Source organism: Labrys sedimenti (assembly GCF_034424805.1).
Taxonomy (GTDB): domain Bacteria; phylum Pseudomonadota; class Alphaproteobacteria; order Rhizobiales; family Labraceae; genus Labrys; species Labrys sedimenti.
In genome coordinates, this window is the sequence record NZ_JAXOUF010000001.1 from 452,819 (window position 1) to 509,378 (window position 56,560).

The window sequence follows — 56,560 nt, forward strand, 5'->3', positions numbered from 1 at the left end:
GCCGTGCACGCGCTCGATTAGGCCAGCGTCGGCGAGTTCCTTGAGGTCGCGGCGGATGGTGTCCTCCGACACGGCGAAATCCAGCGCCGCCTGGACCGAAGCGATGCGGCCATCCTGTTCGATGCGCTGCAGCAGCAGGCGCTGCCGCTCGGCAGGGATGAGGCTGGCATCGAGAAGAGTTGAGGTTTCCATGGCACGCGGGATCCGATGAACGGGCAGCTTATGTCGCTTAAGTCGAGGCAATGCAAGTATGAAAATGCAAAAAGACGCATAAACGCGCTAATTCACGCATGAACTCGATTGTCGTACGCGTTACTCGCTTACCCTTGAGGATGACTCTGCCAGATGACCGGCTATAGTCGAGGCGGAGAGTGATTCATGGTTGCACAATCCGGCGGGAAGCCTGCCGAAGCGCCGAGCAACGAGGCGGACAAGCCTGGGCAGTCCGAGCAGTCGATGGGCGGGCTGCTGCTGCAGCTCAACATGATGGCCCGCGCCTTCGTTTCCTCGCCTCATCGCAACCAGTTGTTCATGCTGGGGGTTGGCGTCTTCACCGTGCTCATCACTTCGGCCTATTTCCAGCGGCTGTTGATCGCTTGGAATCAGCCCTTTTACGATGCGCTAACGCGTAAGGACATCGCCCAATTCGTCCAGCAGATCTTGGTCTTCATTGCCATTGCCGGTGGCCTTTTGGTTCTCAATGTCAGCCAGACTTGGCTCGGCATGATGATCAAGCTGAAATTGAGACAGGGATTGGTCGAAGATCTCATCGGTCAATGGATGCTGCCGCGCAGGGCATTCCGTTTGTCCAACTCTAGTAAGATCGGCGTCAACCCAGACCAGCGTTTGCATGAGGATGCACGCCATCTTACGGAATTGTCGACCGATCTGGCTATTGGCCTGTTCTCGGCATTGATCTATCTGGCAATCTTCATTCCGGCTCTATGGATCGTATCCGATGGCTTTAACTTCCAGTTCCAAGGCTATACCTTCTCCATACCGGGTTACTTGGTCTGGGCGGCAATCTTGTTCTCGGCGACAGGGTCGTTGATGTCGTGGCACGTCGGGGCTTCCTTGGTAGGGCTCAACGCCGACCGCTATGCCCGCGAAGCCGAGTTCCGCTTTTCGTTGGTTCGGGTAAGCGAACATGTTGATGCCATCTCTCTCAACAACGGTGAGAAAGACGAAGAACGCCAGCTCAATCTCGATTTACGTGCGGTCCTGCTGGCGATGCGCCGCCTGGTCACCACCACCACGAGGCTGACCTGGGTGACTGCCGGCTACGGCTGGTTCACCAATCTGGCACCGATCCTGGTGGCCGCACCGATCTATCTCGCCGGCAATCTGACCTTCGGCGGGCTGATGGCCGCGGTCGCCGCGTTCAATCTCGTGCAGGCCCAGTTGCGTTGGCCGGTCGACAACTTCAACAACATCGCCGATTGGCGGGCGACGCTGCTGCGTGTCGCCAATTTCCGCTCCGCCGTTACCACTATCGACGCGCAACAGACGGAAGCCAGCCATATCAAGTTCACTGAGACCGAAAACGACGGCATCCGTCTCGATGATCTGGTGATCGAAGCATCGAGCGGGCACAGCCGGCTCAACGAAGATCATGTCCAGATCCAACCCGGCGAGCGGGTTTTGATCGTCAGCGAGGCCGGAGCGAACAAGACTCTGCTCTTTCGCACTCTGGCCGGGCTCTGGCCTTTTGGCTCAGGTCAGGTCAGCATTCCCAAGGGCGGGCAGGTCACTTTCATGCCGCGTCGTCCCTATCTGCCCCAGGGCACCTTGCGACAGATCCTGTCCTATCCGCAGCCGGTGGCGAAGTTCGAGCGGGCCGATTTCGAACATGCTCTGTCCGCGGTGGGACTTGGCCATCTGGCCGATGACCTCGACCGCAATGTACGCTGGGACAAGGACCTTGCCGACGAAGAGCAACAGACGGTGGCTTTTGCCCGTCTCGCTCTGCAGAAGCCGACCTGGATCGTCATCGATGAAGCCCTCGAAGGCCTGGACGAGGGGACGCGCGGCAAGGTTTTCGGCCTTTTCGAAAAGGATCTTGGCAAGTCTACCATCGTCCATATCGGCCGGCCCGGTTCCAAGGCCAGCTTCTTTCCGCGTACTCTTCGGCTTCTCAACGACCGGACACAAGCGGACCGTGCGGCGGAGAAGTCGGATCGGGATGATACGGACGAATCCAAGGGCGGCGGATAAAAAGATTATACTTTTCAAATGAGTGTTCGCTTCTGTTGAAGCGTTTGTCTAAAGATCGATCAGGCAGCCCTCATGGCTTGCCACGGGTGAAAGTCGGGACGATGGCAAAGGACAAGGCCGGCAAGAAGAAGCTCTCCAAGGGCGACAACAAGATCGCGGCGGAGAAGGGGGACAAGGGCATGACCAGGACCGAGCCGGCTGGCCGGCTCTACAAGGCGGCCGATCTCGTCGATCTGCCCGACGATGAACTGCTGGAAGCCGTGCAACGCCAGACCTTCCGTTTCTTCTGGGAAGGCGCGGAGCCGGCCAGCGGCATGGCCCGGGACCGTACCACCCGCACGGTGGACACGCCCAACGACCTGGTAGCGATCGGCGGGACGGGTTTCGGCATCATGGCCATGATCGTGGCGATGGAACGGGGCTGGATCAGCCGGGCCGAGGGACTGGAGCGGCTGACGAGGATCATCGACGTCATCGAGCCGACCACTTGTTTCCATGGCGCCTATTCGCATTTCATGCATGGCGAGACCGGCAAGGTCTGGCCTTTCAGCCGCAAGGACGATGGCGGCGACCTGGTCGAAACCGCCTTCCTGTTTCAGGGCCTGCTCTGCGCCCGCGAATATTTCGACGCCGATTCCCTCGCCGAGACAAAGCTGCGAAAGCGCATCACCGGTTTGTGGGGTGAGATCGAATGGAACTGGTATACGCAGGGACGCCATGCGCTCTATTGGCATTGGAGCCCCAATAACGGCTTCGTGCTCGACCATGACATCCATGGCTGGAACGAATGCCTGATCGCCTATGTGATGGCGGTGTCGGCGCCGCGCTATCCCATCGATCCCGCCGCCTATCATCGCGGCTTCGTGGCCAGCAAGGATTTCGGGGCGCCGCGCAGCTATTACGACATCGAACTGCCGCTGGGCCCTGATCGCGGTGGGCCGCTGTTCTGGGCGCATTATTCCTTCCTGGGTCTCGATCCTCGTGGTTTGAAGGACCGCTACGCCGATTACTGGCAGCAGAACGTGGCCCATACGATGATCAATCATCGCCATTGCGTGCTCAATCCGCATGGCCATAAGGGCTATGGTCCCGATTGCTGGGGGCTGACGGCGAGCGATGATCCGGACGGCTATGCCGCCCATCAGCCGAGCGAAGACAATGGCGTGATCAGCCCGACGGCCGCCTTGTCGAGCTTTCCCTATGCGCCCAGGGAAGCCATGGCGGCACTGCGCCACTTCCTCGCCAAATATGGCGACAAGGTCTGGGGCCGCTTCGGCTTCGTCGATGCCTTCAGCGAGGAGCGGGACTGGTTCGCCGACACCTTCCTGTCGATCGACCAGGGCCCGATCATCGTGATGATCGAGAACTATCGCACCGGCCTGATCTGGAACCTGTTCATGCGTATTCCCGAGATCCAGGCAGGTTTGCGCAAACTCGGCTTCGAAAGCCCCCATCTCAAGGCAGAAGCGGAGGCCTGAGCGGTGGCGCGGTCTGTCCCTCAGGCAAACCGCACTTCGCTCTAATCTCGCAGCCGCCCGACATTGCGCACCAGCACGGCCGCCAGAATGATCAGACCGGTGAGGATGTCCTGCATGTAGTTGGGCACGCCGACGATGGTGAGGCCGTTCGCCACCACGGCGATGATCACCGCGCCCAACAGGGTGCCGAGGGCGTTGGCGTCGCCGCCGCGAAAAGCCGTCATGCCGAGAAAGGCGGCTGCATACGCCTGCAATAGAAAGCCGTTGCCGCCGGTCGGATGGGCACTGCCCAGCCTCGCCACCAGCAGGAGGCCGACAAGCCCGGCGAACAGGGTGCAGATCGCAAAGCCGAGCACCGTGCTGCGCACGATCGGAACACCGGTGAGGCGGGCCGCCTCGCGATTGCCGCCAATGGCCGCCATGCGCCGGCCGGGTTCGGTGAAATCCAGCAAGATGACGCAGATGGCCGTCATCGCGATGGCCCACAGCGTCAGTACCGGCACGCCTGCCAGCGTGCCGCGCCCGAGGTCGCGGAAGGCCGGTGGAATATTGCCGAACAGGGTGGCGCCGTCGCTGATCCAGAAGGTGAAGCCGCCGACCACCGTGCCGATGGCCAGCGTGGCGATGAAGCTCGGCACCCTCAGGCGCGAGACGAGATAGCCACTGACGCAGCCGACGACCGCCGAGGACACCAGCGTGGCGAGAATGGTGGCCGGAATGCTCCAGCCTCGTGCAAACAGGCTGACGGCCAGGATCCCGGCCCAGGACACCACCGCGCCGACCGAGAGGTCGAATTCCGACAGCACCATCACGCAGGTTGCGCCCAGGGCCACGATCGCCAGCAGCGAGGATTGCTGGGTGATGTTGATCAGATTGGAGGCCTGGGCGAAGGAACCTGGCGAAAGGGCCGAGAAAACTCCGACGATGACGAAAAGGCCGAGAAGCGTGCCGTAGCGGGCGGTGAAGTTCAAGCTGTCCTCCGGGAGTCCCGATGCGGTCTTGCCGTGCGAAAGGTCGCCGCGAGCACCTGCTGGCGGGTCAGGCCGGCGGTCGGTGCGTCCAGTACGATCTCGCCCTTGGCCATCACCACGATGCGCCCGGCCAGGGCGAACAGCTCCTCGATGTCGCTGGTGGCAAACAGGATCAGCGTGCCGTCGCCCGCGAGCTGGCGGCAAAGCGCGTGGATTTCGGCCTTGGAGCGGACGTCGACACCCCGCGTCGGCTCGTCCAGCAGGAAGAGGCGCAACCCAGGCCTGAACCAGCGCCCGATCAGCACCTTTTGCTGGTTGCCGCCGGACAGCGTGGCAATGCGGTCGGTGAGGCGGCCATAACGCACGGCAAGCCGCTCGAGCATCGCGCCGGCATTACGCCGCAAGGCCGGCCAGGACAGGAAGGGCAGGCCTGCCACGGCACGACCGTCGGAAAGGCGGGGGAGGGCGGCATTGTCCAGGATGGAGTGGTTGATCACCAGGCCGCTGCCGCGGCGGTCCTCCGGCGCAAATGCGACTCTCGCCCGAATCCGCGAGGGGATGCCGGCCGGCGGCAAAGGCCGCCCTGCCAGAGACAACCTGCCGCTCGCCCGCGGCATCGCGCCCCAGAGCGCTTTCAGCAGGCTGGAGCGCCCGCTGCCGACGATGCCGTACAGGCCGATGATTTCGCCGCCATGGGCGCTCAATTGCAGGGAGCCGTGCTCGGGAGAGGGGGAAAAGCCGTCGAGATCGAGCAGCTTTTCGGCGCGCCTGGCCGGAGGCGGAAGGGCGTCGCGGAGCTGGGCATCGCCGGCCATCATAGCCACGACGGCGTCGGGCGTGGTTTCGGCGATCAGGCCCTGGCCGACGGTGAGGCCATTGCGCAGGACCGTATAGTCCTGGGCGAGCTCGAACACCTCCTCCATGCGATGGGAGACGAAGATCACGGCGCATCCCGCCTGCGCGAGAGTGACGACCACCTTTCTTAGGATGTCGGCCTCGCTTTCGCTCAGGGAGGCCGTTGGTTCGTCCAGCACCAGGACCCGAGCCTCGTCCATCAAGGCCCGCAAGATCTCGACCAGCTGGCATTGGCCAACTGAGAGATGGCGCACCGGCACGTCCAGCGGCAGGGCGATGCCGAGGCGGTCGCGGATGGCTGCCAGACGGCGATGCATGGCTTGCCGGTCGATCAGGCCGAAACGGCGCGGATAGCGCCGGCCGACAAAGGCGTTTTCGGCCGCGGTGAAACCCGGCACCAGGTTGAGTTCCTGATGCACGAAGCGCAGGCCCGCCGCCTCGGCCGCCCGGGGATCGCCAGGAGAATACGAGACCCCGTCGAGCTGCATTGCACCGCCATCGGGCTGATATACGCCCGACAGGCATTTGAGCAGGCTCGACTTGCCGGCTCCGTTCTCGCCCAGCAAGGCATGGATCCGCCCTGGCGCGACCTTGAGGTCGACGCCATCGAGCGCATGCGCGCCGCCGAAATGTTTCTTCAGGCCGGTGATCTCGAGCCGCGGAACAACGCGGCCGGAGGGTTGGCTCATTGCGGACACGTCACGCCCAGGCTCGCCCGGTCGACGATCTTGGCCTCGACCTGGATTTCCTGTTTGCTGACGGGCTTGCCCTCCAGCACGTTGGCGATTTCGGTTACGGCGCTATGCGCGATCCCCGGAAAGTCCTGGCGCACGGTGGCGATCAGGTCGGTACACTGCTTGATCAGGTCCACCGCCTGCGGATTGCCGTCGATGCCGGCGATCACCATCCTGGAATCGGGCGCATCGCTCTGCTGGGCGAGGAGGGCACCGATCGCTGGCTCGTCCCAGGCAGCCCAGACCCCGTCGATCTTGGTGCCGTGCTGGCGGATGAAGGTTTCCATGGCAAGACGGGAATCGTCGATCGGGCCGGGGACCTTCACATAATGCTCGGCGATCACCTTGATGCCGGGATTGGCGGCGAGTGCCTTGTCGAGGGCAAGCTCGCGCTGATGCACGCCGGGATGGGCCGAATAGTAGAATTTGACGATGTTGCCCTTGCCGCCCAGCTGCTTGAACAGCTTGTCCGACAGGATGGTGCCGAGGGCGAAATTGTCGGTGGCGATGCTGGCCGTCACGCCGGGGGCCAGGGCACCGTCGAGGGCGAAGACGGGGATCTTCTTGGCGGCCGCGGCGGCGACCTGGTCGGCGATCTGCTTGGGATCGACGCTGACCAGGACGACGGCCTTCACGCCGGCATTGGTGACGTCCTCGACCCGGCTTGCCAGCTGCTGAAGGTCGCCGCGGGTATCGACGACATTGACGTTCCAGCCCTTGCCGGCGGCGTCTTTCTTGAAGGTTTCGACGATCTCGTTGGTGGCGACCGAGCTGATATAGGGAGTCAGCACGGCGATATCCTCGGCCTGGGCCGCGTTCGCGACGACGCTGGCCAAGGTCATGGCCAAGATTGAAACACCGATCTTCACGTGGATCCCCCGATACACTTCAACCCGAGGCCGATCGCCCGGGCAGGTTCTTTGCGTTGCTATGGCATAGTCCGCGGCAGTTCGCGCGCGAAATCCGACGCGGCGCGATAGCTGCGATAGCGCCGGTCCGCTATTTCTGCGCGAGAAGGATCCGGCTCGATCGTGATGCTGTCCGCCGATTGCTGCACCGGCTCGAATCCAAGCCGGGGGGCGAGCATGCGATAAATGCCGAGAGCCGGCATCTCCTGGCTGGCAGCCGGCGCGACGACCGGCCGGTTCAGGACCTCGGCCAGGAAGCGCAGCTGCAACGGGCTGCGGGCGCCGCCGCCGATCACCGTCAGCGGCTGACGCGGCAGGCCGGCGGCTTCCAGATTATGGCGGATGGCGAAGGCGCCCCCTTCCAGCACGGCGCGGCAGAGTGCCCCCGGCCCATGACCACGATCGAGGCCGAGAAAGGCGCCGCGAACAGAGCGATCCTCGAAAGGGGAACGCTCGCCAAAGAGATAGGGCAGGAACAGCGGATGAGAGGCGTCGCCATCGGCCGTGGCATGCTCAAGCAGCGCCTCCAGCGGCAATGATGTGAGCTCGCACAGCCAGTCGAGTGCCGCGCCGGCGCACAGGAAGGGCGTGATGACGATCGCGCGGCTGCCCTCGACGGGGTCGGCCAGCGTATAGCTGTCGCGTGGCGGGCGGGCATCGGCAATGTCCATGGTGCCGGCGACCCATCCGGTCGTGCCGATATAGGCATAGGCCGTGTTGGGCGTATCGGCGAAGGCGCCCCAGGTTGCGGCCGCGCCATCACCCGCGCCGTTGTGGACGGGGATGCCGAGCGGCAGGCCGAGGGCGGCGGCGGCGTCGCCGGCCAGGGGGCCTGCGACCGCGTCCGCAGCCAGGATCTTCGGCATCTGTGCAGTCGTGATGCCCGCCGCTGCCAGCAGTGTCTCGTCCCAGGCGCCACTGGCGATGTTGTAGAGCCCGGTGGTGGTTGCCGTCGTGGGATCGATGACGCTGCGCCCCGTGAGGCGCTGGATCACGGCATCCTTGGCTCCGAAGAGAAAGCCGGCGACGGTGTCGAGCGACGAGCCCGGAAGGAAGCGCTCGAGCCGCATCAGCTTGAGGATGGGGTGGGCCGGATCGAGATGATTGCCGGTGCGCCGGCCGTAATCCCCGGGAAGCCGGTCGCGCAGCGTCGCCACTTCATGCTGGTCGAGCCGGCGATCGGAATAGAGTATCGCCGGGCCGATGGGTTCGCCCGCCAAGGAGAGGGCGATGACGTTCTGCATCGAACCGGCCAGGCCGATTGCGCAGATATCGGCCCGGAACGGCAGCCCTCTCACCGCTGCCTGCGTAGCGGTCCACCATTGCCGTGCATCCTGCTCGACGGAGCCGTCCGAGCGGGTCTGCGTGGTCAGGGGTCTTGCCGCCGACGCTACAGCCGCACCGGTACGGTCATACAGCACCGCCTTGAGCGCGGTGGAGCCCACATCGAGAATGAGAAGCTTGTCGCCCACGTCTTGCTTCCAAGGGCTCCGGTGGGCACCGCCAGTGGCGGTGCGTTCCGCAATGCCGGCTTTCGAGAAATGCCTTAGGCTTCGTCGATCTGGAGGAAGGCAACGCAGGTCGGCGTGCCGACCTGAACCTCGGTGCCGGTCGGGGTCAGTTCGCCACTCTCCTTGTTGATGGAGAAGACGACGAGCTTGTCGCTGTTCTGACTGGCCGCCACCAGGAAGTTGCCCGAAGGATCGATGGCGAAATGGCGGGGAAACTGCCCGCCGCAGGACACGTTGTGCTCCAGCACCATGCCGCCTTCGCTGTCGAGGGCGATGACACCGATCGTGTCGTAACCGCGATTGCCGACATAGAGATAGGCTCCATCGGCGGAAATCGCGATTTCCGAGCAGAAGCTGCCCGATCCGGCCGATTCAGGCAGCGCCGAAATGGTGCTGACCAGGGTGAGCTTGGCCTGGTCAGCCTCGAAGGCGAAGGAGGATACGGTGGAGTCGAGCTCGTTGGCGACATAGAGCAGGTTGCCGCGCGGATGGAAGACGAAATGGCGCGGGCCGGCCCCGGCGGGGACGGAGGCGGCGCCGGCTCGGGTGATCGCACCGGTCTGGGCGTCGAATCGATAGACCACGAGCAGGTCGAGCCCGAGATCGGCAACCACGATGTAGCGGTTGTCCGGCGTGACGCGAACGCAATGCGGGTGAGGGCGCTCCTGGCGCTCCGGATCCGGTCCCGTGCCGGCATGGGTGGCATCGCTGACGGCCGCTTTCAGCCCGCCATCCTCGCGGATCGGCAACACCGCGATGGCCTTGTTGGGAAGTTCGCCTTCCGAGGTCAGGCTGTAATTGGCGACGAGCAGGAAATTGGTGTTGCGATCGTGGCTGTTGAAGGCCGTGATGCTGCCCAGGGTCGGCTGCTTGTTGATGTAGCTCAGCGTGCCGTCCGCAGGGGCGATGGCATAAGCCGAGACCGTACCCTCGTTCCAGCCGAAGACTTCGCTGTTGACATGCAGGACCTTGTGCTTGGCATCGACACCGATCCAGGTCGGGTTGTCGATACCCTCGATCAGTCCGACGGGTGCGATCGCTCCGGTTGCCTGGTCGAACGAGAAAGCGGAAATGCCCTTGGCGTTATGGGTTGGATAGTATGGCGTTGGGCGCGTGGGGCCGCCGACATAAAGAAAAGTGCGCTGTCCGGACATAATCCCGCCTTGTCAGACTCAGAAACTCGATGCGCCGCCGACCATATGGGACAGGGATGGCCCGGGCAACCGCGCCCGGTCAGATTATACTCCCAAGGCGATGCCCGCCGATTTGCGACGATCGCGATTTGAATAATTCATACAAATGCAGCTATCAATCGGGAAGGGAACGCCGGCATGTTTCAAGCCGACGCAGCCCCACGCAACACTGAGCATATGCATAAGAGCCGGCCTGCCCGGTGATCGACGACGGAGAGAGAAAAATGTCCCTATCCCTGCAGGGCAAGACAGCCCTTGTCACCGCGGCCGCCCAGGGAATCGGCCGCGCCTCGGCGATCGCGCTGGCTCGTGCCGGCGCCCAGGTGGTCGCCACCGATATCGCCGAGGACAAGCTGGCGGATCTTGCCGGGGTTGAAGGCATCGCCGTCGAACGGTTGGACGTGCTTTCTCCGGAAGCGATCAGGGCCTTTGCGGAGCGGCATGGCCCAAAGGCCGACATTCTCTTCAACTGCGCCGGCGTCGTCCATGCCGGGACCATTCTCGATTGTACGGAAAAGGACTGGAATTTCGCCTTCGATCTCAACGTCACGGCGATGTTCCGCATGATCAGGGCCTTCCTGCCGCATATGCTGGCGCGTGGCGACGGCAGCATCATCAACATGTCTTCGGTGGCATCATCGGTGAAGGGGATCCCCAATCGCTTTGCCTACCAGGCCTCGAAGTCCGCCGTGGTCGGCATCACCAAATCGGTGGCGGCGGACTATGTAAGCAAGGGCATACGCTGCAACGCCATTGCACCCGGGACCGTCGAGAGTCCCTCCCTGCGTGAACGCCTGGAAGCGACCGGTGATTATGAAGCGGCTCGCGCCGCTTTCGTCTCCCGCCAGCCGATCGGACGGATCGGCCAGCCGGAAGAGATCGCCGATCTCGTCGTTTATCTCGCGGGTGCCACCTATACAACCGGCCAGATCCACATCATCGATGGCGGTTGGACGGGCTGAGGGGCCGGGCCTGGGGCCTGCAGCATGCGAATGGCAAGCCATCCGCATCGCAGGCCCTGCCCATTCACGCTGCTGGCGTGGGAAATGATTTGAACCACATTTGTCCACGGTGATGCATGTTTCTGGGCTCGCCGGGTGGTAGTATGTGACAATTCGATCTGCCATAGCTCCGTTTCGTCATCAAATCGTCATCAAAACGGCCGCGTCGGTCCGGTGACGACATTGCTCGGAGTAAAGACGTGGAAACAGGCAGTAGACCCGCACCGGCAGTGCCCGCACCGACATTGCCGGCCCCTGCTGCCAATCGAGAGATCGAGCTCAAGCTCTTGGCTCCCGCCAGCAGCTTCGATTCTCTCGCCGCGGTTCCGGTCATTGCCCAGCATGCGCGCAATCGCGGCGTCTTTCGCAATTTCGAGAATGCCTATTACGATACGCCAGACCGCCAGCTCTATCGCAACAAGATCGCCCTCAGGGTGCGCAAGAGCGGCAAGAGCTTCATCCAGACGCTGAAGCGTCCGGCCGACGGCACCAATCCCCTGGCCCGCCATGAGTGGGAGGTGCCTGTGCCGAGCCTGGAGCCGGATCTGGCCCTGCTGCCGGCCGAGGCACTGGAAATCGGAATGGACGGCGTCGGCAACGGCGTGCTCGAGCCTGTCTTCGTCACCAAGTTTCGCAGGCGCATCCAGGCGCTTGACCTGCCTTCCGCCAATCTGGAACTGGCCTTCGACCAGGGCGAGATTCGGGCCGGTGAGCGCCGCGAGGCCATCAGCGAGCTCGAACTGGAGCTCAAGGGCGGAGACGCGGGGGCTCTCTATGACGTCGCCCTGGCCTTGCTCGATGTTGCGCCTCTCCGCGTAGGCACGCTGGCCAAGGCCGATCGGGGCTACAAGCTCGCCTATGATCCGCCCGCAGAGGGCGTGCGCGCCGCCAAGGGCAGCATCGGCGCGGCCGACAATGTCGACGAGATCGTCGCCAAGCTGCTCGGCGACTGCCAGCGTCACATGGTGGCCAATCAGGCCGTGGTGGAAGAGGGTCGGACGCCGGAAGGCGTGCACCAGATGCGGGTGGCATTGCGGCGCATGCGCACCGCTATTTCGATTCTCCAGCGCCAGATCGGCTCACCGACGCTCGCGCTGCTGGCGGTCGAGGCCAAATGGCTGGCATCCACGCTCGGGCCCGTGCGCAATTGGGACGTGCTCGTGGTGGATACCATTCCCGGGATCGAGACACATTGCCCCGACGAGAGAGCCTTTGCGGCAATGCGCGCTCATGTCGAGCCGCGACGGCTGCATGGCTATCAGCATCTGCGGGAACTGTTCGCCGGTGCCCGCTACAACCGTTTCCTGCTGACACTCGGGCGCACCGTCGAAAGGCGCGCCTGGCGCAATGATATCGCCAGCGGCTCGCTCGGCATCCTGGCGGAGACCGCCGAGCAATTCGCTCGCCAGGCGCTGGAACGGCTGCATCGCCGCGCCCTGAAAGGGGGAAAGCATTTCAGGCGGCTGGAGCCGGTGGCTCAGCATGAATTGCGGCTCGTGCTCAAGAAACTGCGTTATGGTGCCGAGTTCTTCCGTGGCGTCTTCGCTGCCAAGGAAGAGGCGCAGCGTTATCTTGCCCGGCTTGCCGATCTCCAGGAAGGGCTCGGTCTGGCCAATGACGCCGCGACGACGGGCGGTTTGCTGGCGGTGCTCACCGATGAAACGCAGGATGCCGCCCTGCATCGTGGCGCTGGCCTGATAACCGGCTGGCAGGCTCGCGACAAGGAAGCCGCTGCCGGATCGCTGCACAGGCTTTGGAAGCGTTTTGCCCAGGGTGCGCCCTTCTGGCTGGCGTGACGGCCGATCGCGGGTTGTCACTGGCCTCAATCTGCGGCACACCGTCTGGGTTGCCAAATCTTGGCCGAGTCTCGGCGGCAGCCCTTGCCGCCCAGTCCCGGCCGAAGCTTACCCGAGGCCATTATGAGCCGCATCGCCTATGTGAACGGGGTCTATGTGCCGCTGCGCGACGCCTGCGTGCATGTCGAGGATCGCGGTTTCCAGTTTGCCGACGGGGTCTACGAGGTCTGCGAGGTTTTCGGTGGCCGGCTCATCGATGAGACCCGGCATCTTGCCCGGCTCAAGCGCTCGCTCTCGGAGCTGGGCATCGGCATGCCGGTCGGTGAGGGGGCGCTCAAGGTCATCCTGCGCGAGACGGTCCGGCGCAACCGGGTCCGCAACGGCCTGGTCTATCTCCAGGTCACGCGCGGAGCGGCCAGGCGCGATTTCGTGTTCCCGGCGGCGGATACGCCGCCCACCTTGGTGGTGACAGCTCGCTCCGTCGACCGCAGCAAGGCCGAAGCGGGCGCTGCCAACGGCATTTCGGTGATCAGCCTGCCGGATAATCGCTGGGAACGGGTCGACATCAAATCCACCGGCCTTTTGCCCAATGCGCTGGCGCGGCAACGGGCCAAGGAGCGCGGCGCCAAGGAGGCCTGGTTCGTCGACAAGGATGGCTATGTCACCGAGGGAGCGGCCAGCAATGCCTGGATCATCACCCGCGAAAACACCCTGCTGACCCGCCCGGCCGAGAGCGGCATTCTGCGGGGCGTGACCCGAACCACGCTGCTGGACCTCGCCCGGCGCGACAATCTGCTGGTCAGCGAACGGCCCTTCACGCTGGCGGAAGCCAAGGCAGCCAAGGAAGCCTTCGTGACGGCGGCGACGGCGTTGATCATGCCGGTCGTGCGTATCGACGACACGGTGATCGGCGACGGCAAGCCAGGGGCGCTGACCGCTCGATTGCGCGCGCGTTTTCATGAGGTGGCCGAGCGTTCACTTTAGCGCTTGGTATACCATTGTTGCTTGACAGATGATGGCTTGACCTCCATCTGCGATCATTCCGACAGATTGGGCGGAATGACGCGTGGCGATTGCAAACTTTTGCTTGCGCGACGCAGCATCCCCGTCGACTATGTAGGATGATTGCATGAAAGGCAGGCGCGTCGGCGTTGGCTGATTTTGCTTGTGAATGTTCGCGGACCAACCGCGGTCAAGGAGTTTCGGGGGTATTATGGCGGCGGAGCGCACCCAAAATCTACAGGACACGTTTCTCAACAATGTCCGCAAGAACAAGATCCCGCTCACGATCTTCCTGGTGAATGGTGTGAAGTTGCAAGGCGTTGTGACCTGGTTTGACAATTTTTGCGTGCTTTTGCGCCGCGACGGTCATTCCCAGTTGGTCTACAAGCATGCGATTTCGACGATCATGCCGGGCCATCCCGTCCAACTCTTCGAAGGCGGTGAGATCGAGGGCGCGGACAAGCTTTGATTCTTGCCGTACCGGCGGTGGCGGGGGGCAACCCCGCCCGAAAGTTGACGTTTGACAGCAAATACTCTCAAGGATCCAGCGCATCGCATCGATACGCATGAGCTGGAAGTTGCTTCCGGCACAAGAACTTATGTCGTCGCCCCGGTTCTTTCGCGCCGGAGCGAGAGCGATCTCGTGCGTTCCCCCGAAGCCAAGCTCGAGGAGGCGGTCGGTCTTGCCGGCGCCATCGATCTCAATGTGGTCGGTGCCGTCGTGGTCACGCTCGGCGAAATCCGCCCTTCGACCTATATCGGCAAGGGCAAGGTCGAGGAGATCAAAGCGGTCGTCGAAGCCGAAGAGATCACCCTCGTGCTGATGGATTGCGCCCTGTCGCCCGTGCAGCAGCGCAATCTCGAAAAGGCCTGGGGCGCCAAGGTGATCGACCGCACCGGCCTGATTCTCGAAATCTTCGGTCGGCGCGCCCGTACCAAGGAAGGCACGCTGCAGGTCGAGCTCGCCCATCTCAACTATCAGAAAGGGCGTCTCGTCCGATCCTGGACCCATCTCGAACGCCAGCGCGGCGGCGGCGGCTTCCTGGGCGGTCCGGGCGAAACCCAGATCGAATCGGACCGGCGTCTGCTGCAGGATCGCATCGTCAAGCTCGAGCGTGAACTGGAGCAGGTGAAGCGTACCCGTTCCCTGCATCGCGCCAGCCGGCGCAAGGTGCCTTATCCGATTGTGGCGCTGGTCGGCTATACCAATGCCGGCAAGTCGACGCTGTTCAACCGGCTGACCCGGGCCGAGGTGCTGGCGGAGGACATGCTGTTCGCCACGCTGGATCCGACGCTGCGCGCCCTCAAGCTGCCGCATGGCACCAAGGCGATCCTGTCCGATACTGTGGGGTTCATCTCCGAACTGCCGACCATGCTGGTGGCGGCCTTCCGCGCCACCCTGGAAGAGGTGTTGGAGGCGGATGTCATCCTGCATGTGCGCGACATCTCCCATGGCGACACCGAGGCCCAGGCGGGCGATGTGCGCTCCATCCTGCACAGCCTCGGCATCGAGGAGGGGGCCAAGCAGACGGTGATCGAAGTCTGGAACAAGGTCGATCTCATCGAAGAGCCGGCGCGCGAGGCGCTGTTGACGGCTTCCCGGCGCGAGGGCGGGAATCGGCCCGTGGTGGTCTCGGCCGTAACCGGGGAAGGGCTGCCTGCACTGCTCGACCGGGTCGAGACGGTGGTGGCGGCCGGGCGGCTGACGCTGGCCATCGACATCCCGCCGGCGGACGGAGCGGGCCTTGCCTGGCTGCATGCCAATACGGATGTACTGGCCCGCGAGACCGATGAGGCTGGCGTCACCCATGTCTCCGTGCGCGTGGCCCCGGAACGCGCCGACCAGGTCAGGCGACGGTTCGGGATCGCTGCCGTTGAATGAGCTGAGCGCGCATTATACCGATCCGCGCCTGGCGTCTCTCTACGACATCCAGAACCCATGGGGACAGGACAGCGACTTCTACCTCGCCTTGGCAGGCAGATCGGCGCTGGCCGTCCTGGATATCGGATGTGGAACCGGGATGATGGCGACAGCCTTTGCCCAGCAGGGGCATGCGGTCACCGCCGTCGACCCTGCCGCAGCCATGCTGGACGTCGCCCGGTCTCGTTCGCACGGGCATCTGGTGCGTTGGGTTCACGGGCTGGTCGGCGATGTCCAGGGAAGTTTCGACCTGGCTGTGATGACCGGGCATGCGTTCCAGGTCCTGCTCGACGACGAGACCATGCTGGCATTTCTGCAGGCCGTGAAACAAAGGCTGGCGCCAGGCGGGCGTTTCGCGTTCGAGACGCGCAATCCCGACGCGCGGGTCTGGGAACAATGGGCGAAACAACCGGTGGGCCATTCCTCGGCAGGTGCCCCCGAAACCATGCATGTCGATATCGAGAAGAAGGGTGAGCTGGTATCTTTTCGTTCCATCTATCGCTTTGGGGACGGAACGGAAATCTCCAGCCGCAGCACCTTGCGCTTCGCGTCCCAGGCGACGATTTCGGCTCTTGCCGAGAAAGTCGGGTTTTCCCGCCAGGCCTGGTTCGGCGACTGGGATCGCCAGCCCGTAGAGCCGGGTAGCCGGGAACTCATCCTGGTTGCGGGTTTCGACTAGTCCGAGCCCGCTTCAGCACGGGCCAGGCCGTAATGTCTGCGGGCCGGTGATGGTGCAATGGCAATCGGATCCGTCCCAATGCACGCTGTGCGACACCCATGAGGGACGCCGCCCGCAGGCATCGACCGGCGGCGAGCAGGAAGGGCAGACGAAAGCCCCCGAATTGTTCATGCTGATTTCGCCCGCCCCGTCTGCAGGCGTGGCGGTGATGCCGAAATCCCCGGTACGGTAGAGAAAGACCTTCATCTGTCCCCGGCCATCGTGTCCCTTCCAGCCATAGATGGCTCGGGGTGTTTCCAGAGCGGTTTCGACAGCAAGAAGCTTGCCACCGGTGCCGGCCACCCTTTGCAGGCTGGCGAAGTCGCGGGTTTCCCGCAAGGTGGTGACCCAGCCCCTCGTAATGGCGACGCTCGCTTCGGGCTGTCCGGGATCACGAGGGGGCCAAGGCGTCAACTCCGACGAAAGCGCCGGTGGAACCAGGCAGATCGTCAGAATGACGGCTCCCGCCGGACCCATGATCAGTCTCGACATCGAAGGCACTCCACGCATGCCATGCAACGACAGCAGGACTATGGCGCTCGGCAGGCTCCAGCGTCAAATGCCGGCGGACCAGTGCCGGTCCGCGTTGCGCCCGGTTGTTCGTCCTCGGCAACGGGCCTGCTTCCTTGGGGCGCGGAGCGCCGGCCTTAGAACCAGCTGGTTCGTGCCGGTTCAGGTGTCGTGACGAGGCCGACGACGGCGCCTGTGGTTGCTCCGATGGCACCGCCGACCAGCGCACCGGTGGTCGGCTGGCGAGCGACCAGGCTACCGACGATGGCGCCGCTGGTGCCGCCGATCAGGGCACCGTTGAAAGCTCGCCCGGCCGGGCTGGAGCTGCAGGAGGCCGTGCTGACGGCAAGGCCGGTGACCAGGATCAGACCCGGGAGTTTCTTCATGGTTGAGCATCCTTACGCTACGCTACGATGAATGGCTCATTTACTGAAAATTAACTTTTGGTCTTGAATCGGACGGAAGCAAGGCTCTGGCAGACAAGATTTGGCCCAATATGTTAATTGCGGCTCGCCCCGATGGTGATCGAGGCCATTTTACTGGTTAAAATGGGACCAATTGGGAGAAAAAACGGGCGTTTTTCTTGATTTCCAGGGAGGTGCCAAGCACCTGTCATTCTCGCAGCATGGTTAATGTCGACACCTGTTTAAGGTTGCTGCATGGCACAGGCGATCGCTACGGTGCCGGAGCGCCGGGTGCGGGCAATCCCAGCTTCTGGCGCAGTGCCTTCAGCACCCCGTCGCCCATGGCCGCCTGACCGAGTGCGTTGGGATGGAAGGAACCGCTGAGGGTGGCGGCCAGGACCGGTTGAGCGCGGCCGTTCATGCGAGGATCGCCGCCGCTGCTTGCCAGCGTTCGCATGGTATTGGCGGCGAGAAAGGCATCGTTCGGTGTGACAAACCAGCGTTGCCGCGGGCGATAGGCCTGCCAGGCCGGCGGCGAAAACGGCGTCCAGCGTTGCCCGGTGGGATTGCTGACCGGAAAGCGAAGCCCATCCGGGGCGTTGCTGCCGTCCGCCATGCCGGGCTGGCACAAGGCGTGGCCCTTGAAGGCTGCGGCGAAGTCGCTGACCACCTGCCAGCCCGTGCCGGTGCCGAGAGCGTGTATCTTGGCGTTGAGACCGTCGACGAAGGCAATCGAGTCCGGACCCGTGGTCGGCTTGCTGATCCGGAAGATTTCGTGGAGATCCATTCCAGCCGTGCCCGCTTCGCCGCTGGGGGCATGCAGACAGGTGCCGCTGCCCGTGTGCAGCATTTGCGGGTAACCGGTCTGGATGATCTGGGAGGCAGTCAATCCCAGGAACTGTTCGAAGGCCAGGGCCAGGATACGATAGCGCTCGCCCAACGCACTCTGCGCTGCCGTGGCATCCTGAAACGTGATGGGTCTGGCCCCCTTGATCCACAGTCTTTCGGCAGTTCGCCGAAGCGACAGGAAGTTGCTGCCGGCGGCCAGGGCCTCGCCGGCAATGACCCGGGAAAAGCCGATATCGTTCCCGCCGATGCTGAGCAGGAGGATGTCAGGTTTGCGCTTGAAGGCAGCGCAGCGCTTGAGATCGGTGTCCCAGGAGAAGTGCGCCGGCGGCGAGAAGCGATTATAGCCCCTAAGGGGCAGCGGACAGAGGTCACGCAAGGCCCGCATCACCTGCGGCGAGGCATCGTATTGTCCGGACTTGCCCGACCTGTCCTTGGGGACGTCGTCGCGGGCGACCCAGTAGCCGAGCAGGCCCTCGAAGACTTCGGCGCCGGTGCAGCCATAGCCCAGATAGGTCACGCTCGCATGAGGGGCTTCCAAGGCGATCGCCAGGGCGGCTTTGAGCTGGTGCGAATAAAGCGAGCGATGGCACTGCTGATTGATCCACAGCGCACCGATCCCGAAGCTCTTGTCGAAATTGTGCTTGTAGCGGAGGGGGTAAAGCCGCAGCCGGCCGCGCCATCCCGATTCACCCGGCAGGTGCGACGATTCCTGGAAATTGTTGACGTCGGTGCCGAGCACTGCGGCCTTATCGGGATTGCCCTCGCCGGAGGCGAAGGAATCACCCATGCCGAGAATGGTGATCGGTCGGACGGTCTGGTCAGGCGCTTCGGTCAAGGCCAGGCCGTCGGCCTTGACGGCCAGGGTGAAGGCGGTGGCGATGGGGATGCCGGCAAGGCGTATCTGCGCGCTGTCGCAGGCTGCCGTTGCGGCCACCGTGCCATTGACCAGCCATTGGCACTGGCGACCCGCAGGGGCTTCGGTGACGCTCGCCAGGATGTCGGTCTTGCGCGCGCCGACAAAGTCCTCGCCATTGGCCAGCTTGCAGCCCCAATGCCCGCGATTGGTTGCGCTGAAGCAGGTGCCGCGGGCAAGGGCCGAGGCCCAGCCGAAACGCCAGATCGTCGCGGGATCGCCAAAAGCCTTGCCGAGTTGCCTGGCATCGGCGCGCTTTTCCAACTCGACCTCCAGCGCCATCACCGGCTGGTTCTGGCGATCGGCCAAGGGGAGGCCAGCATAGATAGCGGCGAGGGCACGAAAATGGTCCTCGCTGCGAAACAGGGGGAAGCGATTGGCGACTTCCCACTGGATGGCGGGGGCGGCTTCGGCCGCTCCAGCGGCCATTGCAAAGCCGAAGACGACGACGCAGAGGCGTGATCGGCGACCGACATGCCGCGCGCCTGATCGCCCCGTCCTGACAACGCCCATACGTGACATGGCAGCCCCCCGCATGCGATCGGTTCGCCACAGTAGGGGGAGGGGCGTGATGGCGCCGTTATCGCGATGGCGGCGCCGACGTCAGCGAGGTTCGATAAACCGCAGCAGCGCGTCAACGGTCGCTTGCACTGGTTGGCGGGTGTCGATCTCGAAATCGGCCGACTGGCGCAGCAGCGGTTCGATCGCCGTGATCAATGCGGCAACCTTGCGCCGTTCTTCCTCGGCATGGCCATAGCCGGATCCCGTTCGGGCCGCGAGCCGCGCCATGATGGTGGGAAGGGGAGCCGAAAGCAGGACAATGGCATCGAACAGGGGAAACAGCCCGGCCATGTTCTCGGCGCAGCCGCTGACGGAGAGCGGACCGGGTGTCGATCGCGACAGCAAGGCCTCGACCTTGTCGAGTTGCCAGACCCAGTCCTCACCCTGGGCGGGTGTCAGGTCATCTCCCGGGGCGGCCGGCACCCAATGCGACCATTCCGGCGTGTCGAGGTCATAGGCCTGGTGACCGCGAGCCAGCAATTCACGGATCACCGAAGTCTTGCCGGTTCCGGACATGCCGGTGATCAGGATGCGCTTCATCGCCATTTGCTCCGAAAACAACCTGACAGGCCCCCCACGACTGTCCGCGAAGCTGCCACGACAAGCCTGATCCGGCAATGTCGGCAATAAAAATGGCCGGACGAGCCGGCCATTTTTCAAAGACGAGACGCCTTGGTCTCTTGCGGTATGCCCGTCACATCATGCCCGTCGCCTTGGCGAGCATGAGGGCGACGATACCGCCGATCACCGGACCGACGACCGGCACCCAGGAATAGCCCCAGTCCGAACCGCCCTTGCCGGCGATCGGCAACACGGCGTGCGCAATGCGCGGGCCGAGGTCGCGGGCCGGATTGATGGCATAGCCGGTGGGCCCCCCCAGCGAGACGCCGATGCCCCAGACCAGCATGCCGACGATGAAGGGAGCGAGATAGCCCGGTGTCGCCACGGCCTTGGAGCCGATGGCGGCGACGACGAAGAGCAGGGCGAAGCCGCCGATGATTTCCGTCACCAGATTGGCGCCATAGTTACGGATGGCGGGACCGGTGCAGAAGACGGCCAGCTTGAGGCCCTGATCTTCGGTTTCGCGCCAGTGCAGCAGATGGGCAAGCCAAACCAGGATCGCCCCGATGAAGGCGCCGATGAACTGAGCCGCGATGAACGGAACCACGTTGCTCCAATCACCGGTCGCGGTGGCGAATGCCAAGGTCACCGCCGGATTGAGATGGCCCGGAGCACCTGCCGCAACGGCGACCAGCACGCCGCAGAGCACCGCGAAGGCCCAGCCCGCCGTGATGACGATCCAGCCCGAATTCTGGCCCTTGTTCTTGGCCAGCAACACGTTGGCCACGACACCGTCCCCGAACAGGATGAGCGTGGCCGTGCCCATCAGCTCACCAACAAACCCAACTGCCATGTTCTTCTTCCCTGTGTTGTGGGGCCGTCACCCCCCGGTGCGGCCCTGCTTGGTTCGTGATGGTCAGACTGCCCAGTCGAGCGAACGGGTGACGGCCTTGTTCCAGGCACTGAAGAGCTTGCTGCGCTGCTCTTCCTTCATCATCGGATGCCAGCGCTTGTCGACGCCCCAGTTTTCCGAGATGTCCTTGGTGGAGTTCCAGTACCCCGTCGCCAGGCCGGCCGCGTAGGCCGAGCCCAGGGCGGTGGTCTCGATGACCTTGGGGCGCACCACGGGAACGTTGAGGATGTCGGACTGGAACTGCATCAGCAACTCGTTGACAACCATGCCGCCGTCGGTCCGCAATTCCTTGATCTGCACGCCCGAATCCTTGGTCATGGCATCGAGCACTTCGCGGGTCTGATAGGCGGTGGCCTCCAGGGCGGCACGCGCGATATGGCCCTTGTTGGCGAAGCGCGTCAGGCCGGCGATCACCCCGCGGGCGCTTTCCTTCCAGTGCGGCGCATAGAGGCCGGAGAAGGCCGGTACGAAATAGACGTCGCCATTGTCCTTCACGGTATTGGCGAGAGCCTCGATCTCCGGCGCGGTCTTCACCAAATTGAGGTTGTCGCGCAGCCATTGCACCAGCGCGCCGGCGATGGCTATCGAGCCTTCCAGGGCATAGATGGGCTTGTTGTCGCCGAGCTTGTAGCCGAGCGTGGTCAGCAGGCCGGCCGTGGAGTGGAAGGGCTTGTCGCCGGTGTTCATCAGCATGAAGCAACCGGTGCCATAGGTGTTCTTGGCTTCGCCCGGCTGCAGGCAAGCCTGGCCGAACAGGGCCGCCTGCTGATCGCCGAGAATGCCGGCGACCGGGATGTCCGCCAGCACGCCTGTGCACGTGCCATAGACCTCGCTGGAAGAACGGATCTGCGGCAGGCAGGCCCGAGGAATGTCGAACAGGCTGAGAATCTCGGCATCCCAGTCCAGTGTCTCCAGGTCCATCATCTGGGTGCGCGAGGCATTGGTGACGTCGGTCAGGTGCAGGCCGCCCTTGGTGCCGCCGGTCAGGTTCCACACCAGCCAGGTGTCGAGATTGCCGAAGAGAAGGTCACCGGCCTCGGCCGCCTTCTGGGCGCCGGGAACGTTGTCGAGCAGCCAGCGCAGCTTCAGGCCGGAGAAATAGGTGGCAAGTGGCAGGCCGGTTTTGGCGCGCAGGCGATCCTGGCCGCCCTCCTTGGCGAATTTGGCTACGAGCTTGTCGGTACGGGTGTCCATCCAGACCAACGCATTGTGTACGGCTGCGCCGGTCTTGCGATTCCACAGGACTGCCGTCTCGCGCTGGTTGGTGATGCCCACGGAGACCAGGTTGGCCGTGGTCAGTCCCTTCTTCTTCAGGGCACCGGCGATCACGCTCTGGGTGTTGCGCCAGATCTCGGCGGGATCATGCTCGACCCAGCCGGGCTTGGGATAGATCTGCTCGTGTTCCTTCTGGTCGACGGAGATGATCTCGCCGCGACGGTCGAAGATGATGAAGCGGGTGCTGGTCGTGCCTTGGTCGATGGACCCGACATATTTGGTCATGCTTTCCTCCTCGATATGTTCTTGCAGTCCGGTTGGGCCTGGGAACGAGTTCAGTGGGGAACGGGCGCCTTCTGCCTGGCGGCGAGATAGGCGGAGATGTCACCGGCCGCCTCGGGCGGCAGATGCAGGCCGAGCTTGGAGCGGCGCCAGAGGATGTCCTCGGCGGTCACGGCCCATTCCTGGTCGACGAGATAGTCGATCTCGGCAGCCGTGAGGCCCATGCCGAAATCCCGGCCGAGATCGGCCATGCCGTTGGCGCCTTCCAGGAAGAGTAGGGCGCGGGTGCCGTATGCTTTGGCGAGGCGCCGGGCGAGGGCAGGAGACAGGAAGGGCTTGCGTGCCATCAGCGAGCGAATGAAGGTATCGAGATCGGCGTTGGGCATGTCGCCGCCCGGCAGGGGGGCATCGGCGGTCCAGGGCTTACCCTTGGCGCCCAGGGTCTTCTCGATATGCTCGAGGATCGATTCCGACAGGCGGCGATAGGTGGTGATCTTGCCGCCGAAGATGTTGATCAGCGGCGCTCCGTCGATCAGCTCTTCCTTGATGACATAGTCGCGGGTGGCTGCCTGGGCGGCGGTGGCGTGATCGTCATAGAGGGGCCGCACGCCCGAATAGGTCCAGACGATGTCGGAAGGCTTGATTTCCCTGGCGAAATACTCGCTCGCCGCCTTGCACAGATACTCCGTCTCGCCGGGCGTGATCGCGACCTTGGCCGGGTCATCCTTGTAGTCCTGGTCGGTCGTGCCGATCAGGGTGAACTCATCTTCATAGGGAATGGCGAAGATGATGCGCCCGTCCGGGTTCTGGAAGATGTAGCAGCGGTCGTGGTCGAAGAGCTTGGGCACGATGATGTGACTGCCCTGGACCAGGCGCACCTGGTTCGGCTCCTTGTGAGCGACCACGTCCGCCAGCACGGTGTCGACCCAGGGGCCGGCCGCGTTGACGAGGAGGCGGGCCGTGACCTCGTTCTCCGTGCCACTGATCTGGTCCCGCAACCGGATGTGCCACAGGCCGGCGTCGCGGCGCGCCGAGACGACCTTGCAGCGTGTACGGACAATGGCGCCGCGGTCAGCGGCATCGCGGGCGTTGAGGGCCACGAAGCGGGCATCATTCACCCAGCAATCGGAATACTCGAAAGCTTTCGAGAAGATCGGCTTCAGCGACTTGCCGGCTTCGTCGCGCCGCAGATCGAGCGTTCGGGTGGGCGGCAGCTTCTTGCGGCCGCCGATATAGTCGTAGAGAAACAGGCCGATACGCAGCATCCAGGCCGGTCGCAGGCCCTTGAAATAGGGCAGCACGAAACGCAGCGGGTGGACGAGATGTGGTGCGTTGCGCCAGACGATCTCGCGTTCGGTGAGGGCTTCCCGCACAAGGCGGAACTCATAATATTCGAGATAGCGCAGGCCGCCATGGATCAGTTTGGTGGCTTTGGACGACGTACCGCTGGCCAGATCGTTCATCTCGGCCAGATAGACCGAATAACCACGTCCAACGGCGTCCCTGGCAATGCCGCAACCATTGACGCCTCCGCCGATCACGAAGACGTCGAAAATAGCATTTGCGGAAGCCTGCTGATTCATGGGGTGTCACTCCGCGACAGGGCCGTGGCGGGGATGGCGGTCGAGCATGGCGCGGTGGTGTGGACCATGGCGTTCCGTCTCCCTGTTTTTGATCCTTCGTTGATGAAGGCGCTTGTTTCGGCGGCAATGTTGTCGTGCTTTTTTGTTTTCGCAATAGAAAATTTTATCTTTCGTTTTAGTAAAAACGAACATTTCTTATTGGAGTTGAGTTATTCAGAAACGACATTGCAGAGGCCTGTATTGCGCCGCAACATGGCTGAGTGCACGGCCGGGTTGTAGAAAACGCCACATGTTTTTGGTGATTTCGTTCGCCGAGGTATGATGGTAGCGTGTCGTGGCCGTCGATCGAGCGGATGGAGTTGCGATCAAATGTCGAATGTCGTTTGCGCTCTAGTGAGGCATTTTCGAAATGCGGAGATTCGAAAATGACGTGATGGCGAATTTCGGGTGACAAACAGTGTCACAATTCTCGCCGGGGCGGTGTTGCGCAATCAGAGGTTGGCGATGTGAAGCTCGGTGCCGCTGCTCGCCAGCAATTCGGTGAGTGCCCGGGGAGGCGCCATGTCGACGAAGACGGCGCTCACTTCGGTGATCGACGCCATCCGCAGCAGGGGTCTGCGCTGGAACTTGGTGTGGTCTGTGACCAAGTAGGTCTTGCGGGCATTGCGCAGGATGGTCTGGGCGGCGCGAATCTCGTCATAGTCGAAATCGAGCAACGTGCCGTCGCTGTCGATGCCGCTGATGCCGATGATGCCGATATCGACGCGGAACTGGCTGATCATGTCCACGCAGGCCGGGCCGAGCACACCGCCGTCCCGGTTGCGCACGGAGCCGCCGGTGATGGTGATCTCGAAATCGGTGTGCCGCGAGAGAATCGTTGCCACGTTGAGATTGTTGGTGATCACCCTGAGATCCTGATGGTGGATCAGCGCTGCGGCCACCGCCTCGGTGGTGGTGCCGATATTCATGAAGATGGAAACGTGATCGGGAACGTGACGCGCCACCAGCTTGGCGATCTGTTCCTTTTCGACCTGGTTCATGATCTGGCGGGCGCTGTAGTCGATATTGGCGACGCTCGACGGCAGACCACCGCCGCCGCGATAGCGGGCCAGCCGCCCTTCGCCGCTCAGATCGTTGAGATCGCGCCGGATGGTCTGGACGGTGACTCCGAATCGGCTCGCCAGCATTTCGACCCCGACGAAGCCGTGCTGACGCACCAGATTGACGATGGCTTCGCGCCGTTCCTCCACGCTGAAGGCGGCGGATGCATCGGCGGGGGGCGGGCTGGACGACATGGCAGATCACGCGGGACGAGGAAGGCGGGGGCGTCCGGGTTTGTCGCACGGAATGCCGCGCACGGCCAGCGAGGCCGTGCGAGCGCCGTAGACGTCCATCGATCTCGCGGCGGGAGGCGAGAACTCCCGGCAGCAGGGGAGGGCCTATAGGCCGGCGCGCTTGGCCTCGTTCCACAATCCGTCCATCTCGTCCAGGTCCGACTGGGCCGGGGTCGTGCCCTTCTCGCGCAGGCGCGCCTCGATGAAGTGAAAGCGCTTCTCGAACTTCGCATTGGCACCGCGCAGGGCGCCTTCCGCGTCGACTTGGGCATGGCGGGCGATATTGGCGACGGCGAACAGCAGATCGCCGATTTCAGCCGCCAGCGCGTCCTTGCCGGCCCCTTCATCGAGTGCGGCTTCGATCTCGTCCGCCTCTTCGCGCACCTTGGCAAGCACCATGCGGATATCGTTCCAGTCGAAGCCCACCTTGCCCGCTTTCTCTTGAAGCTTGACGGCCCGCGTAAGCGCCGGCATGGCGGCAGGCACGCCTTCGAGGGCGCTTTCCGGGCCGGCGGGGGGATGACGGCGGGCGCGTTCGGCTTTTTCCTGTGCCTTGATCTCCGCCCAGAGTGTCTTCACCTCAGCCGGCGGCAGGTTGCGCGCCTCGCCGAAGACATGCGGGTGGCGGCGGATCAGCTTGGTGGTGATTGCCTCTACGACACTGCCGAAATCGAACAGGCCCTCCTCGCGTGCCATCTGGGCATGAAAGACCACCTGCAGCAGGAGGTCGCCGAGCTCGTCGGTGAGATCGGCCATGTCGCCGCGCTGGATCGCGTCAGCGACTTCATAGGCTTCCTCGATGGTGTAGGGAGCGATGCTGGCGAAATCCTGTTCGAGGTCCCAGGGGCAGCCGGTGCCGGGAGTCCTCAGGGCGGCCATGATCTCGAGCAGGCACTCGATATCTCGGCCTGGCGCGATCGCGGAGCTGGGAATGGCGGCTTGGGACTTGGCAGTGCTGTTCATGCTGTCTCTCCTCGACGCTTCCTAGAACAAACTGCGCGCCAGTGGAAATGGTGGCTCGTCCCAGGCTTCATCGACGCGATTTGAATCCGCCTATCGCAAGATCGCCTCCGCATCCATGCTCTGCTGAGCGGGACGCCAGGCCGTGTCCATGACGGTGTCCGTCATAAAGCTTGGGGGGTGTTGCGATTTTACCTTGATTGCCAGACCGGGATTGTCTATCCGGGTGGCAATGGAGACGTGGCCGAGAGGCTGAAGGCACTCGTTTGCTAAATGAGCATACCCCACAAGGGTATCCAGGGTTCGAATCCCTGCGTCTCCGCCATCCTCCCTTCATTCACGCCCGCGTTGCGGCGTCTCCCTGGATTTGGGTAGCCCGATCGGGTGTTTGAATGGCGCCCGATCGGGCCGGAGCCAGCGACCGATGGTGAATTGGCATGCCGACTTGTTCAGTGCGGCATATGCTAGGTTGCGTTGGAAATATCCTTGGCGAGGCCGGATGCGCCGCCGCTGTATCCGGAAATTGCCGTGGCCAGCGTGGGATTGGTTGCGGCCAGTTTGGCGTTTATGGCTTCGATCACAGCAGGAGTGACGGGCTTGTTGGTCGCCGCCGCAAATGCTGCAGCCAGTTGAGCGAGAGTCGGGGCTGTTGTGCCCTGCTGGGGAGAAAGATAGCCTGCGAGCAGGCCGCCATAGGCTACCACTTTGCCGATCGCTGACTTCGGCGAAGCATGTTTCAGGGCAGACGGTGAAGCATGCAGGAATCCGTTCAACTTCCCGAGCTGGTTTGCCGAAAGGTCCGATCCACTTCCCTGGTCGCTGTCGCCGGCAGACGCGCTGGCTGAATGAGCCGAGCCATTGCCATTCCCGTGGCCACCGCCATTGCCACCGCCGTCACCGCCTCCCTTGCCGTTGTTGGCGAGAACGGGAGTCGCGATCAGGGAAGCGCTAAGAATAGCGGCGGACAGGGCCTTTGTCAGGGATGACGTATTGCGAATGAAGCGCATGTGGTTCTCCATGACGCCCCCCAATTCCTCCCTCAAAGTCAGGTGCTATCACTTCTTGTTCAGATTGTGGCATCCGCCACCCACTCAACCGAAGGTATATGTTGCCCAAATGGAAAAGGCATCTCCGATCCCGAAGGGCTAAAGCGAGTGAGCGACCGCCAGTTCAGTGCAATATCACGTTCGAATTACGCCGGATCTCGACAGTTCACCTCGCGGCGCAATAAAGTGCCACAGGCAACCATCTTGGCCCGGCGTCCGACAGCGCCGGGTTTTTCTTTGGTCAACGAGGAGCCTGGCTTCATCGGCAACAACATTCATGCCGGGCCAGGTCGTGAGAATGTCCCCGACATTTCTCAGGGAAGGAGCGGGCTCCGTGAGATCGCTTTTGATCCATGCGACCTGAACGGCGCGCCGGAGCTAGCGGTAGATTTGGCGGACCGACTCAGCCGGATCGGCTTGCTTGGGGCGAGGTAAAATAGGAGGCCCGGCTTAGGGCTGGGGGGCTGTCTGATTAAAGACCCGGGCCTCCAGCTTCCATTTCCAAAGAAGCCTCTGGATCGTAAAGACCGGCTCTCTTCCCAACAATCCATACCTTGGTATGGGGCCGCCAGGCGATCGAGGCTGCCAGTCCTTTGTTGTCTTTCCACAATTCCTGTGCCGCCCGCGCCCGCAGGTTGCGGCTTCCTGCCTGCTCATCCGATAATTCACTGCGGCGGTCGGCAGTCCCCCTTCCGACCGACGTACTCATTGTCATGTAACTGAATACCCGGCCGTCAATGCGCGCCGGGTTTTTTCTTGGAGAATTCACGAACGACCGCACTCGAGCCGTAATCCCTCCAAGTTTGGCTCGGAATCCTTACCGGGGCACTCTCTCCAGCCCCGGAAGGTTTCACGGTGCTGCACTACACCATGTCTTGGTCAGAAAAGGCATGGCCGCCGACCGGCTTCTTCCCCTGGGAAGAACATGCCGGAATGGTACCCGTCCCAAAAGAAAACCCCACCGGATCGGCAGGGTGTTCGTGCAGGCTCGAAACCTGATGGAAGCCGCTCGGGCCTTGCAGCGTCGGGCAAATAGCACCTTGGCCGCTCGTATGATCGGCAAAGCACCTATTGGCAGCGCGAAGGGCTCAGCGCGGGAACGGCGTATCCGGGCCGACGACGTAAGCCGGACGGCGGTCGGCCTGACCATAGTCGCTGGCGCAGGCTGCCAAGCCGGCCAGGACGAAAACGGCGGTGAGGATCTTCAGAATTGTCATTGTCGCTTCCATTTTTTCGGACGGCAGCGATGTAGGTCTAACACCGAACCATTACCGAGGGCACTTTTGTTTTCATGGCATAATGCTGCGAAACCGTAAACGTTTCATGCTGGCAAACGCGGTTTCCGCCGTTTTTTTGACCTCTTGTCATGTATCGATTGGGCGGAGGTGCTAGGATGCTACCTTGGGTGGTGGCGATTGCCGGCCACTATCGTGGTGCCCGTGCCCGAAGTCTGTATCGAGAAAGGTTTGTGACGTGCGGAACTGTCCGCTGCCTCATCCATGCTCCATAACAGCCTCAGGATGATCCGCCCGCAGCGTGATAAACGCTCCCGTCACGGAGACTATCGAATGTGTCATGTGCGTTTCGGCACCTCGTTTCCGATCCTGACGGGGCCTAGTGCTGCTGTACCGGTTCAAAGCCGGTTCTGAACGTCCACCGCTCTTTCATCGACCCAGGCGTGCGCACCTCATGATTATGCGTTAAGAGTGCGCCGCGAAACGGCTTACCACCCACTGAAGGAAACTCCATGCAACTTCTTCGCATGAAACGCCGCAGTCCCGCCGCCAGGCTGGCTTTTCGAAGCACGCTGCTGGCCGCAACGCTGCTGAGCGCTCCCGCCTTTGCGCAGGGCGTATCGGCGGATGGCGCCAAGCAACTGCAGGACAGCCTCGCCAAGACATTCGGCAGCGGCCTTTTCGAGAAGGGCATCCTGTCGATCACCCCGCAGGGCAGCGCCTATGCCGTGAAGCTCGACCTCAGCTCCACCCTGGCCCAGCTCAAGGGAGCCGGCGTCACTGCGAGCTTCGACCCGATCACCTATCTGGCCACGCCCAATTCGGACGGCACCTATGCGGTGACCAGCGATTCGCCGATCAACTACAATTTCAGCGGTACCCAGGGTGACAAGCCCTTCGCCATGAAGGTTGCGGCACCTTGCAAGTCGTCGGGCGTGTTCGATCCCAAGATCGCGACCTTCTCGACCTATGAAGCGACCTGTGCCTCGATGTCGATGGAGATGGAGGATCCCGAGAGCAATGTCACCGCGAGCATTGGTCAGATCACCCAGAAGATGACCGGAGCGGCCGGTAGTGCAGGTGGTGTCGACATCACCGCCATTGGTTCGGCCACCGACTTCGTCGAGAACATCGTCGGCAAGACCAAGCCCCTGACCATCAAGGTCGCGGCCAAGTCCCTGAATTCGGATGCCAAGATCGACAATCTCCAGCTGACGACGGTGCTGGAATTCGTCGGCATGGCGGCCAATTCCAAGGATCCCAAGGAACTGATCGCCAAGCAGGCCGAGATCAAGCAGAAGCTGACGGCTGCCCTGCCGCTTTGGAACAATCTGTCGGGAACGTCCAAGCTGAACGATGTCACCATCGACACACCGATCGGCCCGGTCAAGCTCGGCAGCCTCAGCTACGGCGTCGGCATGACCGGTGCGGTCAAGGACGCCTCCTATGGCATCGACATCAAATATGACGGCTTGGCGTTGCCGCAGTCCCCGGTCATCCCGGGCTGGGTGGCTCCGCTGGTCCCCGGCCAGGGCAATATCGATGTGAAGTTCGAGGGCGTCGACCTCGAGGCCATCACCAAGCTGGCGATCGAGAATTTCGATGCGAGCAAGGATCCGCCGATCCCCAACGAGCTGACGCCGCAATTCCTGGCTCTCTTCATGGCCGGACAGCCGCATGTGGCCCTGGCGCCCAGCACCTTCACCGCTCCGGCCGGCGCCGTGAGCGCTGAAGGCAAGATGAGCGTCATGCCGAGCCAGAAGGGCAAGGTGACGATTTCGGCCACCAATCTCGACCAGATCATCGCGGCTGTGAACGCCGCCCAGGTTCCCAACAAGGAATCGGCCCTGATGGGCATCGCCCTGATCAAGGGACTGGCCAAGACCGGTGCTGACGGCAAGGCCGTCTGGGATGTCGATTTCGACGCGGCGACCAAAGCCGTCAGCGTCAATGGCCAGGTGCTCAGCGCCGGCAGCGGCGGCGGTGCCGCCGGTGGCGACGAAGGTGGCAGCAGCGACGACGAAGGCGAGGGCGACAACGCGCAATAAGAGCGCTTGCCGGTCGGGATGCCGATGTGATGAAGGGGCAGGCGTGAGCCTGCCCCTTTCGTTTGGGCGAGGCATTGGGCCATGAGGCGAAATCGCCTGGGCGCGCCTTGCTCTCTGCAATTCCAGAGGAAGGCGGAAGGCCAAAGAAAAACCCCCGCGGATCGTTCCGCGGGGGTGATGTTTCCGGCGTCGACGAAAGGCTCAGTCGGCCTTGGCTTCGCCAGCCGCTTCGGCCGAAGCCGGCTGCTGGGTCGGTTCGGCGGCGCGTGCATTGTGCAGCGGGCGGATCGTCTGGAAGGAGGCGCGCTCCTGGGCCGCGGGGCGGCCGGTCAGGCTGACGACGTCGCGGCGGATCGAGGCAATTAGCTCGCGAATGGAACCGCTGTCACCGTCGGGACGATATTCCTCACCGAGCACGTCAAGCTTGGCGCAGAGCTCGACGGCGTTTTTGGCGGGGGCGCGGGAGATTGAATTGGCGATGGAGCGCAACTCGGCGACGAGTTCGTCGCGCAAGCCCTTCTGGTCATCGGCATCGATGATCGGGGAAGCGAGCATGCCGCGCAAAGCGGCGCGCCGCAAACCCAGAGCCGCTACCGTGTTGGCTCCGTCGTTCGCTTCGCGCTGTTGTCCTGGTCCTGCCATGTTGCTGCCCTCGTATGGAACTAAGAATTGAAGTGTGCGGCTCCCCTGCACGCCCAATGTGGCGAAAGAGCGATGACGGAAAGCGCGGCTCTGATTTTCGACCTGCTTGTTGGGCAAGTTACCAGGCAAAGGCAAGGTTTTCTTGGCCGGATGCCGCAGATTCCCACATGATTCGAGGCGAAATGGCCGAGTTCGAGATGGCGGGGTCTTTGATGGGGCTTGGTAAGCGGATGGTTAAGGCGGGACGCTTGCATTATGTGAACAAATGTGGAACAAACTAATTGTGCATGAAGCCAATTCCATTGCGGGTGTGGCGCCGGGAGCATGCTAGAGCAGGAATGATGGAGGCACCCCTCGGGGCGCCATGTGGCGTGCGGGCCGGTTCGGCAGGCAGGCTGTGAAGCGAAGGAAGGAAGCCTCGATGTCGGGCTCGGTGAACAAGGTCATTCTGGTCGGTAATCTCGGCCGCGATCCGGAAGTGCGGCGGCTCAACTCGGGCGAGCCGGTCGTCAACCTGCGTATCGCCACGACGGAGAGCTGGCGCGACAAGGCCACAGGCGAGCGCAAGGAGAAGACCGAGTGGCACAGCGTGGTCATCTTCAATGAAGGGCTGGCGCGCATTGCCGAGCAATATCTGAAGAAAGGCTCCAAGGTTTATCTCGAGGGCCAGCTCCAGACCCGCAAATACAATGATGCCTCCGGCGTCGAGAAATATTCCACCGAGATCGTGCTGCAGCGCTATCGCGGCGAGATGACCCTCCTGGATTCGCGCGGCGGCGGGCAGGGCGATGGCGGCCGGGACTACCAGGGCAATGATTTCGGCTCGTCGAGCCCGATGGAACGTCGCCCGGCACCGGCTGGTTCGAGCAAGTTTTCCTCGGCCGACATGGATGATGACATCCCGTTCTGAAATCGGACGAAGTCTGTCGATAAGCTGCATGAAGCGCCGGTCACATCCTGTGGCCGGCGTTTTGCTTTGGGCGCGATCGAAGGCCGGATCATCGCCTCCCGGATGGAGGGCAGGGGGGCGAACGCGCTGCGGGCCCGCTATCCCGCCACGATCGCCCTGACCCCGTCGACGATGAACTGCACCGCCAGGGCCGACAGCACGATGCCGAGAAGCCGTGTCAGTACGACATTGCCGGTGATGCCCAGGAGCTTGTTGATCACCCCGGCGAGGCGGAACGAGACGTAGCAGCAGGCCGTGACGAAGGCGATGACGAGAAACAGGGAGGCGAATTTGGCGGGCTCGCCATGGGCCTGGGCCGAGAGCAGCATCACCGCGGTGATGGCGCCTGGGCCGGCGATCAAGGGGATCGCCAGCGGAAAGGCCGCAACGTTGGAGATGAAGTCCTTGGTGATGGCGGTCTCCGCGGTCTCGTTCTTGCGCACGTTGGAGCGGTCGAACACCATTTCATAGGCGATGGCGAACAGCAGCAGGCCGCCGGCGATGCGGAAGGCCGGTGTGGTGATGCCGAGCAGCCTGAGGAAGGGTTCGCCGGCAATGGCGAAGAAGGCGAGCACGCCGAAGCCGATCACGCTGGCGCGCCAGCCGACCGAATGCTGCTGCTCCTTGTTCATGCCGCGCGTGACGCCCAGGAAGATCGGGCCGAGGCCGGGTGGATCGACCACCACCAGCAAGGTGACGAGAGCGGCGGTCAGATAGTCCAGAAGCGGCGTCATCAAGCCCCTCGATCGATCATTTGCCCGCGCCAAAGATTCTCGCGCCAAGATTGACGCTGCGGCCCGGCCTGAATATGGCTGTGCCTTCCGCTTGCGGTCGAGGGAAATCAAACGACCTCGTGCGCCGTCTGGCTTCCCGTCCACAAGCAGCAGAAAAAATCGGATCGAACATGTCAAATCTCTATCCGGCCGAGCTCGTCGCGGCCGCCAATGTCTCCGCCGCCTGGCCATTCGAGGAGGCGAGGAAGCTCGTCGCCCGTTTGCAGAAGCGGTCCGGCGACAAGAAAGAGGTCTTGTTCGAGACAGGCTATGGTCCCTCGGGCCTGCCGCATATCGGCACCTTCGGCGAGGTCGCGCGTACCACCATGGTGCGCAATGCCTTTCGCCTGCTGACGGAAGATCGTATTCCGACCCGGTTGCTCTGCTTCTCCGACGATATGGATGGCATGCGCAAGATCCCGGAGAATGTGCCGGATCCCGAAGCGCTCAAGCCTTATCTGCAGATGCCGCTGACCCGTGTTCCCAACCCGTTTGGCGGCGACTACAAGAGCTTCGGCGATCACAACAACGCCATGCTGCGTCGCTTCCTCGATACGTTCGGGTTCGATTACGAATTCGCCAGCGCGACGGAATACTATGCATCCGGTAAGCTCGATGCCGTGCTGCTGAAGGCCGCCGAAAAGTACGACGAGATCATGGCCGTCATGCTGCCGACCCTCGGCGAGGAGCGGCAGGCGACCTATTCGCCGTTCCTGCCGATCTCTCCGAGCAGCGGGCGAGTGCTCTATGTGCCACTCAAGGATGTGAATGCCAAGGCGGGGACCATCACCTTCACCGACGAGGACGGCGTCGACAAGACTCTGCCGGTCACCGGCGGCAAGGTGAAGTTGCAATGGAAGCCGGATTTCGGCGCGCGCTGGGCGGCGCTCGATGTCGACTTCGAGATGTTCGGCAAGGACCACCAGACCAACGCGCCGGTCTATGACGCCATTTGCGAGATCCTCGGTGGCACGGCCCCGGAGCACTATGTCTACGAGCTCTTCCTCGACCAGCACGGCCAGAAGATCTCGAAGTCGAAGGGCAATGGTCTGACCATCGACGAATGGCTGACCTATGCCACGCCGGAGAGCCTGGCGTTGTACATGTACCAGTCGCCACGCTCGGCCAAGAAACTGCATTTCGACGTCATTCCGCGCGCCGTCGATGAGTATCTGCAGTTTCTGGGCGGGTTCGGGCGGCAGGATGCCAAGAACCAGCTCGGCAACCCGGTGTGGCACATTCATGGCGGCAATCCGCCGGCCCCGGAGACGATCGGCCAGGAAGGTGCGCGCACTACGATCAATTTTGCGCTGCTGCTCAATCTGGTTGCCGTCGCCAACGCGGAGAACAAGGACGTGCTGTGGGGCTTCCTGCGTCGCCATGCGCCGGACGCATCGCCGCAGACCCATCCGCAACTCGACAGGCTGGTCGAATATGCGATCCGTTATTTCCGGGACTTCGTGAAGCCGGCCAAACAGTATTCGGTGCCCACCGACGCCGAGCGCGCCGCCCTTGAGGCGCTGTCGGACGCCCTCGGCGAGTTGCCGGCCGATGCCGATGCGGCGATGATACAGGACAAGGTCTATGATGTCGGTCGCAGCCTGCCGCCCTATCAGGACTTCAAGGCCAAGGGCGCCACATCAGAGCGTCCTGGTGTATCGCTGGAGTGGTTCAACACGCTCTATCGCATTCTCCTGGGCGAGCAGAGGGGCCCGCGCTTCGGCTCCTTCGCGGCGATCTACGGTATCCCGGAGACGCGGACCCTGATTGCCAAGGCGCTGTCGGGTGAACTTGTGAGCGAGCACGAGGCGTTTGTCGCCGCAAAGCAGCCCGCCTGAGCTTCAAGAACGGGGGGCTGGCGCAGCTCATGCCAGCTTCCCATATGACAGGGGTAGTCAGCGGGCCTCGCTTCGTGTAGGAACGCGCCCGAATTCTTTCCGGATCAGTCCATGCAAACCGTTCTCATCTCGATCCACCTGATGGTGGTCCTGGCCCTTGTTGTTGTGGTGCTGCTGCAGCGCTCCGAAGGTGGGGGGCTCGGCATCGGCGGCGGCTCGGGCGGTTTCATGACCGGACGCGGCCAGGCGAATCTGCTGACGCGGACGACGGCGGGCCTCGCGGCCGCCTTCTTCATCACCAGCCTGCTCTTGACGATTCTTGCCAATCAACAGAGCCGCCCGGGTGGTTCGCTGCTCGACCAGTATCGTCCGGCCGCGCCGACGAGCCAGCCGGCCAATCAGCCTGCGACGCCGGCCCAGCCCGCACCGGCAGCTCCGGCCCCGTCCAATGGCGGGTCGGTGTTCGATCAGCTGCAGGGCGGTGGCGAACCGGCGGCACCGGCCAAGCCGTAATGAACAGCCCGGCAGCGTGATTGTCGGGCTCGGGACTGTAGCGTCCTAGAGCAAAGCGCGTTCAAGCTCGAACGCTTATTTGCTCTAACTCATTGTTCCGACGCGTCTTTGCGATTCTTGGTGATTCCACCAAATCGCAAAACGCTTTGCGTCACTTGAAAATAATCCTGCGGGCAGCGATTGCCCGCTCGTCGAATCATTGTGTTTTTGTCTAAGTGGGGGTCCATGACGCGGTACATTTTCATCACCGGCGGCGTGGTCTCCTCGCTTGGAAAAGGGTTGGCTTCAGCCGCCCTCGGCGCCCTTTTGCAGGCGCGCGGCTACAAAGTCCGCCTTCGCAAACTCGATCCCTATCTCAATGTCGATCCGGGCACGATGAGCCCGTACGAGCATGGCGAGGTCTTCGTCACCGATGACGGGGCCGAAACCGACCTCGACCTCGGCCATTACGAGCGCTTCACCGGACGTCCGGCCTCCAAGGACGACAACATCACCACGGGCCGGATCTATCTTGACATCATCACCAAGGAACGGCGCGGCGACTATCTCGGCGCCACCATCCAGGTCATTCCCCATGTCACCAATGCCATCAAGGACTTCGTCCTCAAGGGCAATGACGGCGTGGATTTCGTGCTGGTCGAGATCGGTGGCACCGTCGGCGACATCGAGGGCCTGCCTTTCTTCGAGGCGATCCGCCAGATCAAGTCCGATTTGCCGCGCGGCGCCTGCATCTACACCCATCTGACGCTGCTGCCCTTCATTCCCTCGGCCGGCGAGCTCAAGACGAAGCCGACGCAGCATTCGGTGGCCGAACTGCGTTCGATCGGCATCCAGCCCGACATCCTACTCTGCCGTTCCGATCGCGAGATCCCGAAGGAAGAACGGCGCAAGCTCGCTCTGTTCTGCAATGTGCGCGAGACCGCGGTGATCGAGGCGCGCGACGTCGCTTCGATCTATGACGTGCCCATCGCCTATCACGAGCAGGGCCTCGATACGGAAGTGCTGGCAGCCTTCGGCATCGAGGATGCGCCCAAGCCCGATTTGTCGCGCTGGCGCAAGATCTCCCAGACCATCCACAATCCCGAGGGCGAGGTGACCATTGCCATCGTCGGCAAATATACCGGCCTCAAGGATGCCTATAAGTCGCTCACCGAGGCACTGACGCACGGCGGCATCGCCAATGGCGTCAAGGTCAAGCTGGACTGGATCGAAAGCGAGATCTTCGAGCAGGACGATCCGGCCCCTCATCTGGAGCATGTCCACGGCATCCTGGTGCCCGGCGGCTTCGGCCAGCGCGGCGCCGAGGGCAAGATCAAGGCGGTGACCTTCGCCCGCGAGCGCAAGGTGCCCTATTTCGGCATCTGCTTCGGCATGCAGATGGCGGTGATCGAAGGCGCCCGCTCGCTCGCCGGCATCAAGAATGCCAATTCCACCGAGTTCGGCGCGACGAAAGAGCCTGTCGTCGGCCTGATGACCGAATGGATGAAGGGCAACGAGCTTGAGCAGCGCGCGCAAGGCGGCGATCTCGGCGGCACCATGCGGCTCGGCGCCTATCAGGCGACGCTGAAGAGCGGGTCCAAGATTGCCAGCATTTACGACTCGACTTCGATCTCCGAGCGCCATCGCCATCGCTATGAAGTGAACATGAGCTATCGCGAGCGCCTGGAAGACAAGGGCATGGTGTTCTGCGGCACCTCGCCGGACGGCTTGCTGCCGGAGACGATCGAATATGCCGATCATCCCTGGTTCATCGGCGTGCAGTACCATCCCGAACTGAAGTCGCGTCCCTTCGAGCCGCATCCCTTGTTCTCGAGCTTCATCGCGGCTGCCGTCGAACAGAGCCGGTTGGTGTAGTTGGTGTGCCGGTCTTCAGACCGGCATTTGCGATATGCCGGTCTCGTTCCATCTCTCGATGGAACTGAGAAGACCGGCACACCGGAGCAACATCATGCCTCGTGGTCTCGATCATCTCGTTCTTGCCGTTCGCGACCTCGAGGCCGCCGCCTCGCATTACCGGGCGCTTGGATTCACGGTCGGCGCCCGCAACCGCCACCCCTGGGGCACCGAGAACCATGTGGTGCAGTTCCCGGGCACCTTCCTGGAACTGATCACGGTCGGCAGCGAAGGCATCACCGATGCTGTCTGGGCCGACCGCTCGCGTTTTGCCACCTTCTCCCGAGATTATCTTGAACGCTATGGCGACGGCTTCGCCATGCTGGTGGTCGAGGCGCAGGATGCCGCCGTCGACAAACTGGCCTTCGACGAGGCCGGCATCGGCGGCTTGGATCCCTTCTTCTTCGAACGCCAGGCGAGGCGACCGGATGGTTCGGAGGTCCGCGTCGCCTTCACGCTTGCCTTCGCTGCCGATGCAGCCATGCCGGCGTCAGGCTTTTTCGCCACGCAGCAGCACGAGCCGCAGAATTTCTGGAATCCCGACTTTCAGCGCCACGAGAACGGGGCCGTCAAACTCGGCGGCATCGTCATGCTGGCGGCAGAACCCGCGGCAACCGTGCCGTTCTTCGAAGCCTTCACAGGCGCGAGGGCGGTCTGCGCCAGCGCCCGCAACATGGCGATCGTCACGCCTCGCGGGACCGTGGAGGCGATGTCTCCGGATTGCTACCAAGACGTGCTCGGCCTCCAGCCGGCGCTGTCACTGGCCGATGGTGCGCGCCTTGCTGCCTTCAAGGTGACGGCGCCGCTCGAAGCCATGGCTGCCCGCCTGGAACAGGGCGGCATCGCCTTCATCCGCCACCGCAAGCACCTGGCAGTAGCGGCCGCCGACAATTTCGGCACAGCCCTGATTTTCGAAGAGCCCAGGGCCTGAGCGGAGATGACGGGGGTGGTGTGCCGATCTCCAGATCGGCATCTTCCTTGCCGGCAAATCCATCGTTTCCAGGAATGCCGATCTGGAGATCTGCACACCAATCCCGCGCCTGTCTCGGTAAGGTCAGTGCACGGAAGCGAGGCGGTTGCGGTCCCGCGATATGCGCCGAACTTGCCTTCGCCCGCCGTCAGCCTTATCTCCGGCATGACCTCTCAGTTCCAGGATCGCCCATGACCGCCGCCAACTCCGTCGTCTCCCTTGGCAAGCTCCGCATCGGCAATGCGCTGCCGCTCACCGTGATCGCAGGCCCCTGCCAAATGGAGAGCCGCGACCACGCCATGGAAATGGCGACCGGCATCAAGGCGATCACCGACAGGCTCGGCCTGGGCCTGATCTATAAGAGCTCGTTCGACAAGGCCAACCGCACCTCGGCCACGGGGGCTCGCGGCGTCGGCCTCGAGAAGGCGTTGCCGATCTTTGCCGAGATCCGCGAGAAGTTCGGTGTGCCCGTCATCACCGACGTCCATGAAAACGATCAATGCGCCAAGGTCGCTGAGGTCGTCGACGTGCTGCAGATTCCGGCCTTCCTCTCGCGCCAGACCGATCTCCTGGTGGCGGCCGCCCGTACCGGCCGGGTCGTCAACGTCAAGAAGGGGCAGTTCCTGGCGCCGTGGGACATGAAGAACGTCGTCGCCAAGATCACCGAGGCCGGCAATCCCAACGTGCTGGTGACCGAGCGCGGCGCCTCCTTCGGCTACAATACGCTGGTGACCGACATGCGCGCGCTGCCGATCATGGCCGAGCAGATCGGTGCGCCGGTGGTGTTCGATGCTACCCATTCGGTCCAGCAGCCGGGCGGGCAGGGGACCTCGTCTGGCGGCCAGCGCGAATTCGTGCCGGTCCTGGCCCGCGCCGCCGTGGCGGTCGGCGTGGCTGCCGTCTTCATCGAGACCCACCAGGACCCCGATCACGCTCCGTCCGACGGCCCCAACATGGTGCCGCTCAACCAGCTTGAGGCGCTGCTCACGCGGCTGAAGCAGTTCGACGCGATCGCCAAGGGCTGAGCGCCCTGGAGGCAATTACCCCTCCATGAGAGCTGGCATCATGGTCGTGACGGAACAGTGGAGGGTCGATCTCCAGATCGACCGTCTTGGAAACGTCGAGCGAAATAGAGGGCGAAGGTGGTCGATCTGGAGATCGACCCTCCTTCTTCCCGCGCCGTACTCGCCAAGCCAGCGCCCATAGGCGTTCCCTTTCGCTCAGCCCCGGCCACGATAGGTCGGTACGCCCTGGTCCGGCAGCCAGAGCTCTTCGGGCGGCTTGCCGGTCTGCCAGAACACATCGATGGGAATGCCGCCGCGCGGATACCAATAGCCGCCGATGCGCAGCCAGCGCGGCTCCAGCAGTTCGACGAGGCGACGACCGACGGCCACGGTGCAATCCTCGTGGAAGGCGCCGTGATTGCGGAAGCTGGTGAGATAGAGCTTGAGCGACTTGGACTCGACGAGCCAGTCCTTCGGCGCATAGTCGATGACGAGATGGGCAAAGTCGGGCTGCCCCGTCACCGGGCACAACGATGTGAATTCGGGACAGGTGAATCGGGCGAGATAGAGAGTATCGGCCTGCGGATTGGGAACCCGGTCGAGCCGGGCTTCCTCGGGTGATGCAGGGATCTTGCTTTCGCTGCCAAGCTGGAGCGTGGAAGGGTCGAAACTGGGCATGTCTGTCTCCCATGCATGGATAATCGGCTCGCCAATCGGCGATTTTCAGCATCCATGCAAGCTGTTTCCCAGGGCATTTTGCGACTTGCCCTCATCGATAAGGATCGCAATGGCAGGCCAAACAGACTGTGAGTGCAAGCAGGTGTTCCTGCGTGAACATGCTTTGCGCGAAGCAATGTCGGCTGTCGTGACAATGTGACTATTTCGTGGCAAGACCTCCATACTAACGCTGGGGAATACTATGCCGGTCATTGCTTTGATCCTGAGTGCCTTCATGGGCTGGTTCGTCTTTTGGTTGATCCGTTTTGACGGGCACGAAGTCATCGCCTCCTATTTCAGCGCGGCGGCGCGCCAGCGGCGCATGCAGCGGGCTCGGGACGCGGAGGCGAAAGCGGCGGTACGCTCCGTGACGGAAGCGCGCGATGGCGCTCTCGCCCTGCTGATCAAGCTGGGCAGCGTCGATCACGCCGTGCTGCCGGCTGCCGAAAAGCTGATTGACGAAGCCGCCCGCACTGTGTTCGGCTATGGCGATAAGCTGGTCGAGCATCGGACCTTTGCAGAATATGTCGCCCGCAATACCCCGAGCTTCTCGGTGCTGTTCCGTGAATTGGCGCCGTTGTTCGACAAGCAGCTTGCGGCAGACGAGCGCAAGGACCTGATCGATCTCATGCATAAGGTGGCCGAGGCTGCCGGTGGCATGACACCGACGCGGCGGGAAATGCTCGACGAAGTGCAGGCCCGTTTGTTACCGTCCAAGGCCGCACGCGTCTGAGATGGCAGTTTGGTGACGTTGTTTTGCTCTTTCGCCATGGCCGTTCATCCGCTATGAGCGCGACGAACAATCCGTCATCGCAAACAGGAGCAGCCCCATGACCGCCATCAGCGACATCATCGCCCGCGAAATTCTGGACAGCCGTGGCAATCCGACGGTCGAGGTCGATGTCTTGCTGGAGGACGGTTCGACGGGGCGTGCGGCCGTGCCGTCCGGCGCTTCCACCGGCGCCCATGAGGCGGTCGAGTTGCGCGATGGCGGCAAGCGCTATGGCGGCAAGGGCGTCGAAAAGGCGGTTGAGGCCGTCAATGGCGAGATCTATGAGGCTCTCGGCGGTCTGGACGCCGAAGACCAGATCCAGGTCGACCAGGCCATGATCGATCTCGACGGCACGCCGAACAAGTCGCGCCTGGGTGCCAATGCCATTCTCGGCGTCTCCCTCGCCGTGGCCAAGGCCGCAGCCCAGTCGGCCGGCCTGCCGCTGTGGCGCTATGTCGGCGGTCCCGCCGCCCGCGTCCTGCCGGTGCCGATGATGAACATCGTCAATGGCGGCGTGCATGCCGACAACCCCATCGATTTCCAGGAATTCATGGTGATGCCGGTCGGTGCGCCGACCTTCGCCGAAGGCTTGCGCATGGGCGCCGAGATCTTCCACACCTTGAAGAAGGGCCTGAAGGATGCCGGCCACAACACCAATGTCGGCGATGAGGGCGGTTTCGCCCCGAACCTGCCGTCGGCCAAGGCTGCGCTCGACTTCGTGATGAGTGCCATCGAGAAGGCCGGCTACAAGCCGGGCGAGGATGTGATGCTTGCCCTCGACTGCGCCGCCACCGAGTTCTTCAAGGACGGCGTCTACGACTACAGCGGTGAGGGCGTGAAGCGCTCGATCGCAGAACAGGCCGACTATCTGGCCCAGTTGACGGCGGACTATCCGATCGTGTCGATCGAAGACGGGCTGTCCGAGGACGATTTCGAAGGCTGGAAACTGCTCACCGACAAGGTCGGTTCCAAGGTGCAACTCGTCGGCGACGACTTGTTCGTGACCAACACCGAGCGCCTGTCCATGGGCATCAAGAAGGGCCTGGGCAATGCGATCCTGGTCAAGGTCAACCAGATCGGCACCCTGACCGAGACGCTCGCCGCCGTGGAAATGGCCCACAAGGCCGGCTATCGCGCCGTGATGTCCCACCGCTCTGGCGAGACGGAGGATTCCACCATCGCCGACCTCGCCGTCGCCACCAATTGCGGGCAGATCAAGACGGGCTCGCTGGCCCGCTCGGATCGCACGGCCAAGTACAATCAGCTCCTGCGCATCGAGGAGGCCCTCGGCACCCAGGCGCTCTATGGTGGCCGGGCTGCTCTGAAGGCCCTCGCCTGAGGCCGATTCACAGGACGTAAAGACGAAAGCCGGGGAGCTTCTGCTCCCCGGCTTTTTATTTGGGCCGCATTTTTGCATGGCGGTCCTGTCGGCCTAGCATGCAGAAGGGGCAAAACGGCGTAGATTTTGCGCTGCAGCAAGCGGCGTCAACGGAATATCAACCATCCGGGCTTAACCATGCCCTCATGGTCATACGCACACGCATCCGCGCCATCTTGAACCAGCTCGCTCTCCTGGCGGGAGCGGCCGCAGCCATCGCTTATTTCTCCTATCAGGCCTTCAATGGCGAGCATGGCATCCAGGCACAGCACCAATTCGACCAGCAGAAGCAGGATCTGGGCAACGAACTGGTTCTGTTGCAGAAGGAACATGCCGCTCTTGATCGGCGTGTGAACCTGCTCAGGTCGCAGGCGATCGATCCGGACATGCTGGACGAGAAGGCACGTGACGTGCTGGGCCTCGTTCACCCCAATGACGAAGTAGTCTTGCTGACCAAGTAGGGGCAGCTTTCCACTTGTTGCGGCTTCCTGTTCACTAAATGGATTTCTATTTCGTGGCGGCTGTCACGCGGTCTCGAAGTTTGACGAAAATGTGTCAAAGAATAACAGGAATTGGGTTCATTGATGAATGAACGGAATTTAAGTTAATTCATAATTGTGTTGCATGTTCAATATGTTGCAGTGCAGCATTTGGGTGTGGCTCTCGCTTTTTGATATTGGATGCGCTAGCACTTCCTCAGCTTAGCCACCAATAATCGGAGGGTTCATGGCCGCTACAGCCGCAAAGGCCGCTGCTACCGCTAGCAAGGCTTCGAAGACTGCCGCCCGCTCGGGCAAGGCAGCGGGGGCAACCAAGACGGCATCGTCGTTCTCCCGCGAACAGGAGCTCAACGCTTATCGCGAGATGCTGCTGATCCGCCGCTTCGAGGAGAAGGCGGGACAGATGTACGGCATGGGCCTGATCGGCGGTTTCTGCCATCTCTATATCGGGCAGGAAGCCGTCGTGGTCGGGCTGCAGATGGCTTCGCGCGAAGGCGACCAGGTCATCACCGGCTATCGTGACCATGGGCACATGATTGCGGCCGGCATGGCGCCCCGTGGCGTCATGGCCGAACTGACCGGACGCCAGGGCGGCTATTCGCACGGCAAGGGCGGCTCCATGCACATGTTCTCGGTAGAGAAAGCCTTCTATGGCGGCCATGGCATCGTGGGTGCGCAGGTGTCGCTCGGCACCGGCCTGGCTTTCGCCAATGCCTATCGCTCCGATGGCAAGGTGAGCCTGACCTATTTCGGCGACGGCGCCGCCAATCAGGGCCAGGTCTATGAAAGCTTCAACATGGCGGCGCTGTGGAAGCTGCCCGTCGTCTACGTGATCGAGAACAACAAATACGCCATGGGCACGTCGGTGAACCGTGCTTCGGCCCAGACCGATTTTTCCCGCCGCGGCCTGTCCTTCAACATTCCCGGCGAGCAGGTGGACGGCATGGATGTGCGCGCCATCTATGCGGCGGGCCAGAAGGCGATCGAGCATGCCCGCTCCGGCAAGGGCCCCTATATCCTGGAGATGCTGACCTATCGCTATCGCGGCCATTCGATGTCGGATCCGGCGAAGTACCGCTCCAAGGACGAAGTCCAGAAGATGCGGACCGAACACGATCCGATCGAGCAGAGCCGCGCGCGCCTGCTCGGCGAGCATGGCATCAGCGAAGAAGAGCTGAAGAAGATCGATTCCGAGATCCGCGACATCGTCAACGATGCCGCCGATTTCGCTACCAACGATCCCGAGCCCGATCCTTCGGAGCTGTGGACCGACATCCTGAAGTGATCGTCGGCCGTCCCGGCCTGCTCGCGTAAATCCCATTCTCCAGACTTCGAGGCACCCATGCCTGATATCCTGATGCCGGCCCTCTCTCCCACCATGGAGCAGGGCAAACTCTCCAAATGGCTTAAAAAGGAAGGCGATACCATCAAGTCCGGCGACGTGATCGCCGAGATCGAGACCGACAAGGCGACGATGGAAGTCGAAGCCGTCGACGAAGGCGTGCTCACGCAGATCCTGGTGCCCGAGGGCACGGACAACGTCGCCGTCAACACCAAGATCGCCTTCATCCAGGGTGAGGGCGAGGCCGCAGCGCCGGCCGCCTCCGCTCCGGCCCCGCAGCCTGCAGCTGCTCCCGCCGCGGCTCCGGCCGTTGCCGCTCCCGCCGTGGCACAGTCGGCGCCGGCCCCGGCGCCGGTTGAGGCCCATGATGCGTCCGGCGAGATCCCGGCCGGCACGGAATTTGTCACCCAGACGGTCCGCGAAGCGCTGCGCGACGCCATGGCGGAGGAAATGCGTCTCGACGCCAATGTCTTCGTCATCGGCGAAGAAGTGGCCGAGTACCAGGGGGCCTACAAGATCACCCAGGGCCTGCTGCAGGAGTTCGGGGCGCGCCGCGTCGTCGATACGCCGATCACCGAACACGGCTTCGCCGGCATCGCCACCGGCGCTGCGATGACGGGCCTGCGCCCGGTCGTGGAGTTCATGACCTTCAACTTCGCCATGCAGGCGATCGACCACATCATCAATTCAGCCGCCAAGACGCTCTATATGTCCGGCGGCCAGATGGGCTGCCCGATCGTGTTCCGTGGCCCCAACGGCGCCGCTGCCCGCGTGGGCGCTCAGCACAGCCAGGACTACGGGTCCTGGTACTCGCACGTTCCCGGCCTCAAGGTGGTGGCGCCCTATTCGGCCGCCGATGCCAAGGGTCTGCTCAAGGCCGCCATTCGCGACCCCAATCCGGTGATCTTCCTCGAGAACGAGATCCTCTACGGCCACAGCCATCCCGTGCCCAAGCTCGACGACTTCGTGCTGCCGATCGGCAAGGCCAAGGTGGTCAAGCCCGGCAAGGACGTGACGCTGGTCGCCTGGTCGATCGGCATGACCTATGCGCTCAAGGCTGCCGAAGCCCTGGCCGGCGAGGGGATCGACGTCGAGATCATCGACATGCGTTCGCTGCGCCCGCTCGACACCGATACGGTTATCGCCTCGGTGCAGAAGACAGGCCGCTGCGTGGTGGTCGAGGAAGGCTGGCAGCAATCGGGCGTGGGGTCGGAAATCGCCGCCCGCGTCAACGAGCAGGCCTTCGACTATCTCGATGCGCCGGTCGCGCGCGTTTCGGGCAAGGACGTACCGATGCCCTATGCCGCCAACCTCGAAAAGCTCGCTTTGCCGAGCGTGGCCGAAGTCGTCGGGGCGGCCAAAGCCGTCCTCTATCGCTGAGGAGTTGCCGATGCCCGTGAATGTATTGATGCCGGCTCTGTCTCCCACGATGGAGAAGGGCAACCTGGCCAAGTGGCTGAAGAAGGAAGGCGACACCATCAAGTCCGGTGACGTGCTGGCGGAGATCGAGACCGACAAGGCGACGATGGAAGTCGAGGCTGTCGACGAAGGCGTGCTGGCCAAGATCGTGGTGCCGGAAGGCACCGCCGATGTGCCGGTCAATGAACTCATCGCCGTGATCGCCGGTGAGGGCGAGGATGCCAAGGCGGTTGCTGCCGCTGGCGCCGCTCAGGCTCCCAAGGCTGCTGCTGCTCCGGCTCCCGCTGCTTCGAGCACTCCTGCTCCGGCTGCGCCAGCCGCCGCCCCTGCGCCAGCCGCTCCCGCTTCGGTGCCGGCAGCTGTTCCGTCCCAGGCCGGTGCGCGGATCTTCGCTTCGCCTTTGGCCAAGCGTCTTGCCAAGGAGGCAGGCCTCGACCTCGGCGCCATCCAGGGCTCCGGCCCGCATGGCCGCATCGTCGAGAAGGATGTGAAGGCCGCCATCGCAGGCGGTGGCGCCAAGGCGGCGCCCGCTGCTGCACCGGCCCAGGCCGCGGCGGCTCCCCAGGCGGCACCCGCGCCGGCTGCGCCGGCCGGTGCAGCCGACGAGACCACCAAGAAGCTGTTTGCGCCTGGTTCCTTCGAGGAGATCCCGCATGACGGCATGCGCAAGACCATTGCGCGCCGCCTGACGGAGGCCAAATCGACCATCCCGCATTTCTACCTGACGGTGGAAGTCGAGATCGACGCGCTGCTGGCCCTGCGCGAGCAGATCAACCATGGCGCGCCGCTGACCAAGGAAGGCAAGCCCGCCTTCAAGGTCTCGGTGAACGACATGGTGATCAAGGCCTATGCGCTGGCGCTCAAGGCCGTGCCGGATGCCAATGTCTCCTGGACCGATGGCGCCATGCTCAAGCACAAGCATGCCGATGTCGGCGTCGCCGTCTCCATACCTGGCGGACTGATCACGCCGATCATCCGCGCTGCGGAGAGCAAGACGCTGTCGGCCATCTCCAATGAGATGAAGGACCTGGCCGCCCGGGCAAAGAGCCGCAAGCTCAAGCCCGAGGAATATCAGGGCGGCACCGGTTCGGTCTCCAATCTCGGCATGTTCGGGGTGAAATCGTTCGCGGCCATCGTCAATCCGCCGCACGCCACCATCCTGGCGGTCGGCGCCGGCATCAAGCAGCCGGTGGTGCAGGGTGGCGAGGTCAAGGTGGCGACCGTCATGTCGCTGACGCTTTCCACCGACCATCGCGCCGTCGATGGCGCATTGGGCGCCGAACTGATGCAGGCCTTCAAGGGCTATATCGAAAAGCCCATGGGGATGCTGGTTTGAGCGGCAGGGCCGCAGGACGGGTTTGGGGACCAGGTATCGCAATCCTGGCGCTGGCGGCAGGCCTTGGGGGCTGCAACACCCCGGGCCTGGTCGAAAAACCTGTCGTTGCAGCCCCGCCCAAGCCTGAACCAACCATGGATCAGGCACGCGAGATCGCCATGTCCGGCATCGCTTCTATCGGCGACGGTTATCGCGTCACGCTTGATCCGGATGGCTCGGGCCGGGCCTGGCGGGATGGCGTTCCCGGCGTGGTCCCGGTAGCCTGGAGCGTGCTGGATTCGAGCAAGACCACGCTTGATCGCCCGTCGGCCCCCGGCCAGCCTGCCGCCGCGCCGGCGATCGATCCCGCCACCGGACAGCCGCTCCCCCAGCAGGGAACGGGCAAGCCCGTGATCTGCGTGGAGCTGCCGCGAACCCTCAATATCGCGACGGGGTATTACAAATGCGCCTTCGCCCGCGATTGGAAGACCCAGCCCCGGACCTCGCCTGCGGGGGCGGCGCCGGCCGCGACGACCCCAACGCCGGCGGCTGCAGCCAATGCAGGCTAGAGCAAAGTGCGATTTCTCTGGATCGCACTTTCTCTCCAACTCTTTGTTTCGATGCGTTTTCTTGATCAAAAGCACTGTCAATTTTTCTGGAAAACGCTCCAGCGGACGATCTGAGACCTGATTTCCGGCCCGATGCCGAGACGACGAGCGTTCCCGGCGCCAGGCCCAAGAGGAGACCCCAAATGAGTTCCTACGACGTCATCGTGATCGGCTCAGGCCCCGGCGGTTACGTCACCGCCATTCGTGCCGCCCAGCTCGGCCTCAAGACGGCCGTGGTGGAGCGCGAGCATCTGGGCGGCATCTGTCTCAACTGGGGCTGCATCCCGACCAAGGCGCTGCTGCGCTCGGCCGAGGTGCTGCACAATTCCCAGCACGCCAAGGATTTCGGCCTCGTGCTCAACGGTTCGGTCTCGGCCGATGTCGGCGCCGTGGTGAAGCGTTCGCGCGGCGTCTCCGCCCAGCTCGCTACCGGTGTCGGCTTCCTCCTGAAGAAGAACAAGGTCGACGTGATCTGGGGCGAGGCCGAGATCACCAAGCCCGGCGAGATCGTGGTCAAGGCTTCGACCAAGTCGGTGCAGGGGCCGGCCATCCCGGCGCCGAAGGGCGCGCAGGGCCCCGGGACCTACCAGGCCAAGAACATCATCGTCGCCACTGGCGCCCGCCCGCGCGTGCTGCCCGGCCTGGAGCCGGACAAGAAGCTGATCTGGACCTATTTCGACGCCATGGTGCCGCCGGACATGCCCAAGTCGCTGATCGTGGTCGGCTCGGGTGCCATCGGCATCGAATTCGCCTCCTTCTATCGCACCCTCGGTGCCGAGGTGACGGTGGTCGAAGTGCTGCCGCAGATCCTGCCGGTCGAGGATGAGGAAATCGCAGCCCATGCGCGCAAGCGCTTCGAGAAGGCCGGCATGAAGATCCTCTCCAACGCCAAAGTGACCAAGGTCGAAAAGACCGCCAATTCGGTCAAGGCGACGGTGGAGACGGCCGACGGCAAGTCCCAGGTGATCGAGGCCGACCGCATGATCTCGGCTGTCGGCGTGGTCGGCAATATCGAGAATCTCGGCCTGGAGAAGCTCGGCGTAAAGACCGATCGTGGCTGCGTGGTGGTCGATGGTTTCGGCAAGACCAATGTGCCGGGTATCTTCGCCATCGGCGACGTTGCCGGCCCGCCGATGCTGGCGCACAAGGCCGAGCATGAGGGCGTGGTCTGCGTCGAGGCGATCGCCGGCAAGAACCCGCACGCCTTCGAGAAGGACAAGATCCCCGGCTGCACCTATTGCACGCCGCAGATCGCCAGCGTCGGCCTGACCGAGAAGAAGGCCAAGGACGCGGGCTATGCCGTCAAGGTCGGCCGCTTCCCCTTCATCGGTAACGGCAAGGCGATCGCTCTCGGCGAACCCGAGGGCCTGGTCAAGACGGTGTTCGACGCCAAGACCGGCCGGCTGCTGGGCGCCCATATGGTCGGTGCCGAGGTGACCGAACTGATCCAGGGCTTCGTGATCGCCATGAACCTGGAGACCACCGAGGAAGACCTCATGCATGCGGTGTTCCCGCATCCGACCCTGTCGGAAATGATGCATGAGAGCGTCCTGGACGCCTATGGTCGCGCCATCCATATGTAAATTGAGCGCACGACCTGCACGCATGCCGGCGAAAAGCAGGCATGCGTGTGGGAGAGGCTAGCCGGGCTTGCCCGGCAATGGTGAAGCGCAGGCTTTCCTGATATATCGGCCTCAATGAAGCGAAAGGCTTGTCATGGCTGTCGTCCTCGATCTCCTCAACAACGACAATCGGCCGCGCCATCCCGAGAAGGCGCACCGGCCGGATCAGCCCATGCTGCGCAAGCCGGACTGGATCCGCGTGAAGGCACCGGGATCGCCGGGCTGGCGGGATACCCAGGCCATCGTCAAGGAGAACAAGCTCGTCACCGTCTGCGAAGAAGCGGGCTGCCCCAATATCGGTGAGTGCTGGGACAAGAAGCACGCCACCTTCATGATCATGGGCGACACCTGCACGCGGGCCTGCGCTTTCTGCAACGTCAAGACCGGCATGCCCGGGCCGCTCGATCCCATGGAGCCCGAGCATACCGGCATCGCCGTGGCCAAGCTCGGCCTCAGCCATGTGGTGATCACCTCGGTGGATCGCGACGATCTCAAGGATGGCGGTGCCCAGCATTTCGCCGAGGTGATCAAGGCGATCCGCCACCATTCGCCCGGCACCACCATCGAGATCCTGACGCCCGACTTTCTACGCAAGGAAGGCGCGCTCGAGATCGTGGTGGCGGCCAAGCCCGATGTGTTCAATCACAATATGGAAACGGTCGCTTCCAATTACCTCACTGTCCGCCCCGGCGCGCGCTACTTCCATTCGATGCGGCTGCTGCAGCGGGTGAAGGAGCTCGACCCCTCCATCTTCACCAAGTCCGGCATCATGGTCGGCCTCGGCGAGAAGCGGAACGAGGTCCTGCAGCTGATGGACGATCTGCGCTCGGCCAATGTGGACTTCATCACCATCGGCCAGTATCTGGCGCCGTCCCGCAAGCATCATCCGGTGGTGGCCTACATCACGCCGGACGAGTTCAAGAGCTATGAGACGGTGGCCTATACCAAGGGCTTCCTGATGGTCTCCTCCTCGCCGCTGACGCGTTCGTCCCACCATGCCGGCGACGACTTCGCCCGGCTGAAGGCCAATCGGGCAGCCAAGCTCGGACGCTGATTCCGGCTGCCGGACCCGCAGCGCGGATCGGACTGGAGACCGGGATCAGCGCTCGAGATCCAGCGTCCAGGTCTGGCCGACGAGGGTCTTGCCGAAGGAATGGTGCTGGTTCTCCTCGACCAGGCGAAACCCTTCCGCCTGGTAGATCCGGCGCGCAGCCGTCAGGATGTCGTTGGTCCACAGCGTCACGGTAGCGTAGCCAAGCTCGCGGGCACGCTCGATGCAGGTGCGCACCAGTCTCTTGCCGAGCCCATGTCCGCGCGCGCTCGGATCGACATAAAGCAAACGCAGCTTGGCTATAGAGGGCGTATCGCTCTTCATCAGGAAGATCGAGCCGACGATCTGCCCGTCCAGTTCGGCGATCCAGGCGTCCTCGCGAGCAGGATCGAAATTGGCGACAAAATCACCCAGGATGGTGGCGACCAGCCCTTCATAGGTCCAATCCCAATCATATTCCTGGTGGTAGAGCTGGGCTTGGCGATGGATAACCCAGCCGAGGTCCCCGGGTCTCGGCTTTCGAAGCCTGACGGGCTGTGGCGACCGCTCACCCGGAGTGAGCAGTTTCTTGATCTCCTGCATGGCGCCCACGAGCTGGCTGCGATCGTTCTCTGCGAGGGGAGCCATCAGCTCGTCGAGCTGCGCGGTGGTGCCGGCTTCGAGCTCCGCGAAAGCCCGGCGGCCGGCGGGCGTCAAAGACAGGAGATCACGGCGGGCATGGGCCGGATCGGTCCGGCTTTCGACCAGCCCGCCCGTCCGAAGGCGGGCGACTATGCGGCTGAGATGCGCCTTGTCCATGTCGAGACGCCGGCCGATTTCCGCCGCGGTCTGTTCACCGGCGGTGGCGAGTTCGTAGAGCACGCGTGCTTCCGGCAAGGGGAAGGCACTGGCAGGCAGATGACGATCGAGCAGGCGCAGCTTGTGGGTATAGAAGCGGTTGAAGTCGCGGATAGCGTCGATGACGGACATAGGCGGAGCCATTCAATGTTGACTTAGTCAACATTGAAGTCTGAGGTCGTTTTGTCAAACGAAATCGCAGCCCGGCTCCGCCCTTCGCGGCCCGAACGCCGCGATTAAACTGTTTTGCCCGCTGGCCGATCCCTATATGAAGGCATCGGAGTTTGATCATGCCCTCTTTCCGTACCACGCGCCGCGTCAAGCATTCGCCTGCCGACATGTTCGATCTGGTGGCCGATGTCGAAAAATACCCGCTCTTTGTGCCGCTCTGCTCGGCGCTGCGGGTGCGCAGCCGCCAGTCGCAGGACGATGGTCGGCTCGTCATGGTCGCCGACATGACAGTGGCCTACAAGCTGATCCGTGAGACCTTCGCCAGCCGCGTGACCATGGACAGGGACAAACTGCAGATCCTCGTCGAATATCTCGACGGTCCTTTCAGCCATCTGGAGAACCGCTGGTCCTTCAAGGACGACGGGGCGGGAGGCTGCGTCGTCGAGTTCTTCATCGACTACAGTTTCCGCTCCCGCACGCTCGGCATGCTGATGGGCGCGATGTTCGAGGCCGCCTTCCGTCGTTTCGCCGAGGCCTTCGAGAAAAGGGCGGATGTCGTCTATGGCCGCAAGGCAATCGCGGCATCCTAGAGCAAGGCGGGTTTAGACGGTAACCCTGATCTCGCCTACAAGCCTCAGCAGGAGGTCGAGAGCCTGCTCCACCGCTTGCCTGCGGATCTCCGAGCGTGACAGTTCGCCGAAGCGGCGCTCGACATGCAGGCGCGGTCCTTGCCGGCTCCAGGCGGCGAAATGAACGAGACCCACAGGCTTGGTGGCCGTGCCGCCGCCTGGGCCGGCAACGCCGGTGATCGCCACGGCCAGTCCGGCTCGCGAATGGAGCACTGCTCCCTCCGCCATGGCGAAGGCGACGCTTTCGCTCACCGCGCCATCCCGTTCGATCAGGGCCGGCGGCACGCCGAGCATCTGCGCCTTCGCTTCGTTGGAATAGGTGACGAAGCCGCGGTCCACCACGTCGGACGAGCCGGGAATGGCGGTGAGGGCGCCCGCCACCAGTCCGCCGGTGCATGATTCCGCCGTCGCGACCATAAGGCCCTTGGCACGGCAGGCTACGAGCACCTTGGTGGCCTGTTCGAAGAAGATCTCGTCATTCATGGCCGGTATCCTCACTCCGATTAGCCCCAGGGCAGCCGCACTGTCGCCGATGCCATGGCGGCGATGCCTTCGCGCCGGCCGGTAAAGCCCAGCCCCTCGGTGGTGGTCGCCTTGACGCCCACCCGGTCGACAGCAATTCCGGCGATCTCGGCGATGCGTGCCCGCATGGCGTCGCGATGCGGCCCGATCTTCGGCGCCTCGCACAGCAGCGTGACGTCGAGATGGGCGATGGCGCCACCGCGCGCCCGCACCAGGCCGGAGGCATGGGCCAGAAAGCGATCGGACGAGGCACCCTTCCATTGCGGATCGGAAGGCGGAAAATGCGAGCCGATATCGCCGTCGCCGATCGCACCGAGAATGGCGTCGGTCAGGGCATGCAGGCCGACATCGGCATCCGAATGTCCCTTCAACGTGTGGTCGTGGGAGATTTTCAGGCCGTTGAGCCAGACGTGGTCACCCGCGGCGAAAGCATGGACGTCGAAACCCGTTCCCGTCCGGACGTCGCCGAGGGCGGCCAGTTCGTTGGCAGCCTGTTCCGCACGCTGGAAGTCGTTTTCGGTCGTCAGTTTCATGTTGGTCGCTTCGCCTTCGAAGATGTGGAGAGGATGACCGGCCCATTCGGCCACGGCGCCATCGTCGGTCAATGTCTCGATTCCGGCTTCGGCTGCCGCGAGATGGGAGGACAGGATCAGGTCGAAACCGAAGGCCTGTGGCGTCTGGACGGCGCGCAGGAGGCTGCGTTCAGGCGTCGCCTTGACCCGGCCGTCCATATCGATCTGCTTGATGGTATCCGTGACAGCCAGCCCTGGCACGGCGGCTCCGTGCGCGCGTGCCGCCTCGATCGCCCGGTCGATCAAAGCGGGGCTGGCGAAGGGGCGTGCTGCGTCATGCAGCAGCACGATATCGGGCCTGTCGCCGATCAGCGCCTTCAGCCCGGCGAGGCAGGACGCCTGCCTGGTGCTGCCGCCGAGAACGGAGCCCGCCTGCTTGCTGATTCCCGCGGAGCTGGTCGCAAAGAGGTCCTCGTCTCCCGCGCCGATCACCGTGACGATGCTGTCGATGGCGGGATGCTGTTCGAAAAGGGCGAGAGTGCGTGCGAGGACGCTTCTTCCTCCCAGCAGGCGATACTGCTTGGGAACGGCGCCGCCGACACGCGATCCGCGTCCTGCTGCGACGATCAGTGCCGCCACGCGCAATTTGGCTGGAGCCTTCATGATCTTGATAACACGAACATAGATGGAATTCTTTCTCGCCACCGGCGCGGAACTTGTTACACTCGCAAGCGAAGTGGCGAAATGCCTGTGGCGCAGGAAAATTGCGACCGGGCACGGTCAAGGTAGTATTTTGGTGGATCGAAGTTTGGAGGCACAAGCGCCTCGGTCGAGTGAGGGTGCACATCTATCCGTGCCGCAATTACGGCAAGGAGAGCAGGCGCGCCGTCACCACACCTATGCCGCGCTTGATCTTGGCACGAATAATTGCCGCCTTCTGGTTGCGCGCCCGACGGGAGAGGGATTTCGTGTCATCGATGCCTTTTCGCGCATTGTCCGGCTCGGAGAAGGACTGGGTGCCAGCGGCAGCCTGCATATCAACGCCATGGGGCGGGCTGTCGATGCCCTGGCCGTCTGTGCGCAGAAGATGCGGGACCGCCGCGTCGACCGGGCGAGGCTGATCGCCACGGAGGCCTGCCGCGCCGCCGACAACGGATTGCTCTTCGTCGAGCGTGTGCTGAAGGAAACCGGGCTCGATCTCGAGATCGTCGACCGGGAGACCGAGGCCCGGCTGGCTGCTGCCGGCTGCATTCCGCTGATCGATCGCAATCTCGATGGGGTGGTGCTCTTCGACATCGGCGGCGGGTCTTCGGAAATCGTCTGGCTCGACATCGATCCGACCGACCGGAACAGGCAGCCCAGGGTGCGCGGCTGGACGTCGCTTCCCGTCGGGGTGGTGACTCTCTCCGAGCGCCATGGCGGCGTCAGGGTGACGCGCGAGAGTTTCGAACGCATGGTGGACGATGTATCGGGCATGCTCGCCTCGTTCTCGCATCGGGAGGCTATCGCCAGGCGCGTCGGGCGCCTGCATTTGCTGGGCACTTCGGGCACGGTGACCACCATGGCCGGCATTCACCTGGAACTGCCCCGCTATGACCGGCGCCGGGTGGATGGCTTGTGGATGTCGCGCGGCGAGATCGACAACGTGCTCGAACGTCTCCTGGACATGACCTATGAGGAGCGCGTCGCCAATGCCTGCATCGGCCCTGAAAGGGCCGATCTGGTGATGGCCGGATGCGCCATTTTCGAGGCCATTCGGCGGGCTTTTCCCTGTGAACGATTGCGCGTGGCCGATCGGGGCCTGCGCGAAGGATTATTGGTGCAGATGATGCAGGAGGACCGTGTCTGGCGTCACAACGGTGCGGGGCGCAATCCGTGAGTGGTGGAGCAGGCAAGGGCGGTGGTCCCGGCAAGGGCAAGAACAACTCCGGCCGGGGCAGTGGCGCGCGCGAACTGGGCGTGCGGCTGAAGACGGCGCGGGGACGTACCCATTCCTCGCAGCTCTGGCTCGAGCGCCAGCTCAATGACCCCTATGTCGCCCGCGCCAAGCGTGAGGGACGGCGCTCGCGCGCGATATACAAGCTGATCGAGATCAACGACAAGGCCAAGCTGCTCAAGCCGGGCCAGCGTGTGCTCGACCTCGGCGCGGCCCCCGGCGGCTGGTCGCAACTGGCGGCGGAGATCACCGATTCCGTCAATGGCCGCGGCAAGGTGGTTGCGATCGACCTCCTGCCCATCGATCCCATTCCGGGCGTCGATTTCGAGCAGATGGATTTCATGGACGATGCCGCACCGGATAGATTGAAGACGATGCTCGGCGGCCCGGCCGATCTTGTCCTGTCCGACATGGCCGCCAACACGGTGGGCCATCGCGCCACCGACCATCTGCGCATCATCGCGCTGGTCGAGGCGGCGGCCTATTTTGCCGTGGAAGTGCTGGCGCCGGGCGGAGCCTTCCTCGCCAAGGTCTTCCAGGGGGGCACCGAAGGCGATGTCCTCACCTTGCTCAAGCGCGACTTCGCGGTGGTGAAGCATTTGAAGCCGGCGGCGAGCCGCGCAGGTTCCAGCGAGATGTATGTGCTGGCCACCGGATTCCGGGGCCGGAAGGAAACCGATTCCGTCGATTGAGGTTCGATTCCCGGGAGCGCGGGCGTTCTGTTCGCCTTTTCCTTCGCTATTCGCGCGGGTTCCAGTAGCGGGTTGGATGCCTTGCCGCTCCCCGGAAACGCGCTCTATCCATCAAAGTTGGAAAGTTCATCGCGAGAAATCCCTGTCTGGATGACTTGATCCCGGCAGCGCGCCATTGCACAAGTGCGCAATCTCAAGTTCGGACTGATGATGGCTGATCCTCTTAAAATCGGTATTGCCGGCCTTGGCACCGTCGGTGCCTCCACCATTCGCCTTCTCGATCGTCGCGCCAATGCGCTTGCCGCCAGTTGCGGCCGGGGCGTGACGGTTACCGCCGTTTCCGCCCGCTCGCGAACGCGCGACCGCGGCCTGCCGATGGAGCGCTTTCGCTGGTTCGACGATCCGATCGCCCTGGCCTGCGATCCCGGAATCGACGTCTTCGTCGAATTGATGGGCGGCGAGGAGGGCGCGGCGCATGAGGCGGTGAAGGCGGCTCTCGATGCCGGCAAACCCGTGGTCACCGCCAACAAGGCTCTGCTGGCACGCCACGGCGTCGATCTTGCCAGGCGGGCCGAGAAGGCCGGCGTCGCGCTCAATTTCGAGGCAGCGGTCGCCGGCGGCGTGCCGATCATCAAGACGTTGCGCGAAGCTCTGATCGGCAACAATATCGATCGCGTCTATGGCATCCTGAACGGTACCTGCAACTACATCCTGACCAAGATGGAGGCCGAGGGTTTGTCCTTCGATGCCTGCCTGAAGGAGGCGCAGCGCCTGGGTTATGCCGAGGCCGACCCCACTTTCGACATTGGCGGCTTCGATACCGCCCATAAGCTCGCTTTGCTCACCAGCCTCGCCTTCGGCACGCAGGTGAATGCCGATGCCATCCATGTCGAGGGCATCGAGCGCATCACCACCGAGGACCTGCTGGCTGCCGACGAGCTTGGCTATCGCGTCAAGCTGCTGGGTGTCGCCACGCGCTCCGAAGCCGGCGTGGAGCAGCGCGTCCACCCCACCATGGTGCCGAAATCGACCCCGATCGCGCAGGTCAACGGCGTCACCAATGCGGTGGCCATCGATGCCGACGCCGTGCCGGAACTGACCCTGGTCGGCCCGGGAGCCGGTGGCGAGGCCACGGCCTCTGCCGTGGTCGGCGACATCGCCGATATTGCGCGGGGCCAGGCCGGTGCGCCGTTCGGGCGCAAGACCGGCGATCTCGAACCCTTGCCGGCCGCTGCCATG

At 63.3% G+C, this 56,560-nt stretch carries 52 protein-coding genes and 1 tRNA gene (2 of these 53 cut by a window edge); 30 read left to right on the forward strand and 23 right to left on the reverse strand.

The features are described 5' to 3' along the window. On the reverse strand, window positions 1–192 hold the beginning of the coding sequence (locus U1R88_RS02075) for a DeoR/GlpR family DNA-binding transcription regulator (RefSeq protein ID WP_322429769.1). It extends 594 nt beyond the left edge of the window; 192 of the gene's 786 nt are visible here — the first part of the coding sequence; its start codon is at window positions 190–192; its stop codon lies off the left edge, out of view. 186 nt (window positions 193–378) lie between these two features. Here U1R88_RS02075 and U1R88_RS02080 point away from each other — a divergent pair, with 186 nt between their 5' ends. Beyond that, a complete protein-coding gene (locus U1R88_RS02080) occupies window positions 379–2,214 on the forward strand; it encodes an ABC transporter ATP-binding protein/permease (protein WP_322429770.1) in 1,836 nt (611 codons plus the stop codon). A gap of 101 nt (window positions 2,215–2,315) precedes the next feature. After that, window positions 2,316–3,692, forward strand: a complete 1,377-nt coding sequence (locus U1R88_RS02085; RefSeq protein ID WP_322429771.1) for a glucoamylase family protein — start codon at window positions 2,316–2,318, stop codon at window positions 3,690–3,692. A gap of 41 nt (window positions 3,693–3,733) precedes the next feature. Here U1R88_RS02085 and U1R88_RS02090 read toward each other — a convergent pair whose 3' ends face one another. From U1R88_RS02090 to U1R88_RS02110, 5 genes are all read right to left on the reverse strand, one after another. Then, on the reverse strand, window positions 3,734–4,663 hold the full coding sequence (locus U1R88_RS02090) for an ABC transporter permease (RefSeq protein ID WP_322429772.1): 930 nt from the start codon (window positions 4,661–4,663) through the stop codon (window positions 3,734–3,736). Beyond that, on the reverse strand, window positions 4,660–6,207 hold the full coding sequence (locus U1R88_RS02095) for a sugar ABC transporter ATP-binding protein (RefSeq protein ID WP_322429773.1): 1,548 nt from the start codon (window positions 6,205–6,207) through the stop codon (window positions 4,660–4,662). Before U1R88_RS02095 ends, U1R88_RS02090 begins: the two co-directional genes overlap by 4 nt. Next, window positions 6,204–7,094 (reverse strand): sugar ABC transporter substrate-binding protein, encoded by an 891-nt coding sequence (locus U1R88_RS02100; RefSeq protein WP_068290994.1) that lies wholly within the window; start codon window positions 7,092–7,094, stop codon window positions 6,204–6,206. Before U1R88_RS02100 ends, U1R88_RS02095 begins: the two co-directional genes overlap by 4 nt. Window positions 7,095–7,180: 86 nt before the next feature. Next, window positions 7,181–8,632 carry a xylulokinase gene (locus tag U1R88_RS02105; RefSeq protein WP_322429774.1) on the reverse strand — a complete coding sequence of 484 codons (1,452 nt, stop codon included), beginning with the start codon at window positions 8,630–8,632 and terminating at the stop codon, window positions 7,181–7,183. Window positions 8,633–8,706: 74 nt separating this feature from the next. Then, window positions 8,707–9,825, reverse strand: a complete 1,119-nt coding sequence (locus tag U1R88_RS02110) for a lactonase family protein (RefSeq protein WP_322429775.1) — start codon at window positions 9,823–9,825, stop codon at window positions 8,707–8,709. Between the two features lie 263 nt (window positions 9,826–10,088). Between U1R88_RS02110 and U1R88_RS02115 the strand changes: the two genes are divergently transcribed. The 6 genes from U1R88_RS02115 (at window position 10,089) to U1R88_RS02140 (ending at window position 16,263) form a co-directional block, all read left to right on the forward strand. Next, window positions 10,089–10,826, forward strand: a complete 738-nt coding sequence (locus U1R88_RS02115; protein WP_322429776.1) for an SDR family oxidoreductase — start codon at window positions 10,089–10,091, stop codon at window positions 10,824–10,826. Between the two features lie 239 nt (window positions 10,827–11,065). Continuing rightward, complete coding sequence (locus U1R88_RS02120) at window positions 11,066–12,661, forward strand: CYTH and CHAD domain-containing protein (RefSeq protein WP_322429777.1); 1,596 nt, start codon at window positions 11,066–11,068, stop codon at window positions 12,659–12,661. Window positions 12,662–12,784: 123 nt separating this feature from the next. Next, on the forward strand, window positions 12,785–13,645 hold the full coding sequence (locus U1R88_RS02125) for a D-amino-acid transaminase (RefSeq protein ID WP_322429778.1): 861 nt from the start codon (window positions 12,785–12,787) through the stop codon (window positions 13,643–13,645). A 229-nt stretch (window positions 13,646–13,874) separates the two neighbouring features. Next, a complete protein-coding gene (hfq, locus tag U1R88_RS02130) occupies window positions 13,875–14,132 on the forward strand; it encodes an RNA chaperone Hfq (protein WP_068290859.1) in 258 nt (85 codons plus the stop codon). Window positions 14,133–14,183: 51 nt separating this feature from the next. Continuing rightward, window positions 14,184–15,545 (forward strand): GTPase HflX, encoded by a 1,362-nt coding sequence (gene hflX, locus U1R88_RS02135; RefSeq protein WP_425545374.1) that lies wholly within the window; start codon window positions 14,184–14,186, stop codon window positions 15,543–15,545. After that, window positions 15,538–16,263 carry a class I SAM-dependent methyltransferase gene (locus tag U1R88_RS02140; RefSeq protein WP_322429779.1) on the forward strand — a complete coding sequence of 242 codons (726 nt, stop codon included), beginning with the start codon at window positions 15,538–15,540 and terminating at the stop codon, window positions 16,261–16,263. Before hflX ends, U1R88_RS02140 begins: the two co-directional genes overlap by 8 nt. 12 nt (window positions 16,264–16,275) lie before the next feature. Here U1R88_RS02140 and U1R88_RS02145 read toward each other — a convergent pair whose 3' ends face one another. The 7 genes from U1R88_RS02145 to glpD form a co-directional block, all read right to left on the reverse strand. Further along, window positions 16,276–16,794, reverse strand: coding sequence for a hypothetical protein (locus tag U1R88_RS02145; protein WP_322429780.1), 519 nt, complete (start codon window positions 16,792–16,794; stop codon window positions 16,276–16,278). A 155-nt stretch (window positions 16,795–16,949) separates the two neighbouring features. Further along, window positions 16,950–17,198: a YMGG-like glycine zipper-containing protein gene (locus tag U1R88_RS02150; RefSeq protein ID WP_068290852.1), complete on the reverse strand. Its 249-nt coding sequence runs from the start codon at window positions 17,196–17,198 to the stop codon at window positions 16,950–16,952. A 289-nt stretch (window positions 17,199–17,487) separates the two neighbouring features. After that, on the reverse strand, window positions 17,488–19,500 hold the full coding sequence (locus U1R88_RS02155) for an SGNH/GDSL hydrolase family protein (protein ID WP_322429781.1): 2,013 nt from the start codon (window positions 19,498–19,500) through the stop codon (window positions 17,488–17,490). Window positions 19,501–19,581: 81 nt separating this feature from the next. Then, complete coding sequence (locus U1R88_RS02160) at window positions 19,582–20,079, reverse strand: AAA family ATPase (protein ID WP_322429782.1); 498 nt, start codon at window positions 20,077–20,079, stop codon at window positions 19,582–19,584. A gap of 154 nt (window positions 20,080–20,233) precedes the next feature. Beyond that, the gene (locus tag U1R88_RS02165) at window positions 20,234–20,953 is read right to left on the reverse strand and encodes an MIP/aquaporin family protein (protein WP_322429783.1); all 720 of its coding nucleotides are present in this window, start codon (window positions 20,951–20,953) and stop codon (window positions 20,234–20,236) included. 63 nt (window positions 20,954–21,016) lie between these two features. Then, complete coding sequence (gene glpK / locus U1R88_RS02170) at window positions 21,017–22,513, reverse strand: glycerol kinase GlpK (protein ID WP_068290843.1); 1,497 nt, start codon at window positions 22,511–22,513, stop codon at window positions 21,017–21,019. 50 nt (window positions 22,514–22,563) lie between these two features. After that, on the reverse strand, window positions 22,564–24,093 hold the full coding sequence (gene glpD / locus U1R88_RS02175) for a glycerol-3-phosphate dehydrogenase (RefSeq protein ID WP_322429784.1): 1,530 nt from the start codon (window positions 24,091–24,093) through the stop codon (window positions 22,564–22,566). Between the two features lie 3 nt (window positions 24,094–24,096). Between glpD and U1R88_RS02180 the strand changes: the two genes are divergently transcribed. Further along, a complete protein-coding gene (locus U1R88_RS02180) occupies window positions 24,097–24,372 on the forward strand; it encodes a hypothetical protein (protein ID WP_322429785.1) in 276 nt (91 codons plus the stop codon). A gap of 212 nt (window positions 24,373–24,584) precedes the next feature. On the opposite strand, the gene U1R88_RS02185 is transcribed toward U1R88_RS02180, so the two are convergent. Both U1R88_RS02185 and mazG read right to left on the reverse strand, forming a co-directional pair. Next, a complete protein-coding gene (locus U1R88_RS02185) occupies window positions 24,585–25,388 on the reverse strand; it encodes a DeoR/GlpR family DNA-binding transcription regulator (protein WP_322429786.1) in 804 nt (267 codons plus the stop codon). Window positions 25,389–25,532: 144 nt separating this feature from the next. Continuing rightward, on the reverse strand, window positions 25,533–26,345 hold the full coding sequence (gene mazG, locus U1R88_RS02190) for a nucleoside triphosphate pyrophosphohydrolase (RefSeq protein ID WP_322430485.1): 813 nt from the start codon (window positions 26,343–26,345) through the stop codon (window positions 25,533–25,535). A gap of 276 nt (window positions 26,346–26,621) precedes the next feature. Here mazG and U1R88_RS02195 point away from each other — a divergent pair. After that, a tRNA-Ser gene (locus U1R88_RS02195) sits at window positions 26,622–26,712 on the forward strand. Window positions 26,713–26,851: 139 nt separating this feature from the next. On the opposite strand, the gene U1R88_RS02200 is transcribed toward U1R88_RS02195, so the two are convergent. Together U1R88_RS02200 and U1R88_RS02205 are read right to left on the reverse strand one after the other, a co-directional pair. Then, window positions 26,852–27,394, reverse strand: a complete 543-nt coding sequence (locus U1R88_RS02200; RefSeq protein ID WP_322429787.1) for a hypothetical protein — start codon at window positions 27,392–27,394, stop codon at window positions 26,852–26,854. A 1,127-nt stretch (window positions 27,395–28,521) separates the two neighbouring features. Further along, complete coding sequence (locus U1R88_RS02205) at window positions 28,522–28,650, reverse strand: YgdI/YgdR family lipoprotein (protein WP_245197435.1); 129 nt, start codon at window positions 28,648–28,650, stop codon at window positions 28,522–28,524. Between the two features lie 530 nt (window positions 28,651–29,180). Here U1R88_RS02205 and U1R88_RS02210 point away from each other — a divergent pair. Beyond that, window positions 29,181–30,716 carry a hypothetical protein gene (locus U1R88_RS02210; protein ID WP_322429788.1) on the forward strand — a complete coding sequence of 512 codons (1,536 nt, stop codon included), beginning with the start codon at window positions 29,181–29,183 and terminating at the stop codon, window positions 30,714–30,716. A gap of 201 nt (window positions 30,717–30,917) precedes the next feature. On the opposite strand, the gene U1R88_RS02215 is transcribed toward U1R88_RS02210, so the two are convergent. Continuing rightward, window positions 30,918–31,358 carry a hypothetical protein gene (locus U1R88_RS02215; protein ID WP_322429789.1) on the reverse strand — a complete coding sequence of 147 codons (441 nt, stop codon included), beginning with the start codon at window positions 31,356–31,358 and terminating at the stop codon, window positions 30,918–30,920. A 421-nt stretch (window positions 31,359–31,779) separates the two neighbouring features. Here U1R88_RS02215 and ssb point away from each other — a divergent pair, with 421 nt between their 5' ends. Then, a complete protein-coding gene (gene ssb, locus U1R88_RS02220; RefSeq protein ID WP_068290831.1) occupies window positions 31,780–32,268 on the forward strand; it encodes a single-stranded DNA-binding protein in 489 nt (162 codons plus the stop codon). Window positions 32,269–32,405: 137 nt separating this feature from the next. Here the strand turns inward: ssb and U1R88_RS02225 are convergent, their stop codons facing one another. Beyond that, complete coding sequence (locus U1R88_RS02225) at window positions 32,406–33,041, reverse strand: MarC family protein (RefSeq protein WP_068290829.1); 636 nt, start codon at window positions 33,039–33,041, stop codon at window positions 32,406–32,408. A gap of 170 nt (window positions 33,042–33,211) precedes the next feature. On the opposite strand from U1R88_RS02225, the gene U1R88_RS02230 reads away from it, so the two are divergent. The 5 genes from U1R88_RS02230 (at window position 33,212) to kdsA (ending at window position 39,319) form a co-directional block, all read left to right on the forward strand. Continuing rightward, complete coding sequence (locus tag U1R88_RS02230) at window positions 33,212–34,918, forward strand: lysine--tRNA ligase (RefSeq protein ID WP_322429790.1); 1,707 nt, start codon at window positions 33,212–33,214, stop codon at window positions 34,916–34,918. 111 nt (window positions 34,919–35,029) lie between these two features. Further along, window positions 35,030–35,431: a preprotein translocase subunit SecG gene (gene secG / locus U1R88_RS02235; protein ID WP_068290825.1), complete on the forward strand. Its 402-nt coding sequence runs from the start codon at window positions 35,030–35,032 to the stop codon at window positions 35,429–35,431. A 225-nt stretch (window positions 35,432–35,656) separates the two neighbouring features. Next, entirely contained in the window at window positions 35,657–37,285 is a 1,629-nt protein-coding gene (gene pyrG / locus U1R88_RS02240) for a CTP synthase (RefSeq protein ID WP_322429791.1), read from the forward strand. Between the two features lie 94 nt (window positions 37,286–37,379). Continuing rightward, on the forward strand, window positions 37,380–38,255 hold the full coding sequence (locus tag U1R88_RS02245) for a VOC family protein (RefSeq protein ID WP_322429792.1): 876 nt from the start codon (window positions 37,380–37,382) through the stop codon (window positions 38,253–38,255). A 230-nt stretch (window positions 38,256–38,485) separates the two neighbouring features. Further along, complete coding sequence (kdsA, locus tag U1R88_RS02250) at window positions 38,486–39,319, forward strand: 3-deoxy-8-phosphooctulonate synthase (protein WP_322429793.1); 834 nt, start codon at window positions 38,486–38,488, stop codon at window positions 39,317–39,319. 195 nt (window positions 39,320–39,514) lie between these two features. On the opposite strand, the gene queF is transcribed toward kdsA, so the two are convergent. After that, window positions 39,515–39,976 (reverse strand): preQ(1) synthase, encoded by a 462-nt coding sequence (queF, locus tag U1R88_RS02255; RefSeq protein WP_068290819.1) that lies wholly within the window; start codon window positions 39,974–39,976, stop codon window positions 39,515–39,517. A 241-nt stretch (window positions 39,977–40,217) separates the two neighbouring features. Here queF and U1R88_RS02260 point away from each other — a divergent pair, with 241 nt between their 5' ends. The 9 genes from U1R88_RS02260 to lipA all read left to right on the forward strand — a co-directional run bounded on the left by U1R88_RS02260 (window position 40,218) and on the right by lipA (window position 50,025). Beyond that, complete coding sequence (locus tag U1R88_RS02260; RefSeq protein WP_068290816.1) at window positions 40,218–40,748, forward strand: tellurite resistance TerB family protein; 531 nt, start codon at window positions 40,218–40,220, stop codon at window positions 40,746–40,748. 97 nt (window positions 40,749–40,845) lie between these two features. After that, a complete protein-coding gene (gene eno / locus U1R88_RS02265) occupies window positions 40,846–42,126 on the forward strand; it encodes a phosphopyruvate hydratase (protein WP_068290814.1) in 1,281 nt (426 codons plus the stop codon). A gap of 185 nt (window positions 42,127–42,311) precedes the next feature. Further along, window positions 42,312–42,626, forward strand: coding sequence for an FtsB family cell division protein (locus U1R88_RS02270; protein WP_068290812.1), 315 nt, complete (start codon window positions 42,312–42,314; stop codon window positions 42,624–42,626). A 265-nt stretch (window positions 42,627–42,891) separates the two neighbouring features. Beyond that, on the forward strand, window positions 42,892–43,950 hold the full coding sequence (gene pdhA, locus U1R88_RS02275; protein ID WP_082979867.1) for a pyruvate dehydrogenase (acetyl-transferring) E1 component subunit alpha: 1,059 nt from the start codon (window positions 42,892–42,894) through the stop codon (window positions 43,948–43,950). A 57-nt stretch (window positions 43,951–44,007) separates the two neighbouring features. After that, a complete protein-coding gene (locus tag U1R88_RS02280; protein WP_322429794.1) occupies window positions 44,008–45,387 on the forward strand; it encodes a pyruvate dehydrogenase complex E1 component subunit beta in 1,380 nt (459 codons plus the stop codon). A gap of 10 nt (window positions 45,388–45,397) precedes the next feature. Then, window positions 45,398–46,762 (forward strand): pyruvate dehydrogenase complex dihydrolipoamide acetyltransferase, encoded by a 1,365-nt coding sequence (locus U1R88_RS02285; RefSeq protein ID WP_322429795.1) that lies wholly within the window; start codon window positions 45,398–45,400, stop codon window positions 46,760–46,762. Window positions 46,763–46,896: 134 nt separating this feature from the next. Further along, entirely contained in the window at window positions 46,897–47,310 is a 414-nt protein-coding gene (locus tag U1R88_RS02290) for a hypothetical protein (RefSeq protein ID WP_322429796.1), read from the forward strand. A 182-nt stretch (window positions 47,311–47,492) separates the two neighbouring features. After that, window positions 47,493–48,932 carry a dihydrolipoyl dehydrogenase gene (lpdA, locus tag U1R88_RS02295; protein ID WP_322429797.1) on the forward strand — a complete coding sequence of 480 codons (1,440 nt, stop codon included), beginning with the start codon at window positions 47,493–47,495 and terminating at the stop codon, window positions 48,930–48,932. Window positions 48,933–49,065: 133 nt separating this feature from the next. Continuing rightward, a complete protein-coding gene (lipA, locus tag U1R88_RS02300) occupies window positions 49,066–50,025 on the forward strand; it encodes a lipoyl synthase (RefSeq protein ID WP_322429798.1) in 960 nt (319 codons plus the stop codon). A 45-nt stretch (window positions 50,026–50,070) separates the two neighbouring features. On the opposite strand, the gene U1R88_RS02305 is transcribed toward lipA, so the two are convergent. After that, window positions 50,071–50,991: a bifunctional helix-turn-helix transcriptional regulator/GNAT family N-acetyltransferase gene (locus U1R88_RS02305; RefSeq protein ID WP_322429799.1), complete on the reverse strand. Its 921-nt coding sequence runs from the start codon at window positions 50,989–50,991 to the stop codon at window positions 50,071–50,073. Window positions 50,992–51,149: 158 nt separating this feature from the next. Between U1R88_RS02305 and U1R88_RS02310 the strand changes: the two genes are divergently transcribed. Then, complete coding sequence (locus U1R88_RS02310; protein WP_322429800.1) at window positions 51,150–51,620, forward strand: type II toxin-antitoxin system RatA family toxin; 471 nt, start codon at window positions 51,150–51,152, stop codon at window positions 51,618–51,620. A gap of 12 nt (window positions 51,621–51,632) precedes the next feature. Here U1R88_RS02310 and U1R88_RS02315 read toward each other — a convergent pair whose 3' ends face one another. Next, the gene (locus tag U1R88_RS02315; RefSeq protein ID WP_322429801.1) at window positions 51,633–52,142 is read right to left on the reverse strand and encodes a CinA family protein; all 510 of its coding nucleotides are present in this window, start codon (window positions 52,140–52,142) and stop codon (window positions 51,633–51,635) included. A 20-nt stretch (window positions 52,143–52,162) separates the two neighbouring features. Next, complete coding sequence (locus tag U1R88_RS02320) at window positions 52,163–53,356, reverse strand: bifunctional 2-C-methyl-D-erythritol 4-phosphate cytidylyltransferase/2-C-methyl-D-erythritol 2,4-cyclodiphosphate synthase (protein ID WP_322429802.1); 1,194 nt, start codon at window positions 53,354–53,356, stop codon at window positions 52,163–52,165. A gap of 100 nt (window positions 53,357–53,456) precedes the next feature. On the opposite strand from U1R88_RS02320, the gene U1R88_RS02325 reads away from it, so the two are divergent. From U1R88_RS02325 to U1R88_RS02335, 3 genes are all read left to right on the forward strand, one after another. Then, on the forward strand, window positions 53,457–54,572 hold the full coding sequence (locus U1R88_RS02325; RefSeq protein WP_425545387.1) for a Ppx/GppA phosphatase family protein: 1,116 nt from the start codon (window positions 53,457–53,459) through the stop codon (window positions 54,570–54,572). Beyond that, entirely contained in the window at window positions 54,569–55,321 is a 753-nt protein-coding gene (locus tag U1R88_RS02330; protein ID WP_322429803.1) for an RlmE family RNA methyltransferase, read from the forward strand. Before U1R88_RS02325 ends, U1R88_RS02330 begins: the two co-directional genes overlap by 4 nt. Window positions 55,322–55,531: 210 nt before the next feature. Beyond that, window positions 55,532–56,560, forward strand: the 5' portion of a protein-coding gene (locus U1R88_RS02335; RefSeq protein WP_322430487.1) for a homoserine dehydrogenase. Its footprint extends 297 nt past the window's final position; only the first 1,029 of its 1,326 coding nucleotides appear in the window; the start codon lies at window positions 55,532–55,534; the stop codon falls past the right edge of the window.

Excerpts from the sequence above, each read along its gene's own strand:
- U1R88_RS02080 (WP_322429770.1), top strand. The coding sequence starts at position 379 with ATGGTTGCACAATCCGGCGGGAAGCCTGCCGAAGCGCCGAGCAACGAG.
- U1R88_RS02085 (WP_322429771.1), top strand. The coding sequence starts at position 2,316 with ATGGCAAAGGACAAGGCCGGCAAGAAGAAGCTCTCCAAGGGCGACAAC.
- U1R88_RS02095 (WP_322429773.1), bottom strand. The coding sequence starts at position 6,207 with ATGAGCCAACCCTCCGGCCGCGTTGTTCCGCGGCTCGAGATCACCGGC.
- U1R88_RS02100 (WP_068290994.1), bottom strand. The coding sequence starts at position 7,094 with ATGACCTTGGCCAGCGTCGTCGCGAACGCGGCCCAGGCCGAGGATATC.
- U1R88_RS02110 (WP_322429775.1), bottom strand. The coding sequence starts at position 9,825 with ATGTCCGGACAGCGCACTTTTCTTTATGTCGGCGGCCCCACGCGCCCA.
- U1R88_RS02115 (WP_322429776.1), top strand. The coding sequence starts at position 10,089 with ATGTCCCTATCCCTGCAGGGCAAGACAGCCCTTGTCACCGCGGCCGCC.
- U1R88_RS02125 (WP_322429778.1), top strand. The coding sequence starts at position 12,785 with ATGAGCCGCATCGCCTATGTGAACGGGGTCTATGTGCCGCTGCGCGAC.
- hfq (WP_068290859.1), top strand. The coding sequence starts at position 13,875 with ATGGCGGCGGAGCGCACCCAAAATCTACAGGACACGTTTCTCAACAAT.
- U1R88_RS02145 (WP_322429780.1), bottom strand. The coding sequence starts at position 16,794 with ATGTCGAGACTGATCATGGGTCCGGCGGGAGCCGTCATTCTGACGATC.
- U1R88_RS02150 (WP_068290852.1), bottom strand. The coding sequence starts at position 17,198 with ATGAAGAAACTCCCGGGTCTGATCCTGGTCACCGGCCTTGCCGTCAGC.
- U1R88_RS02155 (WP_322429781.1), bottom strand. The coding sequence starts at position 19,500 with ATGTCACGTATGGGCGTTGTCAGGACGGGGCGATCAGGCGCGCGGCAT.
- U1R88_RS02160 (WP_322429782.1), bottom strand. The coding sequence starts at position 20,079 with ATGAAGCGCATCCTGATCACCGGCATGTCCGGAACCGGCAAGACTTCG.
- U1R88_RS02165 (WP_322429783.1), bottom strand. The coding sequence starts at position 20,953 with ATGGCAGTTGGGTTTGTTGGTGAGCTGATGGGCACGGCCACGCTCATC.
- glpK (WP_068290843.1), bottom strand. The coding sequence starts at position 22,513 with ATGACCAAATATGTCGGGTCCATCGACCAAGGCACGACCAGCACCCGC.
- glpD (WP_322429784.1), bottom strand. The coding sequence starts at position 24,093 with ATGAATCAGCAGGCTTCCGCAAATGCTATTTTCGACGTCTTCGTGATC.
- U1R88_RS02185 (WP_322429786.1), bottom strand. The coding sequence starts at position 25,388 with ATGTCGTCCAGCCCGCCCCCCGCCGATGCATCCGCCGCCTTCAGCGTG.
- U1R88_RS02200 (WP_322429787.1), bottom strand. The coding sequence starts at position 27,394 with ATGCGCTTCATTCGCAATACGTCATCCCTGACAAAGGCCCTGTCCGCC.
- U1R88_RS02205 (WP_245197435.1), bottom strand. The coding sequence starts at position 28,650 with ATGACAATTCTGAAGATCCTCACCGCCGTTTTCGTCCTGGCCGGCTTG.
- U1R88_RS02210 (WP_322429788.1), top strand. The coding sequence starts at position 29,181 with ATGCAACTTCTTCGCATGAAACGCCGCAGTCCCGCCGCCAGGCTGGCT.
- U1R88_RS02215 (WP_322429789.1), bottom strand. The coding sequence starts at position 31,358 with ATGGCAGGACCAGGACAACAGCGCGAAGCGAACGACGGAGCCAACACG.
- ssb (WP_068290831.1), top strand. The coding sequence starts at position 31,780 with ATGTCGGGCTCGGTGAACAAGGTCATTCTGGTCGGTAATCTCGGCCGC.
- U1R88_RS02225 (WP_068290829.1), bottom strand. The coding sequence starts at position 33,041 with ATGACGCCGCTTCTGGACTATCTGACCGCCGCTCTCGTCACCTTGCTG.
- U1R88_RS02230 (WP_322429790.1), top strand. The coding sequence starts at position 33,212 with ATGTCAAATCTCTATCCGGCCGAGCTCGTCGCGGCCGCCAATGTCTCC.
- secG (WP_068290825.1), top strand. The coding sequence starts at position 35,030 with ATGCAAACCGTTCTCATCTCGATCCACCTGATGGTGGTCCTGGCCCTT.
- pyrG (WP_322429791.1), top strand. The coding sequence starts at position 35,657 with ATGACGCGGTACATTTTCATCACCGGCGGCGTGGTCTCCTCGCTTGGA.
- U1R88_RS02245 (WP_322429792.1), top strand. The coding sequence starts at position 37,380 with ATGCCTCGTGGTCTCGATCATCTCGTTCTTGCCGTTCGCGACCTCGAG.
- kdsA (WP_322429793.1), top strand. The coding sequence starts at position 38,486 with ATGACCGCCGCCAACTCCGTCGTCTCCCTTGGCAAGCTCCGCATCGGC.
- queF (WP_068290819.1), bottom strand. The coding sequence starts at position 39,976 with ATGCCCAGTTTCGACCCTTCCACGCTCCAGCTTGGCAGCGAAAGCAAG.
- U1R88_RS02260 (WP_068290816.1), top strand. The coding sequence starts at position 40,218 with ATGCCGGTCATTGCTTTGATCCTGAGTGCCTTCATGGGCTGGTTCGTC.
- eno (WP_068290814.1), top strand. The coding sequence starts at position 40,846 with ATGACCGCCATCAGCGACATCATCGCCCGCGAAATTCTGGACAGCCGT.
- U1R88_RS02270 (WP_068290812.1), top strand. The coding sequence starts at position 42,312 with ATGGTCATACGCACACGCATCCGCGCCATCTTGAACCAGCTCGCTCTC.
- pdhA (WP_082979867.1), top strand. The coding sequence starts at position 42,892 with ATGGCCGCTACAGCCGCAAAGGCCGCTGCTACCGCTAGCAAGGCTTCG.
- U1R88_RS02280 (WP_322429794.1), top strand. The coding sequence starts at position 44,008 with ATGCCTGATATCCTGATGCCGGCCCTCTCTCCCACCATGGAGCAGGGC.
- U1R88_RS02285 (WP_322429795.1), top strand. The coding sequence starts at position 45,398 with ATGCCCGTGAATGTATTGATGCCGGCTCTGTCTCCCACGATGGAGAAG.
- U1R88_RS02290 (WP_322429796.1), top strand. The coding sequence starts at position 46,897 with ATGGATCAGGCACGCGAGATCGCCATGTCCGGCATCGCTTCTATCGGC.
- lpdA (WP_322429797.1), top strand. The coding sequence starts at position 47,493 with ATGAGTTCCTACGACGTCATCGTGATCGGCTCAGGCCCCGGCGGTTAC.
- lipA (WP_322429798.1), top strand. The coding sequence starts at position 49,066 with ATGGCTGTCGTCCTCGATCTCCTCAACAACGACAATCGGCCGCGCCAT.
- U1R88_RS02305 (WP_322429799.1), bottom strand. The coding sequence starts at position 50,991 with ATGTCCGTCATCGACGCTATCCGCGACTTCAACCGCTTCTATACCCAC.
- U1R88_RS02310 (WP_322429800.1), top strand. The coding sequence starts at position 51,150 with ATGCCCTCTTTCCGTACCACGCGCCGCGTCAAGCATTCGCCTGCCGAC.
- U1R88_RS02315 (WP_322429801.1), bottom strand. The coding sequence starts at position 52,142 with ATGAATGACGAGATCTTCTTCGAACAGGCCACCAAGGTGCTCGTAGCC.
- U1R88_RS02320 (WP_322429802.1), bottom strand. The coding sequence starts at position 53,356 with ATGAAGGCTCCAGCCAAATTGCGCGTGGCGGCACTGATCGTCGCAGCA.